This is a genomic window from Catenuloplanes niger (assembly GCF_031458255.1).
Taxonomy (GTDB): domain Bacteria; phylum Actinomycetota; class Actinomycetes; order Mycobacteriales; family Micromonosporaceae; genus Catenuloplanes; species Catenuloplanes niger.
Genome location: NZ_JAVDYC010000001.1, coordinates 3099362 through 3157032, shown reverse-complemented (window position 1 = coordinate 3157032; position 57671 = coordinate 3099362). Strand labels below are relative to the sequence as shown.

The 57671-nt window shown below is 72.3% G+C and carries 52 protein-coding genes, 1 other RNA gene and 3 pseudogenes (2 of these 56 running past the window's edge); 35 read left to right on the top strand and 21 right to left on the bottom strand.

All coding sequences use genetic code 11. The features are described from left to right. Window positions 1-445: the 5' portion of a gamma-aminobutyraldehyde dehydrogenase gene (locus J2S44_RS13665; RefSeq protein WP_310412974.1), read on the bottom strand. The gene continues 995 nt to the left of window position 1, outside the view; only the first 445 of its 1440 coding nucleotides appear in the window; it begins with the start codon at window positions 443-445; the stop codon falls past the left edge of the window. A gap of 108 nt (window positions 446-553) precedes the next feature. Between J2S44_RS13665 and J2S44_RS13660 the strand changes: the two genes are divergently transcribed. The 11 genes from J2S44_RS13660 (at window position 554) to J2S44_RS13610 (ending at window position 12276) form a co-directional block, all read left to right on the top strand. Beyond that, entirely contained in the window at window positions 554-1978 is a 1425-nt protein-coding gene (locus J2S44_RS13660; RefSeq protein WP_310412971.1) for an aldehyde dehydrogenase family protein, read from the top strand. A 118-nt stretch (window positions 1979-2096) separates the two neighbouring features. Next, on the top strand, window positions 2097-2765 hold the full coding sequence (gene nfi, locus J2S44_RS13655; protein WP_310412968.1) for a deoxyribonuclease V: 669 nt from the start codon (window positions 2097-2099) through the stop codon (window positions 2763-2765). A 77-nt stretch (window positions 2766-2842) separates the two neighbouring features. Then, complete coding sequence (locus J2S44_RS13650; protein ID WP_310412965.1) at window positions 2843-3892, top strand: hypothetical protein; 1050 nt, start codon at window positions 2843-2845, stop codon at window positions 3890-3892. A gap of 144 nt (window positions 3893-4036) precedes the next feature. Further along, a complete protein-coding gene (locus J2S44_RS13645; protein ID WP_310412962.1) occupies window positions 4037-5413 on the top strand; it encodes a phosphomannomutase/phosphoglucomutase in 1377 nt (458 codons plus the stop codon). Between the two features lie 52 nt (window positions 5414-5465). Then, window positions 5466-5675 (top strand): Trm112 family protein, encoded by a 210-nt coding sequence (locus J2S44_RS13640; protein ID WP_310412959.1) that lies wholly within the window; start codon window positions 5466-5468, stop codon window positions 5673-5675. Further along, entirely contained in the window at window positions 5675-6898 is a 1224-nt protein-coding gene (locus tag J2S44_RS13635) for an SIS domain-containing protein (protein ID WP_310412956.1), read from the top strand. The genes J2S44_RS13640 and J2S44_RS13635 overlap by 1 nt, the downstream gene beginning before the upstream one ends. Before the next feature lie 3 nt (window positions 6899-6901). Next, a complete protein-coding gene (locus tag J2S44_RS13630) occupies window positions 6902-7903 on the top strand; it encodes a cation diffusion facilitator family transporter (protein WP_310412953.1) in 1002 nt (333 codons plus the stop codon). 2 nt (window positions 7904-7905) lie between these two features. After that, the gene (manA, locus tag J2S44_RS13625) at window positions 7906-9018 is read left to right on the top strand and encodes a mannose-6-phosphate isomerase, class I (protein WP_310412950.1); all 1113 of its coding nucleotides are present in this window, start codon (window positions 7906-7908) and stop codon (window positions 9016-9018) included. A gap of 322 nt (window positions 9019-9340) precedes the next feature. After that, a complete protein-coding gene (gene ahcY, locus J2S44_RS13620) occupies window positions 9341-10813 on the top strand; it encodes an adenosylhomocysteinase (RefSeq protein WP_310412948.1) in 1473 nt (490 codons plus the stop codon). Window positions 10814-11171: 358 nt separating this feature from the next. Next, the gene (locus J2S44_RS13615) at window positions 11172-12035 is read left to right on the top strand and encodes a helix-turn-helix domain-containing protein (RefSeq protein ID WP_310412945.1); all 864 of its coding nucleotides are present in this window, start codon (window positions 11172-11174) and stop codon (window positions 12033-12035) included. 22 nt (window positions 12036-12057) lie between these two features. Further along, window positions 12058-12276, top strand: a complete 219-nt coding sequence (locus J2S44_RS13610; protein WP_374727838.1) for a DUF397 domain-containing protein — start codon at window positions 12058-12060, stop codon at window positions 12274-12276. A 43-nt stretch (window positions 12277-12319) separates the two neighbouring features. Here the strand turns inward: J2S44_RS13610 and J2S44_RS13605 are convergent, their stop codons facing one another. Continuing rightward, the gene (locus tag J2S44_RS13605; protein WP_310412942.1) at window positions 12320-13339 is read right to left on the bottom strand and encodes an RDD family protein; all 1020 of its coding nucleotides are present in this window, start codon (window positions 13337-13339) and stop codon (window positions 12320-12322) included. Between the two features lie 46 nt (window positions 13340-13385). Here J2S44_RS13605 and J2S44_RS13600 point away from each other — a divergent pair, with 46 nt between their 5' ends. Beyond that, complete coding sequence (locus J2S44_RS13600; protein ID WP_310412940.1) at window positions 13386-14342, top strand: stage II sporulation protein M; 957 nt, start codon at window positions 13386-13388, stop codon at window positions 14340-14342. A 102-nt stretch (window positions 14343-14444) separates the two neighbouring features. Here the strand turns inward: J2S44_RS13600 and J2S44_RS13595 are convergent, their stop codons facing one another. The 5 genes from J2S44_RS13595 to J2S44_RS13575 are packed head-to-tail and all read right to left on the bottom strand — an operon-like array spanning window position 14445 to window position 19665. Next, entirely contained in the window at window positions 14445-15887 is a 1443-nt protein-coding gene (locus J2S44_RS13595) for a DUF58 domain-containing protein (RefSeq protein WP_310429640.1), read from the bottom strand. Then, window positions 15887-16867, bottom strand: coding sequence for an AAA family ATPase (locus tag J2S44_RS13590; RefSeq protein ID WP_310412937.1), 981 nt, complete (start codon window positions 16865-16867; stop codon window positions 15887-15889). Before J2S44_RS13590 ends, J2S44_RS13595 begins: the two co-directional genes overlap by 1 nt. Continuing rightward, a complete protein-coding gene (locus tag J2S44_RS13585; protein ID WP_310412934.1) occupies window positions 16864-18189 on the bottom strand; it encodes a DUF4350 domain-containing protein in 1326 nt (441 codons plus the stop codon). The genes J2S44_RS13590 and J2S44_RS13585 overlap by 4 nt, the downstream gene beginning before the upstream one ends. Beyond that, window positions 18186-18755, bottom strand: coding sequence for a DUF4129 domain-containing protein (locus J2S44_RS13580; protein ID WP_310412932.1), 570 nt, complete (start codon window positions 18753-18755; stop codon window positions 18186-18188). Before J2S44_RS13580 ends, J2S44_RS13585 begins: the two co-directional genes overlap by 4 nt. A gap of 58 nt (window positions 18756-18813) precedes the next feature. Beyond that, window positions 18814-19665: a hypothetical protein gene (locus J2S44_RS13575; protein ID WP_310412928.1), complete on the bottom strand. Its 852-nt coding sequence runs from the start codon at window positions 19663-19665 to the stop codon at window positions 18814-18816. Window positions 19666-19856: 191 nt separating this feature from the next. Here J2S44_RS13575 and mtrA point away from each other — a divergent pair, with 191 nt between their 5' ends. From mtrA to hpf, 6 genes are all read left to right on the top strand, one after another. Next, the gene (gene mtrA / locus J2S44_RS13570; protein WP_306838480.1) at window positions 19857-20546 is read left to right on the top strand and encodes an MtrAB system response regulator MtrA; all 690 of its coding nucleotides are present in this window, start codon (window positions 19857-19859) and stop codon (window positions 20544-20546) included. Between the two features lie 31 nt (window positions 20547-20577). Further along, complete coding sequence (gene mtrB / locus J2S44_RS13565; protein ID WP_310412925.1) at window positions 20578-22323, top strand: MtrAB system histidine kinase MtrB; 1746 nt, start codon at window positions 20578-20580, stop codon at window positions 22321-22323. Then, on the top strand, window positions 22320-24155 hold the full coding sequence (locus J2S44_RS13560; protein ID WP_310412923.1) for an LpqB family beta-propeller domain-containing protein: 1836 nt from the start codon (window positions 22320-22322) through the stop codon (window positions 24153-24155). Before mtrB ends, J2S44_RS13560 begins: the two co-directional genes overlap by 4 nt. Window positions 24156-24413: 258 nt before the next feature. After that, window positions 24414-25619 carry an IS110 family RNA-guided transposase gene (locus J2S44_RS13555; protein WP_310412446.1) on the top strand — a complete coding sequence of 402 codons (1206 nt, stop codon included), beginning with the start codon at window positions 24414-24416 and terminating at the stop codon, window positions 25617-25619. A gap of 59 nt (window positions 25620-25678) precedes the next feature. Beyond that, a complete protein-coding gene (locus J2S44_RS13550) occupies window positions 25679-26506 on the top strand; it encodes a ComF family protein (RefSeq protein ID WP_310412920.1) in 828 nt (275 codons plus the stop codon). Window positions 26507-26847: 341 nt separating this feature from the next. After that, window positions 26848-27468: a ribosome hibernation-promoting factor, HPF/YfiA family gene (gene hpf / locus J2S44_RS13545; RefSeq protein WP_310412917.1), complete on the top strand. Its 621-nt coding sequence runs from the start codon at window positions 26848-26850 to the stop codon at window positions 27466-27468. A 289-nt stretch (window positions 27469-27757) separates the two neighbouring features. On the opposite strand, the gene J2S44_RS13540 is transcribed toward hpf, so the two are convergent. Further along, on the bottom strand, window positions 27758-28891 hold the full coding sequence (locus J2S44_RS13540; protein WP_310412914.1) for a GNAT family N-acetyltransferase: 1134 nt from the start codon (window positions 28889-28891) through the stop codon (window positions 27758-27760). A 5-nt stretch (window positions 28892-28896) separates the two neighbouring features. Continuing rightward, window positions 28897-30054, bottom strand: coding sequence for a GNAT family N-acetyltransferase (locus J2S44_RS13535; protein ID WP_310412911.1), 1158 nt, complete (start codon window positions 30052-30054; stop codon window positions 28897-28899). 193 nt (window positions 30055-30247) lie between these two features. Here J2S44_RS13535 and secA point away from each other — a divergent pair. Together secA and J2S44_RS43110 are read left to right on the top strand one after the other, a co-directional pair. After that, window positions 30248-32765: pseudogene (gene secA / locus J2S44_RS13530) on the top strand (preprotein translocase subunit SecA); the annotation flags it as partial. Between the two features lie 83 nt (window positions 32766-32848). Next, window positions 32849-33160: pseudogene (locus J2S44_RS43110) on the top strand (SEC-C metal-binding domain-containing protein); the annotation flags it as partial. A gap of 1085 nt (window positions 33161-34245) precedes the next feature. On the opposite strand, the gene J2S44_RS13525 reads toward J2S44_RS43110, so the two are convergent. Next, window positions 34246-34665, bottom strand: a complete 420-nt coding sequence (locus J2S44_RS13525; RefSeq protein WP_310412905.1) for an Rv3235 family protein — start codon at window positions 34663-34665, stop codon at window positions 34246-34248. Window positions 34666-34675: 10 nt separating this feature from the next. Here J2S44_RS13525 and J2S44_RS13520 point away from each other — a divergent pair, with 10 nt between their 5' ends. Next, window positions 34676-35266 (top strand): hypothetical protein, encoded by a 591-nt coding sequence (locus tag J2S44_RS13520; RefSeq protein ID WP_310412902.1) that lies wholly within the window; start codon window positions 34676-34678, stop codon window positions 35264-35266. Window positions 35267-35685: 419 nt separating this feature from the next. On the opposite strand, the gene J2S44_RS13515 is transcribed toward J2S44_RS13520, so the two are convergent. After that, window positions 35686-35910 carry a helix-turn-helix transcriptional regulator gene (locus J2S44_RS13515; protein ID WP_310412899.1) on the bottom strand — a complete coding sequence of 75 codons (225 nt, stop codon included), beginning with the start codon at window positions 35908-35910 and terminating at the stop codon, window positions 35686-35688. Window positions 35911-35923: 13 nt separating this feature from the next. Then, entirely contained in the window at window positions 35924-36391 is a 468-nt protein-coding gene (locus J2S44_RS13510; RefSeq protein ID WP_310412896.1) for an Lrp/AsnC family transcriptional regulator, read from the bottom strand. A gap of 93 nt (window positions 36392-36484) precedes the next feature. Between J2S44_RS13510 and J2S44_RS13505 the strand changes: the two genes are divergently transcribed. Next, window positions 36485-36913: a rhodanese-like domain-containing protein gene (locus J2S44_RS13505; protein WP_310412893.1), complete on the top strand. Its 429-nt coding sequence runs from the start codon at window positions 36485-36487 to the stop codon at window positions 36911-36913. A gap of 54 nt (window positions 36914-36967) precedes the next feature. Beyond that, complete coding sequence (locus J2S44_RS13500; protein WP_310412891.1) at window positions 36968-37474, top strand: DUF6912 family protein; 507 nt, start codon at window positions 36968-36970, stop codon at window positions 37472-37474. 25 nt (window positions 37475-37499) lie between these two features. Here the strand turns inward: J2S44_RS13500 and J2S44_RS13495 are convergent, their stop codons facing one another. Further along, window positions 37500-38558 carry a hypothetical protein gene (locus J2S44_RS13495; protein WP_310412888.1) on the bottom strand — a complete coding sequence of 353 codons (1059 nt, stop codon included), beginning with the start codon at window positions 38556-38558 and terminating at the stop codon, window positions 37500-37502. A 139-nt stretch (window positions 38559-38697) separates the two neighbouring features. Continuing rightward, window positions 38698-41133: a helicase-associated domain-containing protein gene (locus tag J2S44_RS13490; RefSeq protein ID WP_310412886.1), complete on the bottom strand. Its 2436-nt coding sequence runs from the start codon at window positions 41131-41133 to the stop codon at window positions 38698-38700. A gap of 199 nt (window positions 41134-41332) precedes the next feature. On the opposite strand from J2S44_RS13490, the gene J2S44_RS13485 reads away from it, so the two are divergent. The 9 genes from J2S44_RS13485 to ssrA all read left to right on the top strand — a co-directional run bounded on the left by J2S44_RS13485 (window position 41333) and on the right by ssrA (window position 50218). After that, complete coding sequence (locus tag J2S44_RS13485) at window positions 41333-42667, top strand: serine/threonine-protein kinase (protein ID WP_310412883.1); 1335 nt, start codon at window positions 41333-41335, stop codon at window positions 42665-42667. A 286-nt stretch (window positions 42668-42953) separates the two neighbouring features. Next, window positions 42954-43469, top strand: a complete 516-nt coding sequence (locus J2S44_RS13480; protein WP_310412881.1) for a PadR family transcriptional regulator — start codon at window positions 42954-42956, stop codon at window positions 43467-43469. Window positions 43470-43518: 49 nt separating this feature from the next. After that, a complete protein-coding gene (gene prfB / locus J2S44_RS13475; protein WP_310412878.1) occupies window positions 43519-44640 on the top strand; it encodes a peptide chain release factor 2 in 1122 nt (373 codons plus the stop codon). 129 nt (window positions 44641-44769) lie between these two features. Further along, window positions 44770-45450, top strand: a complete 681-nt coding sequence (gene ftsE, locus J2S44_RS13470) for a cell division ATP-binding protein FtsE (protein ID WP_033339704.1) — start codon at window positions 44770-44772, stop codon at window positions 45448-45450. A gap of 76 nt (window positions 45451-45526) precedes the next feature. After that, window positions 45527-46402: a permease-like cell division protein FtsX gene (gene ftsX, locus J2S44_RS13465; RefSeq protein WP_310412875.1), complete on the top strand. Its 876-nt coding sequence runs from the start codon at window positions 45527-45529 to the stop codon at window positions 46400-46402. Window positions 46403-46534: 132 nt separating this feature from the next. Next, window positions 46535-48133, top strand: a complete 1599-nt coding sequence (locus tag J2S44_RS13460; protein ID WP_310412873.1) for a M23 family metallopeptidase — start codon at window positions 46535-46537, stop codon at window positions 48131-48133. A gap of 370 nt (window positions 48134-48503) precedes the next feature. Beyond that, complete coding sequence (smpB, locus tag J2S44_RS13455) at window positions 48504-48980, top strand: SsrA-binding protein SmpB (protein ID WP_310412870.1); 477 nt, start codon at window positions 48504-48506, stop codon at window positions 48978-48980. A gap of 106 nt (window positions 48981-49086) precedes the next feature. Next, window positions 49087-49782, top strand: a complete 696-nt coding sequence (locus J2S44_RS13450) for a cellulose binding domain-containing protein (RefSeq protein ID WP_310412867.1) — start codon at window positions 49087-49089, stop codon at window positions 49780-49782. Window positions 49783-49844: 62 nt separating this feature from the next. Beyond that, window positions 49845-50218: a transfer-messenger RNA gene (gene ssrA, locus J2S44_RS13445) on the top strand. Between the two features lie 631 nt (window positions 50219-50849). On the opposite strand, the pseudogene J2S44_RS42895 reads toward ssrA, so the two are convergent. The 4 genes and pseudogenes from J2S44_RS42895 to J2S44_RS13425 form a co-directional block, all read right to left on the bottom strand. Then, window positions 50850-51863 (bottom strand): annotated as a pseudogene (locus J2S44_RS42895) (recombinase family protein); the annotation flags it as partial. A gap of 279 nt (window positions 51864-52142) precedes the next feature. Continuing rightward, window positions 52143-53861: an FtsK/SpoIIIE domain-containing protein gene (locus tag J2S44_RS13435; protein ID WP_310412861.1), complete on the bottom strand. Its 1719-nt coding sequence runs from the start codon at window positions 53859-53861 to the stop codon at window positions 52143-52145. Further along, window positions 53858-54136, bottom strand: coding sequence for a hypothetical protein (locus tag J2S44_RS13430; RefSeq protein ID WP_310412858.1), 279 nt, complete (start codon window positions 54134-54136; stop codon window positions 53858-53860). Before J2S44_RS13430 ends, J2S44_RS13435 begins: the two co-directional genes overlap by 4 nt. Window positions 54137-54138: 2 nt before the next feature. After that, window positions 54139-54333, bottom strand: a complete 195-nt coding sequence (locus J2S44_RS13425) for a hypothetical protein (protein ID WP_310412855.1) — start codon at window positions 54331-54333, stop codon at window positions 54139-54141. Between the two features lie 507 nt (window positions 54334-54840). On the opposite strand from J2S44_RS13425, the gene J2S44_RS13420 reads away from it, so the two are divergent. Genes J2S44_RS13420 through J2S44_RS13410 form a run of 3 tightly spaced genes read left to right on the top strand, consistent with a single transcriptional unit; the run spans window position 54841 to window position 56442 of the window. Then, on the top strand, window positions 54841-55524 hold the full coding sequence (locus J2S44_RS13420; RefSeq protein ID WP_310412852.1) for a DUF5919 domain-containing protein: 684 nt from the start codon (window positions 54841-54843) through the stop codon (window positions 55522-55524). 8 nt (window positions 55525-55532) lie between these two features. Continuing rightward, window positions 55533-56009: an NUDIX domain-containing protein gene (locus J2S44_RS13415; protein WP_310412850.1), complete on the top strand. Its 477-nt coding sequence runs from the start codon at window positions 55533-55535 to the stop codon at window positions 56007-56009. After that, window positions 56002-56442, top strand: a complete 441-nt coding sequence (locus J2S44_RS13410) for a hypothetical protein (protein ID WP_310412846.1) — start codon at window positions 56002-56004, stop codon at window positions 56440-56442. The genes J2S44_RS13415 and J2S44_RS13410 overlap by 8 nt, the downstream gene beginning before the upstream one ends. Here the strand turns inward: J2S44_RS13410 and J2S44_RS13405 are convergent. The 3 genes in view from J2S44_RS13405 to J2S44_RS13395 are tightly spaced (at most 56 nt apart) and all read right to left on the bottom strand, a layout consistent with a single transcriptional unit that may run on beyond the window. Continuing rightward, a complete protein-coding gene (locus J2S44_RS13405; RefSeq protein WP_310412843.1) occupies window positions 56439-56984 on the bottom strand; it encodes an HD domain-containing protein in 546 nt (181 codons plus the stop codon). The genes J2S44_RS13410 and J2S44_RS13405 overlap by 4 nt on opposite strands. A 4-nt stretch (window positions 56985-56988) precedes the next feature. Beyond that, window positions 56989-57462 carry a GntR family transcriptional regulator gene (locus J2S44_RS13400; protein WP_310412840.1) on the bottom strand — a complete coding sequence of 158 codons (474 nt, stop codon included), beginning with the start codon at window positions 57460-57462 and terminating at the stop codon, window positions 56989-56991. 56 nt (window positions 57463-57518) lie between these two features. Next, a protein-coding gene (locus tag J2S44_RS13395) for a hypothetical protein (protein ID WP_310412837.1) crosses the window boundary here: on the bottom strand, window positions 57519-57671 show its 3' portion. The gene runs 96 nt beyond the window's last position; only the last 153 of its 249 coding nucleotides appear in the window; its start codon lies off the right edge, out of view — the gene reads right to left on this strand; its stop codon occupies window positions 57519-57521.

The following is a 57671-nucleotide window of genomic DNA, read 5'->3' as shown; positions in this document are numbered from 1 at the left end:
CGCAGACGCCGATCGGCTCACGCCGCACGTACGACTCGTGGCCGGCCAGGTAGTTGCCGGCCGACTTGCCCTCCAGCATGCGGGCCGCGCCGGCGAAGAAGCGCAGCTGGTCGACCGAGGGCGGCAGTTCCTCGTCCGTGGTGAGCTGCCGCGGCTTGCCGGTGTTGCGGACCTCCGCGTCGACCAGGTCGGCCGCGCGTGACTCGACCGCGTCGGCGATCCGGAGCAGCGCGCGCTGCCGCTCGGCCGGTGTGGTGTCCCGCCAGCTCTCGAACGCGGTGGCGGCGGCCGACACGGCGGCGTCGACGTCGCGCGCACCGGAGACCGGCGCCTGCGCGAACACCTCGCCGGTGGTCGGGTCGATCAGGTCGGACCAGCGGCCGTCGACCGGATCGGCGTACGCACCGTTGATGAAGTTGCGAAGGACCTGCTTGTCCGAGCTCATGTTCATCTCCGTAGGGAACGCCGTATCCGTCACTCCTCCGCCATCTTCGCCACGGAAACCGTGGCAGGCAAGGCGCTAGGCTCCGAGGCAGACGGAAGGATTCGCGTCATGGACATGGTCCCGTTCTACGTCGCCGGCCGTCCGGTGCACGGCGACGACGAGGTGATCGTGCGGCACCCGTTCGACGGCGCCGTGGTCGGCCGCACCAGCTTCGCCACGCCCGCGCAGGTCGACGAGGCACTGCGGAAGGCGACGGTGGTGCCGACCCCCGCGCACGTCCGGGCCGCCGCGCTGGACCACGTCTCGCGCCGGTTGGCGGAGCGCGCGGACGACGTCGCCCGCCTGATCACCGCGGAGAACGGCAAGCCGCTGAAGTGGGCGCGGGCCGAGGCGGGTCGCGCGGTCTCGGTGTTCCGCTGGGCCGCGGAGGAGGCGCGCCGCTTTGCCGGCGAGATGCAGCGACTGGACACGGACCCGGCCGGCGAGGGGCGGATGGCGCTGGTCCGGCGGGTGCCGCGCGGCGCGGTGCTCGGCATCTCGCCGTTCAACTTCCCGCTGAACCTGGTCGCGCACAAGGTGGCCCCGGCGATCGCGGCCGGCGTGCCGATCGTGCTCAAACCGGCGCCGGCCACGCCGCTGTCCGCGCTGCTGCTGGGCGAGCTGCTGGCCGAGACGGACCTGCCGGAGGGCGCGTTCTCCGTGCTGCCGTTGCCGAACGAGCGGACCGCCGAGCTGGTCAAGGACCCGCGCCTGCCGGTGATCTCGTTCACCGGCTCCGGCCCGGTCGGCGCCCGGATCCAGGATTCGGTGCCGCGCAAGCACGTGACGCTGGAGCTGGGCGGCAACGCCGCGGCCGTGATCTGCGCGGACTGGTCGTCGGACGCGGATCTGGAGCACGCGGCCACCCGGATCGCCGTCTTCGGCAACTACCAGGCCGGGCAGAGCTGCATCGCGGTGCAGCGCGTCTTCGTGCACGCGGACGTCTACCACCGTTTCGTGGCGAAACTGGTCGAGCGCACCGAGGCGCTGCGGACCGGCGACCCGAACGACGAGGCCACCGACGTCGGCCCGCTGATCAGCGAGGACGCGGCGAAGCGGGTCGAGGCGTGGGTGGACGAGGCGGTCGCGGCCGGCGCGGAGGCGCTGACCGGCGGGAAGCGCGACGGCGCCACGTACCCGCCGACGATCCTGGTGAACGTGCCCGCCGGCGCGAAGGTGCTGGCCGAGGAGGTGTTCGGCCCGGTCCTGGCCGTGCAGCGGGTCACCGGCGACGACGAGGCCTTCGCCGCCGTCAACGACTCCGCCTACGGCCTGCAGGCCGGCGTGTTCACCCACGACCTGCAGACCGCGTTCGCCGCGCACCGATCGCTGGAGGTCGGCGGCGTGATCATCGGCGACGTCCCGTCCTACCGCGCCGACCAGATGCCCTACGGCGGCATGAAGGGCAGTGGTGTCGGCCGCGAGGGCGTCCGCTCCGCGATGGAGGACTACACCGAACCCCGCGTGCTGGTGCTCACCGGCATCGACCTCTGACCAACCCCACGATCCCAGCGAGGGTACGGCCGCCACCCGGCCGCCCGTGCTCCGAGCCCGACCGGGCACCACCGTCGCACCACCGTCGTACCACCGGAGAACCGGAGGCCCCCGTACCGTGACCGCCGCCTGGCCCATCACCGTCGCCGCGGCCGAGGCCGAGCAGGACCGCCTCCGGGCGCTGGTCGACCTGACCGACGCGCCGGCCCCGCCGCGGACCGTCGCCGGACTGGACGTCGCCTACGCGGACGGTGACGAACGGCTGGTCGCGGCCGTGGTGGTGCTGGACGCGGTCTCGCTCGCACCGGTCGACGAGGCGGTCACGATCGGCCGTCCCGCGTTCCCGTACGTGCCGGGCCTGTTCGCGTTCCGCGAGATCCCCGCGCTGCTGGACGCGCTCGATCGTCTCAGCACCCGCCCCGACCTGCTGGTCTGTGACGGTCACGGCCTGGCCCACCCGCGTCGCTTCGGCCTCGCCTGTCACCTCGGCGTGCTCACCGGCCTGCCCGCGCTGGGCGTCGGCAAGACGCATCTGACCGGCGAGTGGGCGATGCCGGGGGAGCGGCGCGGTGACGCGAGCCCGATCACGCTCGATGGGGTGACGGTCGGCACCGTGCTGCGCACCCAGGACCGGGTGAAGCCGGTGTTCGTCTCGCCCGGCCACCGGATCTCCGTGGCCGGCGCGACCGCGCAGGTCCTGGCGCTCGCCCCGCGCTTCCGGTTGCCGGAGACGACCCGCGCCGCGGACCACGCGTGCCGGACCGCGCTCGCCGGACGTACCCACTGAATTGGTCTTAAAAGGGCTGGCCTATCGACCGAACGACGGCTTCGGCGTTGCCACACCGGCGATGTAGCCTCCCAGACATGCTTGTACGGCGATGGGTGGCGCATGCCCTGATGGCGATGGTGGCCGGGCTGCTCGGCGCCGTCACGCTGGGTGTTGCACCTGCTTACGCGGACGAGGTCTCGGTGGGTGCGCCCGGCTCGTTCACGGCGGGCAGCGGGCCGCAGAACGTCGACATCCGGCTGCGCCGCGAGGACGACGGCTGCATCCGGGCCCGCGCGCAGCTGCGCATCCGCGCCGACGACCTGAGCCCCGACCAGGTCGTGGTCGCGGTCAACTCGGGTGGCCAGACCGTGCAGGTGCAGTTGAGCGCGCAGGACGACGGCGACTACGTCACGCAGCTGGTGCAGCCGGCCGAGGCCGAGATGTGCGAGCGGCGCAACCGGCAGCAGACCGTCCGGTTCCGCGTCGCGTTCGGGCCGAACGCGCCGAACGGCGAGGTCCGGTTCGAGGGCTTCATGCTCGACGAGAACGACAACCGCCTCGCCGACGGCGCCGACGAGGCGCAGATCCGGGGCGGTGAGGCGAAGCCGAGCCCGACGCCGTCGAGGAGCCCGTCGAAGAGCCCGTCCCCGTCGCCCTCCGCGGAGGAGGAGAAGGACGAGGAGCCCGCGGCCGCGCCCACGTTCGAGTCCCCGCCGCCGGACCTGGCCGGCCCGGTGTCGCTGGACGCGAACGACGGCCTGTTCGGCGGCCTCGGCGTCCCGATCGCGATCGGCGTGGTCATGGTCGGCGTCGGCGTGGCGCTGATCGTGCTGCTGGTCCGGCGCAACCGCGCGGAGGACGACGGCGGCGCGTTCGCCGGCCCCGGCGGCCCGTTGCCGCGCGGTGGCGGTGGTGGTGGCGGCGTCTACGTCGCCGGCCCGCGCGGTGGTGCCCCGCGCGCCGGTGCCTGGAGCGGTGCGGCCGAGGGCGCCACGCAGATGCTTCCCGCGCAGCCGCCGGCCGGCCGCCCGCCGGTCGACCTGCCCACGCAGCGCTATCCGGGCGTGCCGTCCGGGCCGAACGCGAGCCGGGCCCGGAGCATCCCGCCGGACCCGACCACGAAGTTGCCGAGAGTGACGGAGTAATACCACCGCGCATCTTCCCGTCATGTGCGCGTGACCGGGCGGCAGCGTATCGGTCACCCGCCTCGTCACGTCCGGTGAACAAGGCTCCGATACGCTTCCCCGGTCGGCTACACAGGCGTAGGACGAGGCGTGAGGAGCGTTGAGTTGGCTGAGCTGTCACGGATCGTGAAGGCGTACGACGTGCGCGGTACGGTCCCGGACGAGTTCGACACCGCGGCCGCGTGCGCGCTGGGTCAGGCGTTCGTCGAGACGCTGCGTGAGCGCGGTGACGACGCCGACCGCATCGTGATCGCGCACGACATGCGGGAGTCCGGCCCGGCGCTGGCCGAGTCGTTCGCGGCCGGTGCGATCGCGGCCGGTGCCCAGGTGGTGCACGCGGGTCTCGGCTCGACCGACCTGCTCTACTACGCGTCCGGCGTGCTCGGCCTGCCCGGTGCGATGTTCACCGCCAGCCACAACCCGGCGCAGTACAACGGCATCAAGATGTGCAAGGCCGGTGCGAAGCCGATCGGCCAGGACAGCGGTCTGTCGCAGATCCGGGACCGGGCGCAGCAGCTGCTCGACGACGGCCTCACGCCGGTCGGCGAGGTGCCGGTGGAGCGCCGCGACCTGCTGGCCGACTACGCGGCGCACCTGCGCTCGCTGGTCGACCTGTCCGGCATCCGGCCGCTCAAGGTGGTCGTGGACGCGGGCAACGGCATGGGCGGCCACACCGTCCCGGCCGTGCTCGGCGACACGGTGCTGGCCGGCCTGCCGCTGGAGATCGTGCCGCTCTACTTCGAGCTGGACGGCTCGTTCCCGAACCACGAGGCGAACCCGCTGGAGCCGGCCAACCTGGTCGACCTGCAGGCCGCCGTGGTCGAGCACGGCGCGGACATCGGCCTGGCCTTCGACGGTGACGCGGACCGCTGCTTCGTCATCGACGAGAAGGGCGCGCCGGTGTCGCCGTCCGCGATCACCGCGCTGGTCGCGGTGCGCGAGCTGGCCAAGCACCCGGGCGGCGTGATCATTCACAACCTGATCACCTCGACCGCGGTGCCGGAGATCGTCGTCGAGCACGGCGGCAAGCCGGTCCGTACCCGGGTCGGGCACTCGTTCATCAAGGCGGAGATGGCGAAGACCGACGCCGTCTTCGGCGGTGAGCACTCCGCGCACTACTACTTCCGGGACTTCTGGGGCGCGGACACCGGCATGCTGGCCGCGATGCACGTGCTGGCCGCGCTCGGCGAGCAGGACCGGCCGCTGTCCGAGCTCGGCGCCGCCTACGAGCGGTACGTCGCGTCCGGTGAGATCAACTCCACGGTGTCCGACGCGGCCGCGAAGACCGCGGAGGTGCGGGCCGCGTTCGCCGGTACCCCGACGGACGAGCTGGACGGCCTGACCATCACGTTCTCCGACGGCGCGTGGATCAACCTGCGCCCGTCCAACACGGAGCCGCTGCTGCGACTCAACGTGGAGGCGCCGACCGCGGAGCGCATGGCGCAGCTTCGCGACGACGTTCTGGCCATCGTTCGCGGTTAGGCTTCTGGGGTTGCGGGGAACACCCCCGCAGGACCCTGGAAAGGAGCCGTTCGTGGCCCTGGATCCGCAGCTGCTGGAGATCATCACCTGTCCGGACACGCACCGTGCGCCGCTCACCCACGACGCGGCCTCGGGCACGCTGACCTGTACCGAGTGCGGGCGCCGGTTCCGGGTCGAGGACGACATCCCGGTGCTGCTACTGGACGAGGCACGAACGGCTCCGACGGGTCCGCGACACACGGACCAGGAGGAAGACCACTGATGGGCAACCCGGTGGACGGCACCGCGGGAATTCAGGGCCGGCGCGTCGCTGACGAGAGCATCCTCGACGACGAGAAGCAGATGACCGCGCAGGACCCGGGTGGCATGCTCCGCGCCACCGCGTCAGCGGGCGCCCAGGTCCGTGAGTGCGCACAGCTGGCGGCGGAGGCGAACCTCAATGCGCTCTCCGACGAGGGCCGGCCGCGCGCGGTGGTGATCGCCGGTGCCGGCACCGCGGTGCTCACCGCGGACATCCTCCGTACGGTCGCCGGGCCGCGCTGCCCGGCGCCGGTCATCGCGCACCGCAGCCCGGGCGTGCCCGGCTGGGTCGGCGCGGCGGACGTGGTGATCGCAGTCTCCGCGTCCGGCCGCAGCCCGGAGGCGCTCGCCGCCGCCGAGGCCGCCGCCCGGCGCGGTGCCCGGCTGGTCGCGATCGGCGCACCGGACTCCCGGCTGCAGTCGATCGCCGAGTCGGCCCGCGCGCCGTTCATCGGCGTGCCGCGCCGCGCGCCGGCCCGCGCCAGCCTGTGGTCGCTGGCCGTGCCGGTGCTGCTGGCCGCGCGCCAGCTCGACCTGGTGAAGATCAACGAGGCGGACCTGGCGGAGACCGCGACCCGGCTGGACACGGACGCGGACCGCTGCCGTCCCGGCCTGGAGTCGTTCGTCAACCCGGCGAAGTCGCTGGCGCTCGGCCTGGCCGGTTCGGTGCCGATCGTCTGGGGCTCGTCGCCGCTGGCCACCGTGGCCGCGCGCCGGTTCGCCGACACGCTCTCCGCGAACGCGCGGTACCCCGTGGTCGCCGGGGCTCTCGGCGAGGCCGGCCGGGGCCGGGTGGGCCTGCTCGACGGCGTCTTCGGCGGCCTGGTCGAGGGCGAGCGGGACATCTTCGCCGACCCGGAGACCGAGGGCGACCCGACCCGGCTGCGGATCGTGCTGCTGCGCGACGGCGGGCTCGACCCGCAGGAGGCGAACGACGAGCCGGTCGCGGTCGAGGAGCGGCGCGCGGACGCGGTGCAGACGCTCGCGGAGCGGCGCGGCGTGCGCTGCGACGTGGTGACCGCCGAGGGCGGCTCCGCGCTGGAGCGGCTGGCCTCGCTGATCGCGGTCCCGGACTTCGCCTCGATCTACCTGGCGCTGGCGCACGGCCTCGACCCGATGGCGGTGCCGGCGATCTCCGAGATGAAGGAACTGGCCAACCCGATCCGTACCGAAGGGATCAACTGACCGATGAGCACCGGCGAGGGCGGTAAGGCGATCGTCGCGGCGCTGGCCGCGAACCTGGGCATCGCGGCCACGAAGTTCGTCGCGTTCCTGCTGACCCAGTCCTCGTCGATGCTCGCCGAGTCGATCCACTCGGTGGCCGACTCGGGCAACCAGGCGCTGTTGCTGCTCGGCGGGCGACGATCCCGCCGGGCCGCGACGCCGGACCACCCGTTCGGGTACGGCCGGGAGCGCTACGTCTACGCGTTCATCGTCTCGATCGTGCTGTTCTCGCTGGGTGGCCTGTTCGCGCTGTACGAGGCCTACCACAAGTGGCACGAGGCGCACACCGACCCGAACCACGGCGCCATCACGTCGTGGCACTGGGTGCCGGTCGTGGTGCTGGTGGCCGCGATCTGCATGGAGAGCTTCTCGTTCCGTACCGCGATCAAGGAGTCCAACCACACCCGCGGCGACGCCTCCTGGCGGCAGTTCATCCGCCGGTCCAAGGCGCCGGAGCTGCCGGTCGTGCTGCTGGAGGACTTCGGCGCACTGATCGGCCTGGTCCTCGCGCTCTTCGGCGTCGGGCTCACGCTGATCACCGGCCACGGCGTGTGGGACGCGCTCGGCACCGGCGCGATCGGCGTGCTGCTGGTCTGCATCGCGGTCATCCTGGCGATCGAGACGAAGAGCCTGCTGCTCGGCGAGGGCGCGTCCGCGCCGGACCAGGCCGCGATCGAGCGGGCGCTGCTGGACGGCGCGGCGGTCCGGCGGATCATTCACATGCGCACCATGCACCTCGGCCCGGAGGAGCTGCTGGTCGCCGCGAAGTTCGCGGTCGAGGCGACCGAGACCGCGGCGGACGTGGCCCGGCACATCAACGAGGCGGAGGCGCGCATCCGGGCGGCCGTGCCGATCGCCCGCGTCATCTACCTGGAGCCGGACGTGTTCGACGCGGAGGTGGCGGCAGCGCCGAAATCCGGGTACGACGGCACCCAGCTGGCTTCCGAGACACTCACGGGGAACTGAACATGCAGGCTCTGACCAGCGTCATCCGCCCGTACGCGTGGGGCTCGCACTCCGCGATCGCCGAGATACAGGGCCGGTCCGCGCCCACGGCCGGCCCGGAGGCGGAACTGTGGATCGGTGCGCACCCGGCCGACCCGTCGCGGGTCGACGGCACCGGGCTGGACGCGCTGCTGGCCGCGGAGCCGGACCGGCTGCTCGGCCCGGCCGTGGTGGAGCGGTTCGGCGCCCGCCTGCCGTACCTGATGAAGATCCTGGCGGCCGACGCGCCGCTGTCGCTGCAGGCGCACCCGACGCTCGCGCACGCGAAAGCGCGGTTCGCCGAGGGCCACGGCGGCTACGTCGACGCGAACCACAAGCCGGAGCTGCTGGTCGCGCTGACCCCGTTCGACGCGCTCTGCGGCTTCGCCGACCCGGCCGTCTCGGCGGACACGCTGGAGTCGCTCGGCATCGCGGAGCTGGTGCCGGTGGTGGCGAGCCTGCGGACCGGGCCGGACGGCCTGCGCGAGGCCGTGCGCACGCTGCTGACCTGGCCGGTGGAGGGGCGGGCCGGCCTGGTGAAGGCCGCGGTGGCGGCCGGGACCGCGCCGCTGGCCGGCGAGCTGGCCCGGTTCTATCCCGAGGACACCGGCGTGCTGGTGGCGCTGCTGCTCAACCACGTGCGGCTGGAGCCGGGCCAGGCGATCTGGATGCCGGCCGGGAACCTGCACGCGTACCTGCGCGGCACCGGCATCGAGATCATGGCGGCCAGCGACAACGTGCTGCGTGGCGGCATGACGCCGAAGCAGGTGGACGTGGACGAGCTGCTCGGCGTGCTGCGGTTCGAGGTACTGGCCGAGCCGCTGCACCCGGCCGCGGAACCGGCCGACGGCGTGCGGGCCTGGCCGGTGCCGGTGCCGGACTTCCTGCTGCACCGGATCACGCCGGGCGGGCGCACGGTGACGCTGGACGTGCCCGGCCCGCGCGTGGTGCTGGCCGTGGGCGGGCCGATCCGGGCGGACGACGGACAGGACGTGGTGGAGATCGCACCCGGCACGGCCGCGTTCTCCGGTGCGGACGCGGGGCCGCTGCGCCTCTCCGGCCCCGGCGAGGCCTTCGTGGCGGCCGTCGGGCTCTGAGCTGACCGCATCGGGCGCCGTATTTCACGGCGCCCGATGCTTTGTGTCCGGATTTCGCGATCCGCTAATCCGTACCAATCCTGATTTTTGCTGGTTTTGGTTGACAGCAGGGTTGCTGAGTGTGAGGCTATAACTACGCAAGGCCACGAGGTGGCCGCGCGGACATGCCAAACCGGGGGGATGCACGGGGCGGTCGGGACTCACGTCACCGACCGCCCCGTGCGCATGTCCAGACGCCGCTGACCAGCGCGATTCCACGGCTACAACCAGTGGCGCGTAAGGTAGTGGGTCGGTCATCGGTGACGTATCGACAGGAGCTTTCATGACCAGCACCCTTCCCGTCCGCCCCCAGACCGTCGCTGAGGGCGACTACAAGGTGGCCGACCTGTCGCTCGCCGCCTTCGGGCGCAAGGAGATCCAGCTCGCCGAGCACGAGATGCCCGGCCTGATGTCGATCCGCCGTGAGTACGCCGACGCGCAGCCCCTGCGCGGCGCGCGGATCACCGGTTCGCTGCACATGACGATCCAGACCGCCGTGCTGATCGAGACGCTGACCGCGCTCGGTGCCGAGGTCCGCTGGGCGTCCTGCAACATCTTCTCCACCCAGGACCACGCCGCCGCCGCGATCGTGGTCGGCCCGAACGGCACCCCCGAGGCGCCGTCCGGCGTGCCGGTCTACGCCTGGAAGGGCGAGACCCTGGAGGAGTACTGGTGGTGCACCGAGCAGATCCTGCTCTGGCCGGACGGCAAGGGCCCGAACATGATCCTCGACGACGGCGGTGACGCCACGCTGCTGGTGCACAAGGGCGCCGAGTTCGAGAAGCTGGGCGCGGTCCCGGCCGTCGACACCGCCGACTCCGAGGAGTACGCGGTCATCCTGGCCACGCTGCACCGCTCGCTCGCCGAGGACGCGCAGCGCTGGACGAACATCGCGGCCGACATCAAGGGCGTGACCGAGGAGACCACCACCGGCGTGCACCGCCTCTACGAGATGCAGGCCGCCGGCAACCTGCTCTTCCCGGCGATCAACGTCAACGACTCGGTCACCAAGAGCAAGTTCGACAACAAGTACGGCTGCCGCCACTCGCTGATCGACGGCATCAACCGCGCCACCGACGTGCTGATCGGCGGCAAGGTGGCCGTGGTCTTCGGTTACGGCGACGTCGGCAAGGGCTGTGCGGACTCGCTGCGCGGCCAGGGCGCCCGCGTCATCGTCACCGAGATCGACCCGATCTGCGCGCTGCAGGCGGCGATGGACGGTTACCAGGTCGCCACGATCGACGACGTGGTCGAGACCGCGGACATCTTCGTGACCGCGACCGGCTGCTTCAACGTCATCACCGCCGACCACATGGCGCGGATGAAGCACAACGCGATCGTCGGCAACATCGGCCACTTCGACAACGAGATCGACATGGCCGGGCTGTACCGGCGTGCCGACGTCGAGCGGATCAACATCAAGCCGCAGGTCGACGAGTTCAAGTTCGCCGACGGCCACTCGATCATCGTGCTGTCCGAGGGCCGCCTGCTGAACCTCGGCAACGCGACCGGCCACCCGTCGTTCGTCATGTCGAACTCGTTCGCGAACCAGACGATCGCGCAGATCGAGCTGTTCACGAAGATCGAGGAGTACCCGATCGGCGTCTACGTGCTGCCGAAGCACCTGGACGAGAAGGTCGCCCGCCTGCACCTGGACGCGCTCGGCGTGAAGCTGACCGAGCTGACCAAGGAGCAGGCCGCGTACCTGAACGTGCCGGTCGAGGGCCCGTACAAGTCGGACCACTACCGCTACTGAGTTCCGGCTCGAGCAAAGATCAGGGGCGCCCCGCCACGGTGGGGCGCCCCTGTTCCTCTACTACGACCGCGCCCATGTCACAGGTCGCGGCGGTGTGGTCCGGAAGGCACGACAGGAGGGGCGGAGGACCGGCGTTTGCCGCCGCCGGAACCCACCCCTCCTGAGCGTTGTTCCCCTCGATGAGCCCGGGCCCCGGGGCCGCCGTTTGCCGCCGGCAGCGCTCCGTACCCGTCTGGCTTAGTGCTCATTAGGCCACTTGCAGACCGCGGATGCAAGTGCAGATCGATGCGGGCTCGTTGCACTCGACACCGCCGTGGCCTGCACAGTCCTAATCGGATCTTGCAGTAACGTGTTGCCGATGGCCGTGAAGCCCAGCCCCACCACCCTACGACGGCAGCTCGGCGCTGAGCTACGACGCCTCCGCGAGGCCACCCGCCGCACCGTGGCCGATGTGGCGCGCTCGCTGGGCTGGTCGGAGAGCAAACTCAGCCGCATCGAGACCGCCCACACCGGCATCCGCAACCGCGACCTCGACGCCCTCCTCGACACCTACGACGTCCCCGACGACGACCGCCGCCGCATCCGCGCCGTCGCCGTCCAGTCCCGCCAGCGCGCCTGGTGGGAGGCCTACGGCGACGTCCTCCCGGACGCGTACGAGACCTACATCGGCTTCGAGGCCGAGGTGGTCCGGCTCCGCGCGTACGAGGCGCTGCTCGTCCCCGGTCTGCTGCAGACCGACGAGTACGCACGGGAGATCTTTCGGACCGACGACCTGCGTCCCGACGGGCGACCGGCCCGGGACGAGGAGATAGAGCAGCGCGCCGCGGTGCGGCTGGCCCGGCAGGCCGTGATCGGCCGGCAGCCCGCACCCGATCTTCTCTGGGTGCTCGACGAGGCCGTGCTGCGTCGCCGGGTGGGCGGCCGCGAGGTCCAGCGCCGTCAGCTGGGTCGCCTGGTCGAGGTCTCCGACCGGCCGAACGTCACCATTCTGGTGGTTCCCTTCGACGCCGGCGCACACTCCGGGCTCGCCGGATCGTTCTGCATCATGGACTTCGCCGGTGGGCAGCGACTCGTCTACGCCGATTCTCGGACCGGCGGAACCTTCCGCGAACGACCCGAGGAAGTGGACGGATACGCGACCAGCTTCGAAGGTCTGCGTGACGTCGCGTTGCCGCCGGAGAAATCGATCGAATTCATCCGGGCGGCCGCGCGCGAGATATAACCCCGGAACCCATTCAGAGAGGATGGTGGCGCGGATGCTTGCCGCGTCGCACGGCCATGTCCTGCCATGGCGCAAGAGCAGTCGGAGCTCCTCCAACGGTGCCTGTGTCGAGGTCGCCGCGATGCCCGAGTCGGTGCACGTGCGGGACTCGAAGGACCCGGACGGCCCGATGCTCACGGTCGGCCACGATGCGTGGACGCACCTGATCGGTGTCGTCTCCGACGGTCGTATCGTCCGCTAGCGGTACGCGGAAACACCCCCGGCGGACGTACCCGCTGGGGGTTTTATTCGTTGCGGTGCTCCGTCGGCGGTGGTGGGCGGAGTGTGCTGGCCATGGGTGGGGGAGTCATGCCGGTCCAGTCCGGGAGCTGGCGGTCGGCCTGCCACGGTGGGCGTGGCCAGGTCTGGCTGGGCCACTCCGCGCGGGCGTCGGGTGGCACCGGGGGCGGCGGGCGGAAGCCGGGCTGCGGCAGGCTCGGCCAGAGCGCGGCCGAGACGGACCGGTTGCGGGCCAGCCGGTGCGTGGCGCGGCGGTGTCGTTCCGCCAGCACCGCGGCCAGATAGGCCCAGTCCGGGACGCCGGGTGGTGGTGGGGGTGCGGTGACGGACGCGACCTCGGCGGCGAGCGTGCGCCCGAGGCGGCTGCGGTCCGGCTCGACCAGCGTGCTGCCCCGGGACAGGAAGTGCCGGACCGCGAGCGCGAGGTCGTCACCGAGCCCGGTCAGGTCGAGCGTGAGCGCCCACCCGGCCAGCGCGGGCGGCATGCCCGGCACCCAGCCCCAGCCGGTCGCGGCCCGGTCGTGGATGACGATGGTGCCGGCCGCGAGGTCGCCGAGCCGCTTGCCGAGCGGGTTGGTGAGCATCGTGAACAGGCTCGCGATCCAGGTGACCAGCGGCAGCACCAGCCCCGGCCACTCCAGGGCCACGCCGACCAGCGCGCGGGTGAACGCGTGCCGCAACTGGATGGGGCCGCCGTCGTCGCGGACCACGCGGATGCCGACCAGTGACTTGCCGGCGGTCCGCCCGCCGGACACCGTCTCCGCGACCGTCGGGTAGCCGACCAGCACCAGCGCGGTCACGATGATGGTCAGCGCGCTCATCACGGCCTCGTCCACCCGGCTCAGCAGGCCGGAGATGCCCAACGTCAACAGCAGCGTCGTGGTGATGGTCAGCGCGAGCCCGATCTGGACCACGATGTCGATCGCGAGCGCGAGCACCCGCGACCCCGGACGGGCCACCCGGATCTCGACCTCGACCGCCTCGCCGGAGACCAGGCCGTTGCCTGCCGCATTCCCGTCCGCCACGCGCACAGTGAAACACTATGCCGGACGGACGTGAGCAGGGGGATTAGTGGATCTTGATGCGTACGTGGCGGAGCACGACGGCGAGTGGCGCCGGCTGGAGCAGCTCTCCCGCGGCCGCCGGCTGTCCCCGGCCGAGGTCGACGAGCTGCTCGCGCTCTACCAGCGCGCCACCACGCACCTGTCCGTGGTCCGCAGCCGCTCGCCCGACCCGATCCTGGTCGCCCGCCTCTCCCGGCTGGTGCTGACCGCGCGCGCCACCATCACCGGCGGCCGCCGCCTGCGCCTGGCCGACGCCGGCCGGTTCGTCACGCACGGCTTCCCCCGCGCGGTCTACCGTGCCTGGCCCTGGTGGTCCGGCGTGGCCGTGGCGTTCTGCGCGCTCACCGCGTTCCTGATGTCCTGGGTCTCCACCCACCCGGAGAGCGCCGCCGCGTTCATCGGCGAGGAGCGGGCCCGGAGCCTGGTGGAGAGCGAGTTCGCCGGCTACTACACCGAGTTCCTGCCCGCGTCGTTCGCGTTCCACCTGTGGACCCACAACGCCTGGCTGGCCGCGCAGTGCCTGGCCTCCGGCGTACTCATCGTCCCGGTGATCTGGCTCCTCTGGCAGAACGCGCTCAACATCGGCGTGGTCGGCGGCGTGATGATCGACCACGGCAGCGCCGACCAGTTCTTCGGCCTGATCACCCCGCACGGCCTGCTGGAGCTGACCGGCATCTTCGTCGCGGCCGGCGTCGGCCTGCGCGTCGGCTGGGCCTGGATCGCCCCGGGCCCGGACCGCACCCGCGGGCGCGCGCTGGCCGAGACCGCACGCGAGGGCATGGTCGTGGCGGTCGGGTTGATCGGGTTGTTCGCGATCTCCGCGCTGGTCGAAGCCCTGGTCACGCCGTCACCGTTGCCGACGGCCCTCCGGATCGGCATCGGCGCCACGGTCTGGCTGGCCTTCCTCGGCTACGTCATCGTCCTCGGTGCCCGGCCCCGGCCGGAGCCGGCGGACGCTGACTGAGCATCCGGGCAGAGGCGAGTGCACGGGTACGGTGTGCGCGAGCGCGGTCGCCGCAGTGCGGTCCGGTGCGGGCTCGTCGCCGAGGCCCATCAGAACCACGCGTCAGAGCCGGCCCGCCGCTTTGAGGGTGAGGTAGGCGTCGCTGACCCGGGAGGCGAACAGGTCCAGCGGCGCGTCCACCACGTCGACCCCGTGGCGGGTGAGGGCGGCGCGGACGCGGTGGCGTTCGGCGTAGGCCTGGTGGGCGGCGGCCGCGGCGTAGGCCTGGTCGGGCGTGTCCGGCGGGCGGGCGGTGAGCGCGGCCAGCGCGGGGTCGTGGACGGACGCGAGCACGACCCGGTGGCGGGCCGCGAGGCGGGGCAGCACCGGGAGCAGGCCCTCGCCGAGCGGCCCGGGTTCCAGCGTGGTGAACAGGACGACCAGGGCCCGTTTGCGCTCGCGGCGGAGGATCTCGCCGACGACCAGCTCGAAATCCGTCTCCACCAGCGCTGGCTGGAGCGGCGCGAGCGCGTCGACCAGCCGGGGGAGCAGGGCCTCGCGGCCGGCGCCGGAGACGGCGGCGCGCACGGCGGTGTCCACGGCCAGCAGGTCCACCCGGTCACCGGCGCGGGCGGCGAGCGCGGCCAGCAGCAGCGCGGCGTCGATCGCGGCGTCCAGCCGCGGCTCCCCGTGCCCCGGCACGCCCACCGCATCCGTCGACACCCCACCGCCACCGGACAACCCGGCACCGGCACCGGCACCGGCAAGACCGGCACCGAGCGGCCCGGCACCGTGCAGCCAGCCGGGTCGCCGGCCCGGGTCGGTGGTGCGGTCGACGCGGGCCGCCGAGGTGCGGCCGGTGTCGATGACGCACAGGACACGCCGGTCGCGTTCCGGGCGCCAGGTGCGGACCAGCACGTCCGAGCGGCGTGCGCTGGCCCGCCAGTCGATCGAGCGGACGTCGTCGCCGATCACGTACTCGCGGAGCGCGTCGAACTCGGTGCCCTGGCCGCGCCCGCGGGTGACGGTGGAGCCGTCGAGGATCCGCAGCCGGGACACCTTCTCCGCGAGGAACCGGCGGGACTCGAACCGGGGCAGCGCGCGTAGCGTCCACTCCGGCGTGACCGGGCGCCCGGCCAGCTGCCGGAACGCGAGCCGGAACGGCCCGTGCGAGCGCAGCGTGACCCGGACCGCGGGCCGGTCGCCGCGCCGGGTGGGCCGCAGCCGGGTCTCGACGATCCCGGTGTCCCCCGGCTCGATCTCCAGCCGGTGCACCGCGCGGTGCGCACCGGCCGACGGCACCCAGTCGTCGCGGATCTCGGCGCGCAGCGTCCGTACCCCCCGGTTGTGCACGTGCAGGCGGACCACGGCCGAGTCGCCGAGCCGGACCGCGCGCTGGCCGTCGCGGGTGAGTGTGACGTGCCGGAGCGCGGCCGCGGCCCGGGCGTCGAGCGCGGTCAGCAGCGCCACGGTGCCGAGCACCACGGCCAGGCCGGTCCACGGCCACGGCCACAGCGGCATGGTGAGGGCGCCGGCGGCCAGCAGCAGCGCGGCACGCCAGGTGATCATCGTGGGGCCGGGACGGACGCGAGCACGGACGCCAGTACCGCGTCCGTGGTCACGCCCTCCAGCTCGGCCTCGGGGCGCAGCCGGACCCGGTGCCGCAGCGTGGCGCGGGCGACCTGCTTGACGTCGTCCGGCGTGACGTAGTCCCGGCCGGCCAGCCAGCCCCACGCCTTCGACGTGGCCAGCAGCGCGGTCGCGCCGCGCGGCGACGCGCCCAGCTCGAACGCGGGTGAGACGCGGGTGGCGCGGCAGATGTCGACCATGTAGGCCAGCACCGGGTCGGCGACCGCGACCCGGGCGACGGCGGCGCGTCCGGCGTTCAGGTCGTCCGCGGTGGCGACCCGCTGGACACCGGCGGCGGCGAGGTCGCGCGGGTCGAAGCCGGCGTGGTGGGCGCGCAGCACGCCCAGTTCCTCGTCGCGGTTCGGCAGCGGCACGGTCAGTTTCAGCAGGAACCGGTCGAGCTGCGCCTCGGGCAGCGGGTAGGTGCCCTCGTACTCGACCGGGTTCTGGGTGGCGGCCACGATGAACACGTCCGGCAGCGGGCGGGGCACGCCCTCCACCGAGACCTGCCGTTCCTCCATCACCTCCAGCAGCGCGGACTGGGTCTTCGGCGGCGTCCGGTTGATCTCGTCGGCGAGCAGCAGGTTCGTGAAGACCGGCCCGTTGCGGAACTCGAACTTCGCGGAGTGCGGGTCGAAGACCAGCGAGCCGGTCACGTCGCCGGGCATCAGGTCCGGCGTGAACTGCAGACGCTTCGCGTCCAGGTCGAGAGCCGCCGCCACGGTACGGACGAGCAGCGTCTTCGCCACCCCGGGCACGCCTTCGAGGAGCACGTGACCGCGGCACAGCAGCGCGATCAGCACGCCGGTGACCACGGAGTCCTGCCCGACCACCGCCTTGGCCACCTCGGCGCGCAGCCGGTGCAGCGGCTCCCGGGCGTCGTCGGTGGTCGCCACCGCGAGCGCGTTCTGGGTCACCGGTCGTCTCCTTCGTGTGTCACGGCGGTGGTCAGCCCGTGCAGCGCGCGGGCCAGCCAGACCAGCTCGCCGTCGTCGGTCACCTGGAAGTCGTACAGCACGCGGCGTACCTCCCGCTCGTCCGATCGCAGGTGCGCGGCGACGGCCGCGCTCAGGTCGGCGCCCGGAGCGAGCCGCAGGCGGTGGGCGAGCCGCCGGCGGGCGGCCTCGCGGAGGATCTCCGCGCTGTGCGGCGCGGCGCGGGCCCGCCGGTAGAGACGGCCCCGGCCGAGCACGGTCTCGTGCGCGCGGACCTGGACCGGCAGCGGTTCCACGACCGGCGGGCCGAGGCGCCGGGCCCGCCACAGCGCGGTGGCCAGCGCCGCCGTGGCGAGCAGCACCAGCATGGCCCAGAACCAGGGTGGGAACGCGTCGAGCACCGGGTGGTCGTCCGGCGGGGCCGGGCCGTCCGCGCGCTGGTCGTCGCCGGCGCCGCCCGAGTCGCCGTCGTCCGGTCCGGCGCCGCCCGGCCGGGGGCTGCCGTCCGGGGCGGGCCGCTCGTCGGGGCCGGTGGTGTCGCTGTCGCCGGGGGCGTCCGGGTAGAGCGAGGGCGGTGCGTCCGGGCCCTCCGGCCGGGCGGAGGCGTAGAGCGGCGGCGGTTCCAGCCGGTGCCGGTCCAGCCAGATCATCCGCCCCCGCGTGCCGAGCAGCCCGACCGCGAGCCGTTCGTTGCCGTGCTCGCGGATCCGGTCGTTGCGGAACGGGTCGCCGGCACCGATCACATACGTCTCGGCCGCGAGGTCGTGCGCGCGGATCAGGCCGTGCCCGTAGCAGGCCGGGCCGGTCCCGGCGTAGCGCTGGCGCAGCGCGGCGGCGGTGCCGGCCACGCGCGCCTCGTCGATCCGGCACGGCGCGGCCTGCTCCGCGTCCGGCGGGACCGCCTTGGTGGTCCACCGGCGGCTCTGCGCGGTGATCCCGAGCCCGGCCGCGCGCAGCGTCGGGCCGGCGGGCGCGACCAGCACGATCCTGGTGGTGGGCGGCAGCAGGTCGAGCATGCGCAGGTACTCCGGGTGGATCGCCTCCGGTGCCGGGATGAACAGCGTGGCGTTCCCCCGGTACGCCTCGACCAGCGCGTCCGAGGTCCTGGTCAGGTGCCGGACGTCGACGCCGGTGGCGCGCAGCGCCCGGTCGAGCGCGCTGCCGCCGACCGCGGACGTGACGGCCGGCGACAGGTAGTCCGCCGCCGCCGGGTCCGGTTCCTCGATCGCGTAGGTGACGCCGGTGGTCAGCAGCAGGACCAGCGCGATCACCACCGGGATGACGATCCGGTATCGGCGTTTCACCGGCCGCCGCCCCTCAGCGCCGCGCCGAGCTCGGCGGTGAGCTCGCGCATGCGCTCGTCGTGGCCGGGCTCGGCCGGGCGCTGGCCGTACCAGATGTCGGAGAAGATCGTCGCGGCCGTGCGCAGCGGCGCGCCGAGCGCGGGCCGGGCCCGGGCGGCGGCCCCGGCCAGCTCCGTCACGGTCCACTCCGGGTGGTGCTCGATGACGTGCTTCTCGACCAGTTCGCGGACCATCGCGCGGTGCCGTTCCCGGACCGCCTCGGCGTAGCGGCCCTCGGCCGCGTACCGGTCGGCGAGCGTGCTCAGCGAGGCCGACGGCATGGTCGGCAGCGTGTCGATCTCCACGGTCTCGACCGCCTCGGCCGGGGCCGGCCGCGGCGTGCGACGGCGGCGCCGCCATCGGGGCAGGCGCACCCGGGGCAGCCGGCGCGGCACCCAGGCCGGGTAGGCGTACCAGAGGATCGCCACCAGGAACGCGGTGAGCAGCAGGATCAGCATGGCGGTGCCGGCCCCGATCGCGTCGTCGATCGTGCCCACCGTCTCGGTCCACCACCTGCTGAAACTCATGCCGGGCCGCCGCTGGGGTGCCGGTCGTGGCGCACCGGTGGGGTGCTCGCGAGCCCGCTCACGGCAGTGCCCCCTGGGCCAGCGCCGCCGGCGTGACGGGCCCGTGCGTGCGGGCCCGGGCCAGCCGGATGTCCAGTCCCTCGGTGCGCATCCGGGCCTCCAGGTAGACGACCGCGTCCAGGCAGGCGAGCGTCGGGTACGCGATCGTGTTCGCCAGCGTCCAGACCACGAAGCCGAGCGGTGCGGCCCAGGCCGGATCGGTGAGCCCGAGCAGGTCCATCGTGTAGACGCCGGAGACCGCGAGCGCGATCCGCATGGCCAGCCACCCGGCCGCGCCGAGCAGCCGGACCCAGAGCCCGCGCGCGCCGTGCCGGGTCGCGATGGACAGCCCGCGCAGCGCCGCGCGCCCGGCCGGCAGCCGGTCCACCACCAGCACCGGGATGATCAGACCGGTCAGCCCGTAGACGATCGGCCACAGCGCGACCGTCGATCCGGCGAACAGCGTGAGCAGGCCGGTCAGCGCCGCGACCAGCACGATCGGGCCGAGCCGGGCACCGCGCGGGGTGAGCACCCGGCGGGCCGGCAGCCGGGTGCCGAGCAGCGCGGCCGACGCGGCGCGCGCGGCGAACCCGCCGAGCAGCATGATCACGACGGCCTCGGTGGCCGCGCCGACCACCAGCAGGACCCAGAACCGGTCGAGATCCTCCCACTGCGGTACGTACGTCGGCGGGCGCGCGTTGGCCCAGGCCCGAACCGGGGCGAGCGCGACCTGCTCGGTGGCGGCCAGCAGCAGGCCGGCCGGCAGCAGGGCGCGGGCGTTGTCGCGCAGCACGCCGACCGCGGCGTCCAGCAGCTCACCGACGGTGAGGGGACGCTGCGGAAGCGCGGCGGACGGGCCGGCGTGATCCAAACCGAGGGCTCCCTGAGGCGGGGATTGCTGGGGCAATCCTGGCACGCCCGCACACGCCCGGCGCCGGGTGCCCGGGTCCACGGAAAAAGGCCGGAAAAATCCTAAGATCATCCGATTCGGTACGCACGGCCGACAGGAACCGACGGCGGGCGTCACGCGCTTCGTGGGGAGGAAGTGCGATATTGGACGCCATGAGAGCCCGGGTCCTGGTGGTCGACGACGATCCAGCGTTGGCGGAGATGCTCGGCATCGTTCTGCGCAGCGAGGGATTTCTGCCGTCATTCGTGTCCGACGGTGAGCGCGCGCTCGCCGCGTTCCGCGAGAGCAGGCCGGACATCGTCCTGCTCGACCTGATGCTGCCCGGCATGAGCGGGATCGACGTGTGCCGGTCGATCCGGTCCGAGTCCGGTCTGCCGATCGTGATGCTGACCGCGAAGAGCGACACCGTCGACGTGGTCCTCGGCCTGGAGTCCGGCGCCGACGACTACGTGGTGAAGCCGTTCAAGCCGAAGGAGCTGGTCGCGCGCATGCGGGCGCGGTTGCGCCGGGGCGAGGACGCGGCGCCGGAGCTGCTGACGATCGGCCCGCCGACGAACCAGATCACGATCGACGTGCCCGCGCACACGGTCAGCCGGGACGGCGAGGAGGTCAAGCTCACGCCGCTGGAGTTCGACCTGCTGGTGGCGCTGGCCCGCAAGCCGCGCCAGGTCTTCACCCGCGAAGTGCTGCTGGAGCAGGTCTGGGGCTACCGGCACGCGGCCGACACGCGCCTGGTCAACGTGCACGTCCAGCGGCTGCGCGCCAAGATCGAGCCGGACCCGGAGCGGCCGGAGATCATCTTGACCGTCCGCGGCGTGGGCTACAAGGCGGGGAACGGCTAGCCTGTACGGCGTTGTGACCCGCACCTCTCCCATGACGCTGATCCGACGGCTCGCTGACTCCCGCGCGGCCGCCGCGCTGGGTGCTGCCCTCGTCCGGCTGCGCGACTCCGGCCCCGGCCGGGTCGTCGGCGGCTGGTGGCACGCGCTCGCCTGGCGCGCCGGCCGGGTCGCGGCCGTCGCCCGCCAGGCCTGGCGCCGCTCGCTGCAGCTGCGCATGGTCGCCATCACGCTCATCGCGTCCAGCGTGCTGGTCGGCGTGTTCGCGTTCGTGGTGGCGAACCGGGCCAGCACGATCCTGCTCGACCAGGCCACCGCGAACGCGGAGGCCCAGCTGAACGCGGGCGAGATCTGGGCCGACTCGCAGCTCGGCGTGCACAGCCAGGCGTTCGACCCGGAGCTGCAGAGCACCATGCTCAGCACGGTCGGCTACCTGGTCGGCGGCGAGACCAGCCAGGTCAGCGGCCGGATCTGGTCGCTGCGGGCGTACGGCGTGCCCGGCCTGCAGCCGGTCACCGCGCCGCAGGTCGACGACGTCTCCCAGGTGATCACGCGGGAGCTGGAGACCAGCGTCGCCACCGAGGGGCCGTCGTCGCAGATCCGCACCGCGTCGCTGAACGGCGGCGAGCCGCAGAAATACCTGGTCTACGGCACGCCGGTGCTGACCGGCTTCGGCCAGGTCGAGCTGTACTACGTGGTCCCGCTGACCGCGGAGGACCAGGCGGCGAACGAGATCCGGACGACCGTGCTGGTCACCGGCGCCGCGCTGGTGGTGCTGCTGGTCATCCTGACCGCGCTGGTCACCCGCCTGGTGGTGACGCCGGTCCGGGTCGCGGCCCGCACCGCGCAGCGGCTGTCCGCCGGCCTGCTCGACCAGCGGATGGCGGTCAACGGTGAGGACGACCTGGCGCTGCTCGGCGCGTCGTTCAACCAGATGGCGGCGAACCTGCAGCGGCAGATCGTCCGGCTGGAGGAGATGTCCCGGCTGCAGCGCCGCTTCACCTCGGACGTCTCGCACGAACTGCGCACCCCACTGACCACGGTACGGATGGCAGCCGACCTGATCTTCGCGGAGCGCGACGAGTTCGACCCCGCGGTCGCGCGCAGCGCCGAGCTGCTGCAGAACGAGCTGGACCGGTTCGAGAACCTGCTGACCGACCTGCTGGAGATCAGCCGGTTCGACGCCGGGTTCGCGATGCTGGACTCCGAACCGACCGACCTGGTCCCGATCGTGGAGCGGGTGACCGAGCGGCTGGCCGGGCTGGCCGAGCGCGCCGGCGTACCGCTGGATGTGGATCTTCCGGAGGCCGCGATGGTGGCGGAGGTGGATCCGCGCCGGGTCGAGCGCATCCTGCGGAACCTGGTCGGCAACGCGATCGAGCACGGCGAGGGCAAGCCGGTCCGGGTACGCATGCGCGCGGACGAGTCCGCCGTGTCGATCACGGTCCGCGACCACGGCGTGGGACTGAAGCCGGGGGAGGAGAAGCTGGTCTTCAACCGTTTCTGGCGGGCGGACCCGTCGCGGGCGCGGCAGACCGGCGGCACCGGCCTCGGCCTGTCGATCAGCCTGGAGGACGCGCGCCTGCACGGCGGCTGGCTGGAGGCGTGGGGTGCTCCCGGCGCCGGCGCGCAGTTCCGCCTGACGCTGCCCTGCCGGGCCGGTGACCGGCTCACCGCGGCGCCGTTGCGCCTGGTCCCGGACGACCTGCCGCCCCGCGTGACCGAGTCCCCGCTGACCGTGAGCGAGCTGCGCCGAATCGCCGAGGAGGCGCAGTCGTGAGAAGGGTCACAGCGACCGTCCTGGCCGCGCTGCTGGCCGCCTCCGGGCTGACCGGCTGCGGCATCCCCGGCTCGACCGACGTGCAGGTGCACGGCGAGAAGCCGTCGCCGGACGCGCCGGGCGGCGTCGACACGATCACGCCGGCGGTCCGCGACAACTCGCCCACGGGTACGGCCGAGGCGCTGGTCACGTCGTTCCTGGCGGCCGCGGCCGGCGACCCGGAGCAGGCCGTGGACCGGGCCCGGTCGTTCGTCGCGCCGGACCGGCGGGCGGCGTGGAAGCCGTCCAACGACATCAACGTGGTCCGGGTGCCGGTCCGTGCGGTCATCACGGAGGCGGAACCGTTCTCCACGGCCGAGCTCACCGTGCAGCACCTCGGGGTGCTCAATCCGAACGGCTCGGTGGAGCCGCCGAACAACGACGACACGAAGTACACGTTCACGGTCGGCCAGCTCCCCGGCCAGACCGGTTGGTGGGTGCTGGATCCGCCGCCGCTGCTGCTGCTCTCGGCCGCGGAGCTGGAGCGGCGCTACACCAGCACGCCGGTCTACTTCTGGAACAAGGAGCGCACCGCGCTCGTGCCGGACCTGCGCTGGCTGTCGCTGAGCGTGTCCGCCGAGCGCCGCCCGACGGAGCTGCTGGAGTGGCTCGGCGCCGGGCCGTCCGCGCTGCTCGGCGTCGCGACCGACGGCCTCCCGGCGAACGTCAAGCCCAAGGGCAACGTGCCGAAGGTGGTCGGCGACGACCCGCTGGAGGTCAACCTCAGCGCCGAGGCCGGCGCGCTGGACGACGACGCGATCTGGCGGCTCGGCGCGCAGCTGTTCTGGACGCTGCGCGACTACGCCGGCGGTGGCGTGCAGGTCAAGGTGGAGGGCCAGGCGCGGGCCGCGTTCACCGGCGACGCCCGGGTGCTGGCCGCGAACCCGTCGTCCGCGCTGATCGACGACCCGAACCGGTTCGCCCTCTACGACGGGCGGATCGTGCGGATGAGCGGCAGCCAGACGCCCGGGCCGGCCGGTGACGTGCCGCTGGCGACCGCGGAGACGAACTCCGGCGTCAGCCTCGCGTCGTACTCGCGGTTCGGCCAGCGCACGGTCGGCGCGTGGGTGCGCGACCGCGGCAACGGCCAGGGCCGCGAGCTGGTGGTGAACGCGGAGATCCCCGGCCGGGTGCTGCGGATCCCGCTCGGCGACGACCAGGCCGGCCGCCCGGCCTGGCTCTGGGCGCCGGGGCCGGCCGCGGACCAGCAGCCGGAGAGCCTGGTCGGGCTGATCCTGGTGAACGGGCGGCTGCAGCAGTTCGGCACGCAGGAACCGGAGCTCACCTCCGTGCCGGTGAGCAGCCTGCCCGGTCCGGGGATCTCCGCGATGGCGGTGTCCTACGACGGCCAGCGGATCGCGCTGGTCGCCGGCGGCCGGGTGTTCGTCACCACGCTGACCCGCACGGAGACCAGCGTGAAGGCCGGCACCGTGGTCCGCGAGGTGCCGATGTCGCTGACCGGCATCACGGCGGTGGACTTCGCGGCCGAGGACCGGCTGATCGTGGCCGGCCGGAAGTCGGGACAGAGCGCGATCGCCGAGGTCACGGTGGACGGCATCGACGAGCAGGACCGGGTGACCGACCTCGGCTCGGCGCAGGTCACCTACCTCGCGGCGTACCCGCTGAACCCGATCCGGCCGAACGGCAGCGGGGGCAGCCAGGCCGCCTACGTCGCGAACAACATCCCCTACAGCCTGCTGTTCAGCTCCAACCGGATCGAGCCCACGCAGCTCGCGCAGCCACCGCCGGACGCGGTCTCCAGCCGGATCAGCGCCCCGTTCTTCCTGGAGTGAGGCACGCCCCCCCCCCGTTACCTTTTTGATCAACCCCTTCGGGGTTGTTTGGTCGCTCGGCTCGGTATGGCTCTTTCCCCCTGTCGTACGCATGATCCGGGGGGTGTTGCCGCCGGGTCGGGTGGCGTCGACGGACCGCTGAATAGGGACCCGGCCGCCCCGCTTGCTGGGGTTGGTCTCTTCGTAACGTGGGTGCCGGCAGTTCGACGCCCGACCGCGACTGGACCCCGGTTGACCTGCGGTGATGGAAGGCATGCGGTGCACAACGAGTACGACGTGTTCCTCGGGCTCGACGTCGGCAAGAGCGACCACCACGCGGTCGCCCTCGGCCGGGACGGAAAGCGGCTGCACGATGCGCCGCTGCCGAACACCGAGAAACGTCTGAAGACCCTGTTCACCAAACTCGCCCGGCACGGCCGGGTCCTGGTCGTCGTCGATCAGCCCGCCTCGATCGGCGCCCTGCCCGTCGCGGTCGCCCGCGCCACCGGCTGCCAGGTCGCCTACCTGCCCGGACTCGCGATGCGCCGCCTCGCCGACCTCCACCCCGGCACGGCCAAGACCGACGCCAGAGACGCCTACGTCATCGCCGACGCCGCCCGCACCCTGCCCCACACCCTGCGCCGCGTCGACACCGGCGACGAGACCCTCGCCGAGCTGGAGGTCCTGATCGGCTACGACGACGACCTGGCCGGCGAGGCCACCCGGATCAGCAACCGCATCCGCGGCCTGCTCACCCAGATCCACCCGCCACTGGAACGCATCCTCGGCCCCAAAGTCACCCACCCAGCGGTGCTGGAACTGCTGTCCCGTTGCGGCGGCCCCGCTGGGCTGCGCACGACCGGCCGGCGCGACCTCACCTCGATCGTCGCCCCGAAGGCGCCACGGATGGGAGCCCGGCTCATCGAGCAGGTCCTGGCCGCGCTGGACGAGCAGACCGTCACCGTCCCCGGCACCACCGCCGCCGAGACCGTCCTGCCCCGACTCGCCGACAGCCTCCGGCAGGCCATGCAGCAGCGTGACCAGGTCGCGGACGAGGTCGAACGGATGCTTGATGCCCACCCTCTCGCCGAGGTCCTGACCTCGATGCCCGGCATCGGCGTCAGGACCGGCGCCCGGATACTCCTCGAAGTCGGCGACGCCACCGCGTTCAAGACCGCAGGGCACCTCGCCGCCTACGCCGGGCTCGCGCCCGTGACGCGGCGTTCCGGCAGCTCGATCCGCGGCGAACACCCGCCGAAATCCGGGAACAAGCAGCTCAAACGCGCGTTCTTCCTCGCCGCGTTCGCGTCGCTGTCCCACCCACCATCCAGGGCCTACTACGACCGCAAACGCGCTGAGGGCAAGAAACACAACGCCGCCATCATCTGCCTCGCCCGCCGCCGCGCCGACGTCCTCCACGCCATGCTCCGCACCAAAACCCCGTACCAGCCCAAAACAACCAAGGAATCTGCCCCTGAGGCTTGACGAAAACCATAGGGACACCCCCCCCGGATTTATTGATCAACCCCTATCCTTCCGGGGTGATGGGTGAGTCATCCGTGCGGCGCGACGCCGGCGCACCGGGAGGTCCGGCGGCCGCCGGGCTCTGGGCGACGCTGACCGACCTGGTGCTGCCGTCCGCCTGTGCCGGCTGCGGCGCCACCGGCCGGGCGCTGCGCCGTGCCGTGTGCGCCGACTGCGCGGCCGCGCTGCGTGCGCTCACGCCGTTCGCCACCGGGCCGGACCCGGCACCGCCCGGCTTCCCGCCGTGCGCCGCGCTCGGGCCGTACGCGGGGGTGCTGCGCGCCGCGCTGCTCGACTACAAGGAGCGTGGCCGCCGCGCGCTGGCCCGCCCGCTGGGCCTGCTGCTCGGCGACGTGATCGCCGCGGCCGCGCCCGCCCCGGCCGTGGTGCTGGTGCCGGTCCCGTCCACGCCGCGGGCCGTCCGGGAGCGGCAGGGCGACCACCTCGCCGCGCTGGCCGGCTGGGCCGCGACCCGGCTGCGCGACGCGGGGGTGCGCACCACGCTGGCCCGCCCGCTCGCCGCGCGGTCCGCCGCGGACTCGACGCGGCTGTCCGCGGCCGGGCGGATGGCCGAGGCGACGGCCAAGTTCCGGCTCCGCGCCCGGGCGGCGGACCGGCTGCGCGACACGCCCGGGACGACGATTCTGGTCGACGACATCGTCACCACCGGGGCGACGCTCGCGGTGATCGCGGAGCGGCTGCGGGCGGCCGGCGTGGCCGTGACCGGTGCCGCCGTGCTCGCCGCAACGTTGAGGCGAACGCCTTTGTCCCCCGAACGTGCCGGATGCGCGAATCTTCTCGACACGGTCTTGGGAACGGAGCGTGACGCCGGGCGGAACACGGGTTAGCGTTTGTATAGCGGGGGTATGACCCCAAGATCTGCCGCCGCTGGGGGCCGCTGCTGCGTGCCTCCGTCGGCCACGTCGGCCAGCCGCAGTGCGGGCCACGCCGGCCGGCACAGCGGCCGGCCACATCGGCCGGCACCGCGGCTGGCCGCGCAGGCCAGGCCGCCCGCCGAGAGGAGGCTACGCCGCGTTTTCGGAGGTCGGTCGAGAAGTTCCCCAGCGCGCCGCCGGCATGCTCGCGACCGCGCCGGACCGTCCTCCGCCTCGTCAGACCAGTTCAAGCCCAGATCTGTGGCCGCCGGAGCTCCGGTGGTCCCGCAGGATCGATCAGGGGGAGGTCACGCGTGGACATTGTCGTCAAGGGTCGGAACGTTGAGGTGCCGGACCACTACCGGGTACACGTCGCCGAGAAGCTCGAAAAAATCGAGCGTTACGACCAGAAACTCATCCGCGTCGACGTCGAGCTGTTTCACGAGCGCAATCCGCGCCAATCCGATCACTGCCAGCGAGTCGAGATCACCGTCGTTTCCCGCGGCCCGGTGATCCGCGCCGAGGCATGTGCCGCCGACTTCTACAGCGCCCTGGACAGCGCCATCACCAAGCTCGAGACCCGGCTCCGCCGGTCCGCCGACCGCCGCCGCGTGCACCGCGGCCGCCGCACCCCGGTCTCGGTCGCCGCCGCGACCGCCGGGCTTCCGGCCGAAGGCTTCGCCCCGCTGGGTGGCGGGTCCGCCACCCTGGTCAGTGAGCGCGAGCCCGAGCCCGAGCTCGACGACGATCAGCCCTGGCACGTCGTCCGCGAGAAGGAGCATTCGTCGATCCCGATGAGCGTGGACGACGCGCTGTTCCAGATGGAACTCGTCGGGCACGACTTCTATCTCTTCATGGACAAGGAGACCGGCCGCCCGAGCGTCGTCTACCGGCGCCGCGGCTACGACTACGGCGTCCTCTCACTCGAGGCCTGACGCCCCGCCCGGCAAGCCGGTGACCGAGGCGTCCGCGTGCCGTTCCCACGACATGGCGGACGCCTCGATCACCGCGCCCGTTCTTCCCCTCCGCAACCGCGGCACGGCGTGTTCGACCCGCCGCGCCGGCGACGCGACGAGTCCGGTCCGCGACGCGGTGCGTTCCGCCCGCCGCGACGCGGCGCGGCGCGTCCAGCCCTCCGGCGGCGCGGCGCGTCCAGCCCTCCGCGACGCGGCGCGGTCAGCCCTCCGCGGCGCGGTGCGGTCAGCTTTCCGCGGCGCGGCGGGGTCAGCCCTCCGCGGACGCGGCGCGACTGAGCAGGTCGGACGCGACCATGGCGAACAGCACGTCGTCGACCCGGCGGCCGTGCGCGCCGGGCAGCCGGGAGCGGTGGTAGCCCTCCCGCTGGAAGCCGGCCTTCTCCAGCACCCGCTGGGAGCCCGCGTTCTGCGGGTTCGTGCCGGCGACCAGCCGCGCGATCGACGTCTCGGCGAACGCCCAGAGCGCCACCAGCTGCACGGCGCGGGTCGGGAACCCGCGGCCGCGCCACTCCGGCAGCATCGCGTACCCGATCATCGCCTGTCCGGTGTTCCGCTCCTGGTAGTAGAGCCCGATGTCGCCGGCCGGGCGGCCGGTCGCGGTGTCCAGGATGACCAGGTCGGCGCGGTCACCGGCCAGCCAGTGCGCCTGCGACCGGGCACACCGCAGCTCGATCTCCCGCCGGTCCGGTGCGACCGGGGGCACGCTGGTCGCGACCACGTCCGGCTGGTTGAGCAGCGTGTGCAGGAAGTCCTCGTCGCCGGGGAGCAACGGGCGGAGCGTGACCACGCCGTCGCTCAGCTCGCCGCCGGGCAGGTCCGGCAGCCACCGCGCGACCGGCCCGGGCGGATCACCGGCGAGCCGGGCGAACGCCACCAGGTCGGTCCGCGCGCCGTCGCGGTCCGGCGCGACGCCGCGGCGCACCGCCTCACGCTGGAACCCGGCCGCGAGCGCGACCCGCTGGCTGGCCACGTTCTCCAGCTCGGTGAGCAGCTCCAGCCGGGCGAAGCCGTGCGCGAACGCGTGCGCGCCGAGCGCCACGGTCGCGGCGGTCGCGACGCCCCGGCCGCGGGCCCACGGCGCGACCCAGTAGCCGACCTCGGCCTGGGCCCGCTCCCGGATCACCCGGTGCAGGCCGATCGTGCCGAGCAGCCGGTCCGTGCGCGGGTCGGCGATCGCCCAGACGCCGCCGCCCTGCCGCCACTCCGCCTCCGCGCCCTCCTCGATCCACCAGAGCGCGTCCGCCTCCGTGTACGGCTGGGGCAGCAGCGGCAGGAAGCGCTGGGTCAGCGGGTCGGAACAGGCCGCGACCACGTCGGCGGCGTCGGTGCGGCGCAGCGGGCGCAGCCGTACCCCCTGGTCCTCCACGGTTGTCCGGTCCATCGTGCTCACCTCGCTGTCCGTCCGAGATCGGCCGGGACCAGGCCGCCGGCCCACACGTCGCGGCGTTCACCACGGTGCGGGAGTCCCGCGCGGCGCACGCCCTCCATGGTGAAGCCGGCCTTCTCCGCGACCCGCCGGGAGGCGTCGTTGCCGACGTGCGCGAGCCACTCGACGCGTTCCAGCCCCAGCGTCCCGAAGCCCCATTCGCAGACGGTACGCAGCGCGGCCGTGGTGTATCCACGACCCCGGGTGCGCGGCGCGGCGGAGAAGCCGACGTCCGCGACGAGCGGATCCCCGGGACTGGTCAGCCGCAGGTCCATGTTGCCCGCGTAGGCGTCGTCCGGTCCGGTGAAGACGAACATCGCGGCGGTCCCGGCCGTCCACTGCGCGCGCTGGTAGCCGAGCGAGTACCCGGCCGCGTCCGCGAGCGTGTAGTTCTCCGGCACCGTGGTCCAGCGCAGCGTCTCCGGGTCGCGGCAGGTCTCCACGACGGCCGGCAGGTCCCTCTCCTCGGCCGGCCGCAGCCGCACCCCGCCGGGACCGGTCAGCACCGGGCACGGCCCGCCGAAGACCCGCGCGCGGCGCGCCTCGAGCGCGACCGCGGGGGAGTCGGGCCGGCCGGCCTCGGTCAGGTCCCCGGGCAGCAGCGACGCGGCCCACCGCTCCGAGTGGGTGCCGTCCGGGTCGGTGCGCAGCGACCGGCCGGTGCCCTCCATGGTGAAGCCGAGGCGCAGCGCGGTGATCCGGGACGCGTGGTTGCCGACCCGGGCCCGCCAGCCGACCAGCCCGAGGCCGAGTTCGGCGAAGGCCCACTCCAGCAACGCGCGGGTGGCGCGCTCGGCGACCCGGGCGCCCCGCGCGCCGGCCGCGGTCCAGAAGCCCAGTTCGGCGTACCCGTGCCGCTGATTGATCTTGGTCAGGGCCACCGAGCCGAGCAGGGTGCCGGCCGAGGCGTCGAAGACCCCGAGGTGCAGCCCGGCGCCGGCCTCGCGCTGTGCGGGTGCCTCGCGCAGCGCGAAGTCCGCGTTCACGGCCGGGTCGGTGGGCAGCGCCAGCCATCGCTGGACGTCGGGGTGGACGACCGCGCGATGCAGCGCGTCCACGTCATCCGGCGCCCAGTCGCGCAGCCGCAAGCCGTCAGAAATGATCTCCACGGGCTTCATTCGGCCATCCTCACCCATGGCTCCGAGATCCCCAACCCGCTTTCCCGGGTACGGGACGCGGCCGATAATCTGCCCTCAGCGAACTCACAGGTGTTTTTTGTCCGATTCGAGCGACTATCGGGAGCCGCGGTAGTCGCTTCTGCGCCTCCGCGCCCTACGATGGTTCGGCAGACTGTGTAGGGAGCGTTGACCCGTGTCGATTCTGGAAAGAGTCCTCCGCGCCGGTGAAGGCCGTATGGTGCGGCGGCTCAAGGCCATCGCGGACGCCGTCAATTCGATCGAGGATCAGTACGTTGACCTCACGGATGACGAGCTGCGCGACCTGACCGAGCAATACCGTGAGCGGCTGGCCGAGGGCGAGTCGCTCGACGACCTGCTCCCCGAGGCGTTCGCCACGGTCCGTGAGGCCGCGAAACGCGTGCTCGGCCAGCGGCCTTATGACGTCCAGCTGATGGGCGGCGCCGCGCTGCACTTCGGCAACATCGCCGAGATGCGCACCGGTGAGGGCAAGACCCTGACCTGTGTGATGCCGGCCTACCTGAACGCCCTGGCCGGCAAGGGCGTGCACATCATCACCACGAACGACTACCTCGCCCAGCGCGACGCCGAGACCATGGGCCGGGTCCACCGGTTCCTCGGCCTCACCGTCGGTGTGGTCCTGCCGAACCGGCCGGCCGCCGAGCACCGCGCGGCGTACGAGTGTGACATCACCTACGGCACGAACAACGAGTTCGGCTTCGACTACCTGCGCGACAACATGGCGTGGTCGGCGGCCGAGCTGGTGCAGCGCGGCCACAACTTCGCGATCGTGGACGAGGTCGACTCGATCCTCATCGACGAGGCCCGGACCCCGCTGATCATCTCCGGCCCGGCCGAGCACTCCGCCCGGTGGTACGGCGAGTTCGCCCGCGTCGTCAAGCGCCTCCAGCGCGGCAAGGACGGCGAGGGCGACTACGAGGTCGACGAGGCCAAGCGCACGGTCGCGATCACCGAGCGCGGTGTCGCCCGGGTCGAGGACCAGCTCGGCATCGACAACCTCTACGAGTCGGTGAACACGCCGCTGGTCGGCTACCTGAACAACGCGATCAAGGCCAAGGAGCTCTACAAGAAGGACAAGGACTACATCGTCAACGACGGTGAGGTCCTGATCGTCGACGAGTTCACCGGTCGCGTCCTGCACGGTCGCCGCTACAACGAGGGCATGCACCAGGCCATCGAGGCGAAGGAGGGCGTCGAGATCAAGCAGGAGAACCAGACGCTCGCCACCGTCACCCTGCAGAACTTTTTCCGCCTGTACGACAAGCTCTCCGGCATGACCGGTACGGCGCAGACCGAGGCCGCCGAGTTCAACAAGGTCTACAACGTCGGCGTGGTCACCATCCCGACGAACCGGCCGATGATCCGCGAGGACCACCCGGACGTCATCTACAAGACCGAGAAGGCCAAGTTCCACGCGGTCGTCGAGGACATCGCCGAGCGCCACGCGAACGGGCAGCCGGTCCTGGTCGGCACGGTCTCGGTGGAAAACTCCGAGATCCTCTCCCAGCTGCTGCGCCGCCGCGGCATCCCGCACCACGTGCTGAACGCGAAGTTCCACGCCCAGGAGGCGGAGATCATCGCGCAGGCCGGCCGGCGGGGCGGCGTCACGGTCGCCACCAACATGGCCGGTCGAGGCACCGACATCCTGCTCGGCGGCAACCCCGAGCACCTGGCCACCGCGGAACTCCGGCAGCGCGGCCTCGACCCGGTCGAGCACGCCGACGAGTACGAGAAGGCGATGGAGGAGATCCTCCCGCGCTGGAAGCAGGCGTGCGACGCCGAGGCCGACGAGGTGATCGCGGCCGGCGGGCTCTACGTGCTCGGCACCGAGCGCCACGACTCCCGCCGCATCGACAACCAGCTGCGCGGTCGCGCCGGCCGTCAGGGCGACCCGGGCGAGTCCCGGTTCTACCTGTCGCTGCAGGACGACCTGATGCGGCGCTTCCGGGCCGGTGCGGTCGAGGCGGTCATGGACCGGCTCAACATCCCCGAGGACGTGCCGATCGAGTCGAAGATGGTCAGCCGCCAGATCAAGAGCGCGCAGACCCAGATCGAGGGCCAGAACGCGGAGATCCGCAAGAACGTCCTCAAGTACGACGAGGTCATGAACAAGCAGCGCCAGGTGATCTACGCCGAGCGCCGCCGCGTACTGAACGGCGAGGACCTGCACGACCAGGTCCGCCACATGCTCGACGACACCATCACGGCGTACGTGCAGGGTGCCACCAGCGACGGCTACGCCGAGGACTGGGACCTCGAGCAGCTGTGGACCAGCCTCAAGCAGCTCTACCCGGTCGGCCGGACCATCGAGGACCTGGCCGAGGAGGCCGGCGGCGAGGTCAACCACATCGACCCCGAGTTCCTCCTGGCCCAGCTCAAGGAGGACGTGCACGACGCGTACGACCGCCGCGAGCAGGAACTCGGCCCGGAGGCACTGCGCGAGCTGGAGCGTCAGGTGCTGCTCGCGGTCATCGACCGCAAGTGGCGCGAGCACCTCTACGAGATGGACTACCTGCAGGAGGGCGTCGGCCTCCGCGCGTACGCACAGCGCGACCCGCTGGTGGAGTACCAGCGCGAGGGCTTCGACATGTTCCAGCAGATGATGGAGGGCATCAAGGAGGAGGCGGTCGGCTTCCTCTTCAACCTGGAGGTCCAGGTCGAGGAGACCCCGACGGTCGACGCCAGCAAGGCCCAGGCCCTGCCCCGCGTCGGCGGCACCGCCACCCCCGACGCCCCGGCGGCCGAGGCCGAGCCGGAGACGCAGGTCGAGGTCCGCGCCAAGGGCCTCGGCGGCGGTCGCGCCCAGCGCCAGCCCCTGCAGTACTCCGCACCCACCATCGACGGCGCGGCCGGCTCCGGCGCGGTCGAGATGCAGCGCCAGGCCCCCGCACTCGGCGGCGACGCCCCGTCCGGCGGCACCCCGTCGCCGCGCGAGGCCGCCCGCCGCGCCCCGGTCACCGGCAGCGGCCAGGCCACGGCTTCCAACGGCCCGTCCCGCAACGCCCCGTGCCCCTGCGGCTCCGGCAAGAAGTACAAGCGCTGCCACGGCGCCCCGGGCAACGACTGATCCACACCGCTTCACCAGCCGGCTCGGCCTCACGGCCGAGCCGGCTTTTTCTTCCCCCACTCCCAGCCCGCGCTTTCTTCCCCAGCACCCAGCCCGCGCCGCGCCGGGCGGTGTGGCCTCGCGCCCGTGCCCTCGCGTGCTGCCGCATCGCTTCCCACGGGCCGGGCGCTTCCCCGCTGCGCCCTTTGCTCTCCGCAGCCGCGCGCTTACTGCGGTCCCATGCGTGCTCCCCGCTGAACGCGGCCTCCCCACGACTTGCGCTTGACGACTCCTGAGCTTCGCGCCGGGCGTGGCTTCGCGCGGGACGTGGGCTTTCGCGCCAGGCGTGGCTTCGCGCTGGGCGTGGCTTCGCGCTGGGCGTGGCTTTACACGCCGGGTGTGGTTTTCACGTTCGGCGTGGGGCCTCGTGCCGCGCGCGGGTTCGCGACCGGCGTGCGCTTCGTGCCAGGCGCGGAGCTTGGGCCGGGGCCGGGTTTCGCGCCGGCGTGTCGACGCGCGTGGTTTCTAGGTGCCCGCAGGCCGTGAGCTTTCGTGGTCTTGACGCTTCGGTGAGCGGGCTTCCCTATGCACTTCACACTGGGCCCAAGTTTCGCGCTGATCTGCACTTAGCGTGCCGGCGCCCGGCCTGGATTTCGGCGTCGGGTGTGCGGCTCGCGCCGGGTGTGCGGCTCGCGCCGGGTGTGCGGCTCGCGCCGGGTGTGCGGCTCGCGCCGGGTGTGCGGCTCGCGCCGGGTGTGCGGCTCGCGCCGGGTGTGCGGCTCGCGCCGGGTGTGCGGCTCGCGCCGGGTCTGCGGCTCGCGTTGACCTGCGCTCCGCGTGGATCTTGGGCATTGCGCCGGGCAGCATTTCGCCTGGCCTGCGGTTCAGGGTGGCCTGCGCTTCACACCCAGGCCCGGGTTTCGTGCTGAGTCTGTGCCTCGTGCTGCCCGGCACGAAGCGCTGGATGCGCGGTTTAAGGGCCGTGGCTGCGGTGCCGGTGGACGTGCGGCGAGGATCTGGCGTGGGTGCCGTTCGGGGACGGTCGGTTTCTCAGGGGATTCGGCACGAGTCGGCCTCCGAGCGGTGGTGGTGGGATCGGTGACGGGTCAGATGGCGGTGAAGACGGTGGCCAGCCAGCGGCCGTGAAGCAGTTCGAGGCGGTAGGCGAGGGCCCAGGTGCGGCCGGCCGTGGTGAGGACGGCGGAGGCCTCGGCTACGCCGGGACGGGGTTCGCAGACGCGGAGGCGGCGCGGGTGGACGCGGCCCTCGGGCGCGAGGGGGCGGCGGCCGGCTACCGGCGGCAGGCCGGCGGTGCGTCGCAGCCGGGCGATGGTGCGCAGCGCGGTGTCGGCGTTGGTCAGGATCGTGGGGGCGGCCATGAGCGCGGAGACGGCGCGCAGGTGGCCGATCGGCCGGTAGCCGTTGAGGATCTCCAGCGAGCGGGTCAGGAACCGGTGGGCGGCGCCGCGTGCCTCGGCGGACGCGCCGGCCACCGCGTCGGCCGGAATCGGTGGCGGGACGCGCACCCCGGCGAGCGTGGCCAGGTCGGACAGCGACCCGTTGCCGACCGATGACAGCCCGCCCGTCGATGAAACGCCGCCGAGCGTCGACAACCCGCCTACCGGCGAGAAGCCACCGAGCGACGATCCGCTGCGGACCGACGGGACGCCGTTGGCGGGCGATCGGCCGCCGGCCGATGGGAGGCTGTTCGCGGACTGTCGGCCGCCGGCCGATGGGACGCCATCGGCGGGCAACATGCCGCCGGTCGACGGGATGCCGTCGGCGGGCGACCGGCCGCCCGCCGACGGGACGGCCTCGGCGGGCGACATGCCGCCGGTCGGCGGGATGCCGCTGGTGGGCGACCGGCCGCCCGCCGACGGGACGGCCTCGGCGGGCGACATGCCGCCGGTCGACGAGACGCCGTTGGCGGGTGACCGGCCGCTGGCCGACGGGACGCCATCGGCGGGCGACATGCCGCCGGTCGACGGGGTGCCGCTGGTGGGCGACCGGCCACCCGCCGATGGGACCCCCTCGGCGGGCAACATGCCGCCGGACGGCGAGACGCCGTCGGCAGGCGACGCGCCACCGATCGGCGAGCTGCCGCAGGCGGGCGAGATGCCGCTGTGAGACGACATGCCGCCGGTCGGCCACACGCGGCCGCGCGCCCGGAAGTCGTCCGGCGGGAAGTCGCCCCGCGGGAAGTCGCTCGGCGGCGAGGCGCCGCCGGCTGGCGGCACGAGGTCGCCCGGACGGTAGTCGGGCGGCTCGCGTGGCCGCCACGGGAGCGTGAGCTGGTCGGCGTCGGACCAGGCGAACGGCTCGTCGTCGAACGGGGGGTCGACCGGGGGAACGCGGGTGACGCGGATGGCGGGCCGGACGCCGCGCGGGTCGGCTAGTCGCATGACCATGAGGAACGCTCCGAATGCTTGCGTTTGCCTTCGTTTGCCTCCGACAGCCTCCATTCAACGGCACGCCGAAACCACCTGTCAATGATCGACTTCGATGGGTGATCCTTCAGCGTGGCCGAACGTACCCGCTGGTCAGGCCTATTCCTCGCGCTCGGCCAGCGGGTTCTGGGCGACCCACTCCGCGGTCTCCGCGTACTTCGCCGCGATGTACTCCTCGAGCCGTGCGCGCTCCACGCGCCACTGTCCCCGGCCGCCGATCTTGATCGCGGGCAGCTCGCCACGGCGGACCATGTGGTAGACCTGCGAGTCGGAGACGTTGAGTTCGGCGGCGACGTCGGACAGCAGCAGGAACCTCGGTTCCACCGGCGGCACCCCCTCAGTCTGTCATCGACGGCGCGGTCACCGCGCGGGCCGGCAGGTGGCTGGAGTAGACCACGCTGGTGGTCACGCCGCCCAGCGCGCTGATCCGGCCGGTGATCTCCTCCAGGTGCCGCATCGACGCGGCCAGCACCTTCAGCACGAAGCAGTCCTCGCCGGTGACGTGATGAGCTTCCATGATCTCGGGGGTGCGCGCCACCATCTCGCGGAACGGCCGGTAGTTGCCGGTCGGGTAGCGCAGCCGGACGAACGCCATGATGTGCAGGCCGACCCGCTCCGGCGTCACCACCGCGCGATAGCCGGAGATCACGCCCAGTTCCTCCAGCCGGCGCACGCGCTCGGTGACCGCGCTGGCCGACATCGCGACCGTGCGGGCCAGTTCCGCGAAGCTGATCCGGCCGTCCCGTTGCAGCTCAGCGAGGATCCGCCAGTCGGTCGGATCGAGCTCCGGGGAAACAGCGGCCATCACCGCACTATACCGGGGGATCCACGGCCGAGAGCCGCACAGACCGTGCGATGCCCATCCCTAAGGCGAGCTGACGTCCGTACCGTCGAGGGCATGTGGAATGAGGGTGTTGCATTTTTCTCGGCCCGGCTCGAGATGCGGATCGACGTCTCCGACACGCACGCGGCACTGGAGTCCGGCGCGCCCGGCTTCGTCCTCGTCGACTCCCGGTCGGCCGAGGCCTGGACGCAGGCGCACATTCCCGGCGCGCTGCACCTGCCGCGCCGGGAGATCGCGGCGCGCGGCCCCGCGCTGATCGACCCCGCGACCCCGGTCGTCGTCTACTGCTGGGGGCCGGGCTGTGACGGCGCGACCCGGGCCGCGCTCGCGTTCGCGCAGCTCGGATACCGGGTGCGGGAGATGATCGGCGGCATCGAGTACTGGATCCGGGAGGGTTTCACGGTGCGCACGCCGGCCGGCCCGACGACCCGCGAGCCGGACCCGTTGACCGCGCCGCTGAAGGGCGCGACCTGCGCCTGCTGACCGATGCGGTCTAATTGAGGGCGCCACAGTGACGGATGCGGGGAGACCACAGCGGTGCCAGATCAGAATGTCCGGGTGTACGTGCCGGCCACGCTTCCGCTGCTCGCCACGCTGCGCGAGAAGGGCGAGCTCGGCGCGCCGGGCGACCCGGTGCACGCGGTCACGCCGCACCTGCGCGAGTGGTACGCGGAGGGCGACGAGGAGGAGCTCGAGTACGTGGCGTTCACCCGCGCCGCCCAGTCCGCGCTCGTGCTGCTGCATCGTGATCCGCAGGCCCCGCGACGCCGCGTGGTGATCTCCGCCGACCTGCCCGCGGCCACGCTCACCCGCGGCGACGACCAGCTCGGCTCGTCGATCATGACGCTCGGCCGGCCGTTGCCGCTCGGCGCGGTCGCCGCGGTGCACGTCGACTCCGCGGACGCGGTGCCGGACGTGACGGCCGCGGTGGAGGCGGTCCCGGGCGCGCTCGACGGCGACGAGGACGCCCAGTTCACGGTGGACGGCGCGGAGGACCACGAGCTCGAGTGGTACGACAGCACCGAGCTCGACCGGATCGGCTGAGTGCCGCGGGCGGGACCGTCGCGAGCTAGTCGTCCTCGATCGGCTTCATCGTGCGGCCGAGCAGGATCATCGCGGTGATCGCGCCGACGAACAGCACGATCAGGCCGTTGTTGAAGCGGGAGTTGGCCAGGATCTCCTGCGCGGCCTGGTCGGCCTCGCTGAGCCGGCCGGCCAGGTCGAGCAGGCGGCCGCCGCCGGTCCGGGCGATCGCCTCGGACACCAGCAGCACCGCGCCCGCGCCCGCGCCGCCGGCCAGGTAGACCACCCACTTCGGCCGCTCGTCGCCCTGCCGGCTGGTCAGCGTCAGGTAGGCGATCACGCCCGCGATCAGCGCGCTCAGCAGCGACGACGTCAGCGAGAACCAGCTCAGCGCGTCGGCCTGGGAGGCCTGGGTGTCGCCGGCGCCGAACAGGTTCAGCAGCGGGGCCTGGAACAGGTTGAGCACGAAGCCGATCAGGAAGACGCCCAGCGACGCGTTGACCACCGCGCCGGCCAGCGCGGAGTGCCGGATGCCCGCGAACGCGCCACCGGCCGTCGCCGCGGCCGCGAACGTCGCCGCGAGGATCGTGATCGCGTCGCCCCGCCCGTAGCTGTTCAGCACCACCAGCGCCGCGACCGCGCCGACCAGCAGCCCGCTCGCGGCCGCCACCGCGAACCGCAGGGTCGCGCCGGCCCGGCGCACCGGGCCGATCATGGTCACGGCCGTGAGCCCGGTCGCGGCGCCCGCCACCAGGCTCGCGGAGATCAGGCCGGGCAGCGAGTAGGCGGCCAGGTAGACGGCCAGCGCACCCTGCTCCGCGGTCGACACCGACACCTGGGCGGACCGCAGCATCACGCCGAGCCAGCCGAGGGCCACCACCGCGAAGACCAGTTCCAGCGGTACGGCGAACCGCCGCCGCTTCGCCGGAACGCCCGCCGCGCCGGCCCGGTCCGCGGTCTTGCCGGCCGTCCCGGCGCCCGCGGCATCGCCCGTCGTCTCGGTGCCCGTGGTTTCGCCGGTCGGCTCGGCGGCGCGGGCCGACCCGGCCTTCTTCGGCGTCGCGGACGCGCCTGCGGTCGTGGGGGTGCGTGGCTGCTTGGTCATCCTCTGTCTTCCTCGCCCGGCCCCGCGGGCCGCATGCTGCCAACCGGCGGCCTCAGGGTACGCGTCCCACCTGACACTCCTCGCGTCCCCGACCTCACCCGCCGCCTTTCGCCCCATCTGCCCGAAGCCGCGCACGCCGTCATTCCGGGGCGACCGAGACGATCCGGCCGAGCGCGAACGACACCTCCTCGGGCAGCGGCGGCACCCAGCCGACCAGGAACTCGCCGTCCACCGAGACCGGTTCGACCAGCCGGGTGTAGCGGCGGCCGCCCGCGTTGACGTACTCGATGTACACCGAGCGGCGCTCCCGGACGCAGGCCGCGAGCGTGTCGCGGGCCGGGCCGTCGAGGCGTTCCGCGTGCAGCGCGATCTCCTCGTCCACCGGGCGGCTCCGCGGGCGCAGCGCGGCGATCCGCCGCCGGACGTCCTCGACCGGGTCGGCCGGCGTCGCCGCGCCGAGCAGCAGCGTCGCGAGCAGCGTCGCGTCCTCCCGGGTCAGGGCGGGCTCCTCGGCGGGCCGCACCAGGGTCCGCGCACGCGGCTCGGCGTCGTCGTCGGCGGGCACCGTGGGCCGGCGGACCAATGGCCCGCCGGTCGCGTCCTCACCGGCCGGCGCGAATCCCGCGGCGCGCAGCCCGGCCAGCGTCTCCTCCACCCCGGCCGGACTGACCAGCACGGTCGGCGCGACCGCGGTGAGGCCGAGCGCGGCCAGCCCCCGGGTGGAGAGGATCTCCGCGACCAGCGCCGGATCGTCGGTGTGCAGCACGCATCCGGCCGGCCGCACCCGCACCCGCCCGTGCCGCCGGGCCACGTCGGTGATCAGGTAGTCGAGCGCCTGCGGCAGCGTGCCGACCGCGCCGAGCGCGGCGCGCAGGTCCTCGGCCCGGTGGCCGTCGTCGAGCGCGCGGCGGACCGAGGCGGCGGTGAACCGCCACGTCCCGGCACTGCCACGGGATTCCCGGTCGGCGCACGCGTCGAGCAGTTCCGCGAGTTCGGCGGCCGGGATGCCGGGCACCACAACGGTCAGATCGTTCTGGAACAGAGCGGTGGTGACCGCGTCCGGCAGCAGCTCACCCGCGATCCGGTCGAGGTCGTCGCCGGCGCCGGCGAGCAGCGCGCGGCCGAGCGGGGTGAGCGCGCCGTGCGCGATGACGCCGCAGAGCCGCCCCTCCTCCCACAGCTGCGTCACCAGCTCGTCCCGGTCGCCGGTGACCGGCCGGTCGAGCGGGCGGTGCCAGCCGACCGCGGGTCCGGCCGCGAACGGGCTCGGCAGCCCGTGGCCCTCCGGCAGCGCGCCCAGCAGGTCCAGCAGCCCGGTCTTGAGTCGCGGCGCGACCGCGTCCACCGGGTGCGGCACCAGCGCCGCGCCGGCCGGCCCGAAGCCGCCGCGGTGTGCGGCCAGCGCGGCCGGGGCGAGGGTGGGCCAGCGGCGCAGCAGCGCGGTGAGCCGGCCGGCCGGGCTGAGCCGCCGCCACCGGCCGTGCGCGCCGGTGACCGCGTAGTGCACCGGGTCCATGCCGTACCCGACGGACCGGTCGTGCACGGCCGCGACCAGACCGGCCGCGTGTGCCAGCACGAGCCAGAAGCGCGCCTCGGCCGGTGGCAGGCCGGCGGCCTTGCCGAGCCGGGTGAGCTCGCGGGTGCCGACGCCGCCGGTCTTGAGCGCGGCGGCGGGCGTGGCCGCGACCGCGTCGAGCAGCGCGTTGACGGCCTGGACCGCGGCGTGCGCGGCCGCGGCGGACTCGCGGGTCAGCGCGTCGGCCGCGACCGGCACCGGGGCGGGCAGCGGCGGCTCGGGCGTGAACGGCGGTGCCCAGTCCGGCCCGCGCAGCGCCGTGGCGACCTCGGCGGGCATCTCCAGCCGCCAGCCGCTGAACGCGAGCAGGCCGCGGCTGACGGCCCAGTCCTGCGCGGCGGACCGGGCCGGGTCGGGCGTGGCGACCGGCATCCCGGCGGCCATCGCGTGCAGCAGGTCGCGGGTCTCCGGCGGCGCGGCGTCGGCGAGGTCGCGGACCGCGGTGGCGTCGCCGAGCGCGGCGCACACCGCCGCGTGCGCGTCCTCCCGGCGCGGGCCGGGGTCGGGCCGGCCGAGCGCGGCCGCGATCTGCCGCAGTCGCTCGGCCGGTGTCTCACGGTAGAGGCGGGCCGCGTCCGCGCCGAGGCCGAGCGGGTGCGGGAACCAGCGGCTCAGCTCGCCCGGGACGTGCAGCGCGCCGTCCTGGTCCGGCCAGGCGAGCGCGGCCGTGGCGAGCCGGTCGAGCGCGCCGGTGAGCCCGGGGTCGTCGGCGGGCAGCCCGAGGCGGTGGGCGAGCGCGGCGCGGGGGACCGGGCGGTGCCGGCGGCCGAGGTGGACCAGCAGCGCGAGCAGCTCGTGGCTGGGCTGCGGCTGGCCGTGCAGCGCGGCCTCCAGCGCGGCGGGGCGCTGGAGACGCTCGGCGAGCGCGGACAGGTCGCCCGGCGGCGCGGCGGGCCGGGAGCCGGTGGTCGCGTGGACGCTGTCCGGCCGCCGGAGCAGGGTCCCGGCGAGCTGATCAGGGCTGCGACCTGCGAGCCATCGTACGAGTGGAGACGCCACGGCAGCCAAATGTTCCCTATCGCCTCCAGCCGGTCAATCCGGCGTACCCGACATGGTTGTTTATCGATGACCGGCCGACGTTCCCGCTGGTGAACTGTGTTCGTTTGGTGTCGGTTGGTAGCCGGAGGGGTCCGGAATCCGGTTTCGCGGCCGTAGCATCGAAGCGCAGCCGGGCGGGGGGCCCGGGAGGAGGACCAGGATGACGGGTCTGCTGAACGGCCGCTACCGGCTCGATGCCGAGATCGCCCGGGGTGCGATCGGCACGGTCTGGTCCGGCCTGGACACGGGCACCGGGCGGGCGGTGGCGGTCAAGCTGCTGCGCCCGGAGGCACTGTCCCAGCCCGACCTGGTGCGCAACTTCGTGGACGAGGCGGAGATCCTCACCGAGCTGTCGCACCCGTGCATCGTGCGGCCGATCGAGTTCGGCCGGGAGGCCGACCGGCACGTCTTCGTGATGGAGCTGGTCGACGGCGAGGACCTGCGCAAACGGCTGCGGCGGGACGGCCCGGTGCCGCCCGCGGTCGCGGTGAACCTGGTGGCACAGCTGGCGAACTCGCTGGCGTACCTGCACGAGCGCGGCATCGTGCACGGCGACGTGAAACCGGGCAACCTGATCGTCCCGGCGGACGGCGGCCCGATCCGGCTGGTCGACTTCGGCGTGGCACGGCGGGTGCGGCGGGTGGACGCGGCCCGCGCCACGCACGCCACCCCGGAGTACGTCTCGCCCGAGGTGGTGGAGGGCGCTTCACCGAGCCCGGCCTCGGACGTCTACGCCATGGGCGTGGTCCTGTTCGAGCTGCTCTGCGGCCGGAGCCCGTTCAAGGGCGGCTCGCCGCTGGACGTGCTGGCCCGGCACCGGCAGTGCACGGTGGTGCCGCCGGCCGGGCTGCCCGCGCAGGTCTGGCCGGTGATCGAGCACTGTCTGGAGCCGGACCCGGCGCGCCGGCCGGACGCGCGCGCGATCGGCGTGCGGCTGCGCCGGGTCGAGTCCGCGCTGGCCGGCCTGCCGGCACTGCCCGCGCTGGCCGAGGGCGACGTGACCTGGTGGCCGCGGCCGGACGGGCGCAGCCGTGGGCAGGCCAGCGTGCGCTGGGTGCCGCTGGCGGTGGCACCCGTGTCGCCGGCGTCCGGCGGGCGGATGGTGGCGCTGCCGGTGATGGAGTTCCAGGGCCCGGTCTCCGCGCCGCCGGTGTCGGCCGTGCCCACGTCCGTGCCGCCGGTCTCCGCCGCACCGGTGTCGGTGCCGCCGAACCATCCGGCCGCGGTCGCGCTGGGCGCGGCGTACAGCGCGGGCGGGCCGTGGCCGAGGGCCGCGGCGGGCCGGCTCCACATGCCGGAGATCGGCGTGCTGGCCGGGGCCCGGATCGGTTCGGCGGGCCGGTCCCGGCGCCGGCGTCTGATCGCGGTTTGTGTGGTCGCCGCGTTCCTTATGTTGATCACTGTGTTGAGTGGGGTACTTCTCTCCGGAGGGGACTCCAGCGGTATGCCACTGCCCCGGGTACCGTCCGGGACCTCCACCGTGGCCGGCCGCTGACCCCCGATTTGCTTTGGGTGTTGACCCCCGTTTCCCGGCATTCGGGCGGTCGAGTCTGCAAAGCTGAGTCGGGAGTGGTGCATTGCACCCCCGAGGTTTGTGAGAGCCTTTGCGGCCAGCGAACCGGACAAAGGGCATTCCCGGTCGAATAGCTCCCGGAGTTGATCACTTTTTGTGGCCGGTCCGCACCGGACAGTCCGCGGAAGACAGTGCACTGTGGAGACGCGCGCGTGCGGATAAGTCGAAATCCTGGACGCGGGGGCTACAAAGTGGCAGCGTAATGGGCATGGCCGAGACAGGAATCAACCCAACCGCGGCTGCCCTCCTCGGGCTGCTCCACGAGGGGCCGATGACGGGTGGGCAACTCATGGGTCAGGCGGAGCGCCGCCTTGGCCCCTTCTGGTCGATGACCCGAAGCCAGGTTTACCGGGAATTGCCGGCGCTCGCCGAGATGGGTTATGTCCGGCTGGGTAAGCCGGGCCCCCGCTCGAGCCAGCCCTACGCGATCACGGCGTCCGGAAAGCGCGCGTTCAGCCGTTGGCTGACCGACACCCCGGGGCGCGATGCCATTCGCAACCCGATCGCGCTCCGCGTCGCGTTTGGGGAGCAGCACAGTGAGGGTCAGATGAGTGCGTTGGTCGCCGGTGCCAACGAGTACCACACGGCCGCGCTGGCATCCGCGCGTGAGCAGGCCAAGGAGGCGAAGAAGGCGGGGGACAACTTCGGGGCGTCCGCGCTGGAGTTCGCGGTGGCCTACCACAAGGCGGCGCTCACCTGGCTGAAGACGGCGCCGGGCGCCTGATCCGCCCGCTCGGCGCGGACCGGCCGGAGGCGCCGTATTCTTGACTGTTGTGACTGCAGCCGACTTTTCCGACCAGCTCAAGCACCTCGACGCCACCCTACGGAACATCGAGGGCGTCCTCGACGTCGACAAGCTCCGCCGGGAGAAGGCGGAGCTGGAGGAGCAGGCCGCCGAGCCGAACCTCTGGGACGACCAGGCGCGCGCCCAGGTGGTGACCTCGAAGCTCTCGTACATCAACGGCGAGATCCAGAAGCTGGAGAACCTCCGCTCCCGGCTCGACGACGCGTTCGTCCTGCTCGAGCTCTCCGAGGGGGAGGACGACGCCTCCTCGCTCGGCGACGTGGGCAGCGAGATCGCGGGCCTGACCAAGGCCGTAGACGAGCTCGAGGTCCGCACGCTGCTGTCCGGTGAGTACGACGCCCGCGAGGCGCTCGTCGCGGTGCGCGCCGGCGCCGGTGGCGTGGACGCGGCCGACTTCGCGGAGATGCTGCTGCGGATGTACCTGCGGTGGGCGGAGCGGCACGGCTACCCCACGGAGGTCTACGAGACGTCGTACGCGGAGGAGGCGGGCCTGAAGTCCGCCACCTTCACGGTCAAGGCGCCGTACGCGTACGGCACGCTCAGTGTCGAGTCGGGCACCCACCGGCTGGTGCGGATCAGCCCGTTCGACAACCAGGGCCGCCGGCAGACGAGCTTCGCCGGCGTCGAGGTGATGCCGGTCGTCGAGCAGACCGACCACATCGACATCCCGGAGAACGAGATGCGGGTCGACGTCTACCGTTCGTCCGGCCCCGGTGGACAGAGCGTCAACACGACCGACTCTGCGGTGCGGATCACACACATTCCCACCGGCATCGTCGTGACCTGCCAGAACGAGAAGTCGCAGCTGCAGAACAAGGCGTCCGCGCTGCGCGTGCTGCAGGCCCGGCTGCTGGAGCGCAAGCGTCAGGAGGAGCAGGCCAAGATGCAGGGCCTGAAGACCGACGCGGCCGGTTCGTGGGGCGACCAGATGCGGTCGTACGTGCTGCACCCGTATCAGATGGTGAAGGATTTGCGAACCGAGCACGAGACGGGCAATCCGACCTCGGTGTTCGACGGTGAGCTGGACTCTTTCATCGAGGCCGGCATCAAGTGGCGTAAGCAGCAGCAGTTGAGTGGCGACGCCGCGTAACCATCCCGGCGTGTCGCGGATCGACCCGGGAAAGTCACCCGTTCGGAGGATCCTTTATCGGGTCATCGGGGGCAGATCGGGCGAGCTCTGGACTTGGAGTTTTCGTTACACCGCGTAGACTCTGCTCCCGTGATTCAGCTTGAGAACGTGACCAAGACGTATCCGAAGGCGTCCCGGCCGTCGCTGGACGATGTGTCGGTCGGGATCGAAAAGGGCGAGTTCGTCTTCTTCATCGGCCCGTCCGGCTCCGGCAAGTCCACGATCATCAAGCTGCTGCTGCACGAGGTCGCCCCGAACAAGGGCAAGGTGATCGTCAACTCCAAGGACGTCACCTCCATGCGCTCGTGGAAGATCCCGCACTTCCGGCGCTCGATCGGCTGCGTCTTCCAGGACTTCCGGCTCCTGCCCAACCGGACGGCCTACGAGAACGTCGCCTTCGCGCTCGAGGTGATCGGCAAGACCAAGGCGGTCGCCCGCCGGGTCGTGCCCGAGGTGCTGGAACTCGTCGGTCTCGGTGGCAAGGAGCACCGTTACCCGCACGAGCTCTCCGGCGGTGAGCAGCAGCGTGTCGCGGTGGCCCGTGCCTTCGTCAACCGCCCCCTGATCCTGCTGGCGGACGAGCCCACCGGAAACCTGGACCCGGACACCTCGATCGAGATCATGCGCCTGCTGGACCGGATCAACCGGACCGGCACCACCGTCGTCATGGTGACTCACGACTCCAACATCGTGAACCAGATGCGCCGACGGGTCATCGAGATCGAGAGCGGCCGGATCGTCCGTGACCAGCCGCGCGGTGTTTACGGCTGATAACAGTCGGTAACCGACTGCACTCCTCCCCGATCCCTGACCCGGCCGCAGACGATTCACGAAGGAAGCCTCACCGATGCGTCTGAAATATGTCCTGTCCGAAGTGCTGGTCGGACTGTGGCGCAACGTCACGATGACCATCGCCATGATCATCACGATGTCCGTCTCGCTGACCATGCTGGGTGCCAGCGCGCTGCTGTACCTGCAGGCCAACGAGATGAAGGACTTCTACTACGCGAACATCGAAGTGGCGATGTTCCTGAAGTCCGACGTCAACGATGAGCAGAGGCTCGAGCTCGACGCCGCGCTGAAGTCCGACGAGCTGGTCCAGTCGTACGAGCTGGAGACCAAGGAAAAGGCGCTCGAGAAGTTCCAGACGCTGTGGCGCGACACGCCCGACCTCGTGGAGTCGGTGACCGCCGAGCAGCTGCCCGAGTCGTTCCGGGTCAAGCTGAACAACCCCGAGCAGTACCAGGACTTCGCGGCCAAGTACGCGTCGGCCGAGGGCGTCGACGAGATCCTCGACCAGCGCGCGCTGCTGGAGAAGGTCTTCGGCATCCTCAACTCGGTCCAGACCATGTCGCTGGTCGCCTCGTCGATCATGGCGATCGCCGCGCTGCTGCTGGTCGGTAACACCATTCAGGTGGCCGCGTACAGCAAGCGCCGCGAGGTCGCGGTCATGAAGCTGGTCGGCGCGTCCAACTGGTTCATCCAGGCACCGTTCGTGCTGGAGGCCGTCGCCGCCGGTGTGCTCGGCGCGCTCCTCGGCTTCGGCGCGCTGGTGCTCGGCAAGATCTTCCTCATCGACGGTGCGCTCCGCGACCTGACCGAGCTGCTGACCCCGCTCAACTGGGAGAACGTGCTGCTCATGCTGCCGTTCATGGCGGGCGCCGGCGCACTGGTCAGCGCCGTCACCGCGTGGACCACGCTCCGGTTCTACCTGCGGGTCTAGTCGCCCGCACCGCCGCCTCTCGCCGTCCGCACCCGGGTCCGTCCCGGGAGCGGGCGGCGATTCGCGTTTCTGCCGATCTGCCGGTTCTCGCCCGCGTAAGGTGGTGAGCACGGAGAATCGGGGGATATGTCCGTGAAGTCCTATCGCAGCGCACTCGTGGCCCTGCTGACGTTGGCGTTCACCGCACCCGGGCCCGCGGCACCCGCCACGGCGGCCGGCCCCGACCTCGCCGGCGCGGCACCCACCGGCGCCGCGCTCGCCGGGGCTGCCCCTGCCGGCGCCGCACGTGCCGCCGAAGCACGTGCCACCACCGCGGCACCCGCCACCGCTTCGGCCCGCGCCGCCGGACTGGCCGGCGTTTCGGCCCACGCCGCCGCGCTGGCTGGCACTCCCGGTCGCGCCGCTGCGCTGGCTGACACTGCCGCTCGCGCCGCCGAGCTCGCTGCCGCACCGGCCCGCGCTGCTGACATTCCGGCCCGCGCCGCCGCACCAGCCCGTGCCGCGGCCCCCGCGGCTGCCGCGCCGGTCGGGGCCGCCGCGGGTGACCCGCGTGACGACCAGCGCCGGATCGAGCGGGAGGTGGCCAAGGCCGCCGCGATCCTGGAGGGCGCCACCGACCGGGCGCGGGCCGCCGCGCGCAGCCTCGCCGCCGCCAGCGCCGGTCTGCCGCCCGCCCAGGCCCGCGCCGAGCAGGCCCGCGGCCGGGTGGCCGCCGCTCAGGCCGCCGCGGACACCGCGGAGCGGAAGGCCGGCACGGCCCGCGCCGCCCAGGCCGCCGCCACCGGCCGCTTCGACCGGGCCGAGCGCGACGTGGCCGACGCCCGGGAGAAGCTCGGCGACCTTGCCGCCGCCACCTTCAGGGGCGGCAACATCGGCACGCTCAACGTGCTCATCGACGCCAACCCGACCACGTTCGCGGACCGGCTGGGCTACGTCGACCGGGTCCTCGCCACGCAGCGGGGCGCGCTCACCCGCGTGGTGAACGCGCGCGGCGCCGCCCGCGACGCCCAGAACGCGGCCACCACCGCCCGCCGTGCCGCCGACGCCGCGCACGCGGACGCGACCGCGAAGCTCGCCGACGCGCGGGCGGCCCAGCGCGTCGCCGAGGACGCGGTCGCGGTCGTGCAACGCCTCACCGACCAGCGCCGCGCCGCGCTCGGGGTGGCCCAGCAGGAGCGTGCCGGCAGCCTCGCCCGCTACCGCGACGCCCGCGCCGCCGAGTCGCGGGTCGCCGCGGAGGTGCGCGCCTGGGAGAACCGTCGCCGCGCGCACCGGCGTGGTGGTGCCGTCAACGGCGGCGGCAGCACCCGGATGCGCACCGGCGCCCGCCTGCTCATGCCGGTCCGCGGCTGGAAGTCCAGCAACTTCGGCTGGCGCTTCGACCCGTACTACCGGGTCTGGCAACTCCACACCGGCGTCGACATCGCGGCCGGCGGCGGCCAGCCGATCTGGGCCGCCGACGACGGCGAGGTCATCCGCGCCGGCTGGGCCAACGGCTACGGCAACTTCACCTGCGTCGCGCACGGCGACGTCGCCGGCCAGGGCGTCACCACCTGCTACGGCCACCAGTCCCGCATCCTCGTCCACCGCGGCCAACGCGTCCGCCGCGGCCAGCTCATCGGCCGGGTCGGCACCACCGGCGCGAGCACCGGCTACCACCTGCACTTCGAGGTCCGCGTCGACGGCACCCCGAAACAGCCGCTCAACTGGCTCCCCAACTGCCTCTGCTGACCGGCGAGGAGCCGAACCGACCGGTCCCGGTCACGCCGTGGTCCCGCCCCGCCGCTCCCGCCGGAGACCGGTCGTCGCCGGCGCTCCTCCCTGCCAGTCCCGGCCCGCTTCCGAAGAACCCCCGGCCGAGCACGGCACGCCGTGCGTGCACCCGGGGTCGTGGTGACCGGCGGCGGAACCGGCAGGGAGGCCGCCCGCGGCCGACCGGTGCCCGCGGGAGCACCGGGACGCGAGCACGCCGGAAGCGGGAAAAGCGAATTGCGGTTTTTAGTCGTTGGGGGTTGAGTTCGGTGGCGCTGTAGCATTGCGGGGTTGTTCGGACCATGAGGGATCCGGCTCCGCAGATCCGACGCTGAGGGAATGGTGCACGATGCCGCGCGAAAAGGGGCGCAAGGTGGTGGCCTCGAATCGCAAGGCGCGCCACGACTACACGATCCTCGACACCGTCGAGGCCGGGATGGCGCTGACCGGCACCGAGGTCAAGTCGCTGCGGGCCGGGCGGGCGTCGCTGGTCGACGCGTTCGCGCAGGTCAGCAACGGTGAGATCTTCCTGCACGCGATGCACATCCCGGAGTACACCCAGGGCACCTGGACCAACCACGAGCCGCGGCGGATCCGGAAGCTGCTGCTCAAGCGCGGCGAGATCCTGAAGCTGGCCGGAAAGGTCCGCGAGGACGGGCTGACCATGGTGCCGCTGCAGGTGTACTTCTCGGACGGCTGGGCCAAGGTCGAGCTCGGGCTGGCGCGCGGTAAGCGGGACTACGACAAGCGGCAGGACCTCGCGAAGCGGGACGCGGCCAAGGAGATCAACCGGGCGCTCGGCCGGCGCGGCAAGGGCATGGACTGACCGAGGGCGGGCGGGGTAGCCTTCGTCGTCCGTCGCGCCGAGCCACCGCGTTCGCCGCGGAGCGCGGGAGGAAGACCAGTCGCGGAACGCGGGAGGAAGACCAGCCGTGCCCGGCAAGCACTCCGTGGGCGTCGCCACCAGCGGTTTCTTCGGCATCTCACCGACCCGTTCCCGGCTCGCGATCGCCGGCGGCGTGGTCGCCGCGCTGGTCGTCGGCAGCGCGGTGTGGTCGCTCACCAGCCGGTCGGACGATGACGAGCGGCCGTCCCTGATCGTGATCCCGACCGCGGCGCTGTCCGGCCCACCGGAGGGCGTCATCACCGCGGACCCGCTGGAGGACGAGTCGCCGTCCCCGGCCCCGTCCGCGACGGCCACCTCGCCGGCGCCGGCCCCGTCGTCGGCCACCGCCGCGCCCCGCACCACCGCGCCCGCCGCCCCGCCGTCGCCGACCCGCGCGCCCGCCGACGGCCTCGGCGCGCGATACGTGCTCGGCAGCACCTGGAACGACGGCTTCGTGTCGAACGTGGTCATCGGCAACGCCACCGGCGCGAACACGACCTGGCAGGTCCGCCTCACCTACCCCGCCGACGTCGAGATCGCCGTCACCGGCTTCTGGAACGCGACCGCCTCCGTCTCCGGCACCACGCTCGTCCTCGACGGCGGCCCACTCGCCGCCAACGGCGAGATCCAAGCCGGTTTCCAGGCCACCAAGAACACTCCCGCCCAGGTCAACCCGGTCTCCTGCACGATCAACGGCGTACCCTGCGCCGGCTTCCGACCCGCCGGCGGGTATCTCATGTGACGTTCGCGAGGGAACGCGTTAATCTGGTGTGGTTGCGTCGTCCACCCGGCGACGCCCGACGAGGGGGTGACTGGTTTCGACTTCGGATGCTGACGCAGGGGAAGCGAGCTGAGGAAGCCAACGTCGTCTCATAAATCGATCGTTGGAAAGTAATAAGCGCCAACTCTAAGCGCTCTGAGCTCGCTCTCGCCGCCTGAGGCGAGTAGCAGCTCTGCTGGTCTAGGCACGCCTTCGGCCTAGTCACCGGCATCATCTAGAAGGCTGGCCAAGCAAGCCCCGTCGTGAGGCTTGTGCGGTGAGACCAATCGCGACTGGGCCCGTCACACCGACTCGCTTGCGTGATCGGAGGGGCCGAGTAGAGGCACAGCAAGCTGCGCTCGGAGAAGCCCTGTTGATTCACCGAAGGACCCGGGTTCGATTCCCGGCACCTCCACGAGAGCGGCGTTACTTGAACCACCGCCCGCCAGGGCGGCACGGAGGTTCAGAGCCGTAGCAGCGGCGGCATCACCCACACGGGTGGTGCCGCCGCTGTCGTTCCTGGCCACGACGACCAGCGGCGCGATCAGATCGTCCGGGGCGTCTGCCGCGACGTAGGGGCCGTCGTCATCCGCGTCGAGGAAGATTTTGGCGAAGAAGGCCTGGTTGAGGGCGCGGCGGGCGCGCTTGTCAGCCAGGCGGTACATCTCCATCGGGTCGGCCAGCAGGTTGAGTAGATGGCGTAGCGTTTCATGGCCGACCTGCGGGTCCTGTACGTCCTCGACCTGCCGGGAGAGGCGGTCTCGCTCGTCGCGAATCTTCCGCAGACGTGCTCCGATCTTGTCCTGCGGCCAGTCCGGGTCGCCCACGAGATCGAGGAACCGGTCTTCCTGAGCGTTCAGTTCGTCTCGCCGGGCCTTGATGCGTGCCTGAAGCTCTGCTTTCGCGCGGCCGGAGTCACCGACCACCTGATCGAGCTTTTCAGCGATCCGCCGCCGCAGGTCGGTGGGCAGTGTGATCGCCGCGTAGTTGTCCCGGACCGCGTCCTCGACGCGGGCGACCGGCAGGTACGGGAGGTCGCAGATGTGGCGCTGCCGGCCCCGGCAGAAGTAGTAGAAGTAGTGCGCGCCGGTGTGGCTCTTGCCCCGCATGATCATGAGCCGGCTCTCGCAGCGATGACACCAGACGGTGCCCTTGAGGTAATGGTTGTGCGTCCGCTCCCGGACACCGCCCGCGCGCCGCGCTTCGAGCATCTGCTGCACCCGCTCGAACGTCTCGGGATCGATCAGCGGTTCGTGGCGCCCGCGGTACTCCTGCCCTCGGTAGGTGACATAGCCGAGGTAGTAGCGGTCGCGGAGCAGGTTGCCGATCGAGTTGATCGAGATGGGTGTGCCGGTGGGGTAGCGGCGGGTCGGCTTCGTCCGGAGGCCCGCGTCGGTCAGGGCGTCGATGAGCGCGTGGAATCCGTAGGTGCCGGTCGCGTACAGCTCGAACGCCATCCGGATCAGCGGGCCGCGCTCGGGGTCGATCGCGACCGTCCGGACCTCGCGGCCCTCGAACGTCTCACGGACGTTGAGGTAGCCGATCGGCGCCCGACCGACCGAGCCACCTTTGACGATCTTCTGGCCCATCTTGTACGCGATGTCCGCGCCGGACGCCCGGGACTGGTACTCGTTGACCGCGTCGAGGACGGTGGCGACCAGGTCACCGATCGCCGTGTCCTCGGTGTAGTCCATGACCGAGATCAGAACGGCCCCGGCGGTACGGAGATCCCGCTTGGTGATCGCGGCGTCGATGCTGTTCCGGTGCAGCCGGGATCGGGCGTAGACGATCACGTAGTCGATGCCGGTCTCAGCTTTGAGTCTCGCCATCATCTCGCGGAAGACCGGGCGTCCGTCGGTCGTGGTGGCGGATCGGCCGGGCTCCACGAACTCCTCGACGATCTCTGCGCCAAGCTCGGCGGCGCGGCGCTGGATGGCAGCCCGTTGTGCCGGGAGCGAGATGCCCTCGGGGTCGTAGTCGGTGTTGACCTGGCCGGCCGACGAGACCCGCAGGTAGGCGAAAGCTCGCTTGCTCGTCGGCCGGTCGTCATGGCTGCGCGCCATGGTCTGTTCCCTTCGTCAGTGGTGCTTCCGGTCTCGGTCCTGCCGGGCGCTCTCCTCGGCGATGAGGACGAGCGCCCGGATCAGCAGTTCTTCGTCGACGGTCTTCGTCCGTCTGATGCGGCGGGTGACGACGTGTCTCGCACGGGGCGTCATCGTCGTGCGGTGCCGTTTTCGAGGTTCGTTGGCGCCTCCCTTCGTCGTCCGTGTGTCCGTCCGTCCGGATGTCCGTCCGCGCGCTGATCTGCGCAGACGCGCGTGCGTGCGAGCGGACGTCCGCGGTCAATCCCTGTTGGCTCGCCACCGTCCGCGAGAGGCCTGAACGGCGCGGCCGGTGCGTGCCCAGGCGTGGAGCCGGTCGTAGATCCAGGTGCGCTTCATGCCGGTGAGTTGGATGAGGTCGGGCACCGAACGGCCGGTGGCGGGTGCGGTGTCGAGCGCTCGCCACAGCGTCTCTTCCGGCGTGATCACGGTGCCTTCGAGCACGTCGTCCGTGGCGTTCGTCGACGGCGCGTCAAGGGACGGCCGGCTGTTCGCGTGGTGCGCTGCCGTGCGGCGGACGTCGTTGTCGGTGACGAGATAGGCACGTGCACGACGCGGGCGGGTGTGGCCGTCCGCCAGGACGTAGAACTTGCCGGGTGCGTCGAGCGTGTGGGCGTGCCAGCCGGCCGCGAGCATGCCCCGGTCGAGGACGAGGTCGACATCGCGGCGCTCGCGGACGCGGAGGCAGATGCGGGTGCTCATCTGGGACCTGAGCGCGCCGCCGCCCATCGCCTTCTGCGTCGGCCGCTGGGTCGCTACGAGGAGGGTGACGGCGAGGGCGCGGCCCCGCCGGGCGATCGATTCGGCCGAGTCGACGGCCTCCGGTGCGGTGTCGGTGAGTTCGGCGTATTCGTCGATGACGACGATCAGCGCCGGGCGTTGGGCGCTCGGTTTCCAGACGCGGGAGGCGTCGCGCCCGAGGGCGTGCGCGCGGGCGTCGAGGATGCGGTTGGCATCGTCCAGCAGCGCCGCCGCTTCCGCCGGAGTGGTGGCGAGCCGGTCAAGGCACGACGCCCACGGGCGCAGTTCCATGCCGCCCTTGAGGTCTATGCCCCAGAGGACGACGTCCCGGCAGGCTGCGAGGTTGCCGAGGAGGCCGTTGAGGACCCCGCTCTTGCCGGAGTCGGTGGTGCCGCCGATCAGCACGTGACGACGCAGCACGGAGATGCGAACGTGCTCGGCATCCTCGAACACGCCGATGTCGATCGGGTCGGCAACGGACGTGCTCTGTGGACCCGGCCAGGGGATCGCGGTGGCGTGCGGGTCGGCGGCGAGAACGCGCATGACGAACCGGCCGGCGTGCGCCGGATCCGCCTCGACGCGGACGGCGCCGGGGCGCGTGCCGAGCCCCGACTCGATCGCGGGGACCTGGGCGACGGCGTCCGCGACGGTCTGGCCAGGCCGGAGGACCATGCTGGCACGCCAACCCCACGCGTCCACCACGGCGGACTGGATCTTCGAGCCGGCCAAGCCCACCCGCTCCGACATGCCGGGCCAGGCGCGGATCGTGCGGTCGACGCGGACTCGGGCGCGGCGCCTCCGATGCATCCACCACGGGACCGCACCGACCGCCGTGGTGACGAGGAGGAGCGTCGGCAGGGGAGCGGTGCCCGGCCCGTAAGCGGTGGCCGCGGTGAGCCACGCGCCCGCCGCCATGACGGCGGCGAACGCGCAAGCCTTCTCCTCGGATCGATAGCGGGGATGCCACAGCGTCAGAGTCGCCGTCGCCACCGTGCTGGCGGGTATCCATGGCCACGCGCCGGGATCGCGGTGGTGGAGAACGAGCGCCGTGACGTAGAGGGCAACCATGACGGCCACAGGTGCCAGCTCTGAGCGGTATCGGAAGAGCGCCTTGCTCAGCGCCACCAGTGCGAGCGCGAAAAGCGGTGAGCGGTCGGGGAAGACGACGATCGGGTCAGAGTGGCTACGGCGCCAACGCCGGGAGTAGGCCCGCCTCATCGGCCGGCCTCCGTGGCGTCCAGCTCGTCGCGCAGGTAGGCGAGCGGGTCGGCCTCGCCGTCGTGGTGGGCGGCGAGCGTGGCACGAGCGGCGGCGCGGAGATTCGCGAGTTCCATTCTCGCGAGCCGGGCCGTTGCGGAAAGCCGGTGCGCTTCGGCAAGCAGTAGCGGGATGTCCGCCAGAGCTGCGAGCGCCGCCGGCGGTGGGCTGGAGGCGAGCGCCGCTCGCAGGCGGATGCTGACGTCCTCCGTCGTGGTGTTCAGGTCGGCGGCCATGGTTAGAGGTCCAGACCGGCGATGAAGCGGGCGGCGGTGAGGAACGCGTCGCCGATCTGCGGGCCGAGTGAGGACGACGCGAGGAAGTAGCCGAACGCGGTACAGGTCGCGGCCTGCCAGAGGGGAAGCCGGGCGTAGCGCCAGAGCAGGTAGACGACCGTGCCGAGAAGGAGCGTCGCGGATATGGAAATGACCAAGGAAGTCTCCTTTCGTCGAGTCGTCAGTTGTCGGGGTGGCCGAGCGTCCCACCGGGCCGGCGATGACGCCGCGCGGTGAGCCGGCGGCGCTGCCAGCGGGACCGGGCGGAGCACTTGCGGCAGAACGTCGGGCTGTCCGCGGCGAGACGGGCGCCGCAGATGCAGGTCGGGCCGTCGTGAGGGTTCCGGCGGAGGTGAATCGTGGTGCTCCCTTCTCGTATGCCGGACCGCCAAATCAGAACATGTACAACACGTTCAGGTTTACGGTGCTCAGTGACCGCCTCCGATGTCAAGGGAGACGGCCAAGAGCGGCGGGCCGGCGATTCGTCAGTGCGGCTGCATCGACGAGACGAGAATGCGTGAAGGGAACGGGACGTAGTGAGGTCATGGCTGGACGTGTCGAAGATGTCTCCAATAGGGTTGGCTCCGGCCGGGACGTCCTACTGCGGGGAAACGATGCCGAACGATCGGTTACGCAGCGCTCTACTCGAACGCGGGATCACTCCCGTGGATCTCGCGCAGGCGCTCGAAGTGGACCCGAAGAGCGTGGAGCGGTGGATCACCGGGCGTATTCCGTACCGGCGTCATCGCTACGCCGTGGCCGCTCATCTCGGTGTTGACGAGGCCTATCTCTGGCCGGATGCGCTGACGCGGGACCAGGTCGCCAACGCGTCCGAGAGCGAGATCATCAGTGTCTACCCGCACCGGTGGGCGGTGCCGTCCGACCTGTGGCGCAACTTCTTCGACTCTGCGGAGCGCGAGATCGGTGTCCTGGTCTTCAGTGGCTTGTTCGTCGCTGAGGACACCGGCGTGCAACGCGTCTTCCGTAAGAAGGCTGACAACGGCGGGCGGGTCCGCATTCTGCTCGGCGATCCGGAGAGCGCGGTCGTAGCTCAGCGCGGCGCGGACGAGGGCGTGGACGACAGCATGGCCGCGAAGATCCGCAACGCGATGGTGCTCTATCGGCCGTTGCGTGACATCGACGGCATCGAGTTCCGGCTGCACGAGACGGTGCTCTACAACTCGATCTACGTCGCGGACGACCAGCTCATGGTCAACACGCACATCTACGGCTTCGGCGCCTACCACGCCCCGGTGCTGCATCTGCGCCGCGTGGCCGGCGGCGGCATGGTGAGCACGTACCTGGAAAGCTTCGAGCAGGTCTGGGACAGCGCCAGGCCGATGGATTGAGGAACGACGTGGGACGCCGCATCGACTACTTCGACGACCCTTCGGCCCCGAAAGCCAACAGCATCGTCCCGTCCGCCAACGTCGTCGTGACCGACGACCAGGGCCGGATCCTCCTGATCCACCGCACGGACAATGACAACTGGGCGGTGCCGGGCGGCGCGATGGATCTGGGGGAGTCGCTGCCGGATACGGCGGTGCGCGAGACGTTCGAGGAGACCGGGATCCACGTCGAGGTCACCGGACTCGTCGGCATCTACACGGACCCACGCCACGTCATCCTCTACACCAGCAACGGCGAGGCGCGGCAGGAATTCTCGGTCGTCTTCACCGCGCGTCCGATCGGCGGCGAACCGAAGACCAGCGACGAGTCACGCGAGGTCCGCTGGATGGCGCCGGCGGACATCCCGGACCTCACCATGGACCGGTCCATGCGTACCCGGATCATGCACTACTTGTCCGGAGACGGGGTGCCGCACCTTGGATAGCGAGTGGCTGGGCGTCGGCGCCGACGCCTTCTCCGCCATCGGTACGGTCGGCGCGTTCATCGTCGGGTTCGTGCTGTTCCGCCGTGAGCATCGGCGCGAGGCCGGCCGGGCCGAGGACGACCGCCGTGCGCAGGCGGCGAAGATCAGCGCGTGGGTGGAGCTGATCGTGAAGGCGGATGGTGCACGGGAACTCGCTTTCCACATCCACAACGCCAGCGACATGCCCATATACGACGTGGAGCTGCCGCTTCCCGAGGGCAACGACGTGGAGTTCGTCGGCCTGGTGCCGCCGGGCCAGACCATTCGGCGGCCGGCCCCGGCGGACTGGCTGCGTAGCTACGTCGATCCAGAACCGGTGCAGATCGAGTTCTTGGACAGCTCCGGGCGCCGGTGGACTCGGGACGAGCAGGGAACGCTCGCGCAGAAGGCCTAGCGGTCGTGCAGCCGTAGCGTGCTCTCGACGGCTTGGATGATGCGCGGCGCGGCTTCCGCGATGGAGTCGTGAACCGTACTGCCCGGCTCGTACCGAACCAGGATCTCGTCCAGGCGTTTGTGGACCTCGGTGGGCTCACCGTCCGGGCTGGTGGTCATGTCGCAGTAGGTGAGGGCGTCCGTCACCGGTGCGTCGAGGTAGGGGAACTCTGCCTCAAGCTGTTCGTGGAGACCGCGGTTACGCGCCTCGATCGCCGCGCAGGAATGATGCGCGACCAGCCGGCAGATCCGCTCATCGGCACCGGCCACGTCGCGGAGGTAACGGGCGCCGTCAAGAGCGTGCGAGCCGCTGTCGACGAGCGAGGGCGCATAGCCGATGTCGTGCAACCAGGCAGCACAGATCAGGGTGTCGCCGTCGTCGCCCAGCAGGTGCGCGATCGTCTCAGACTTGCGGCCGACGCCCTGGCTATGGTTCCAGCGGCGGGGCAGGACGTCGGCCAGCAACTGTTCCGAAAGTTCACGTGCCCACCCCGCTGCATCCATCGCCTCAGGCTAATGGCGGATCTCCGTCCGACCGAGAGTTCCGGACGAACCATCCCTTGCCCCGTCTCGCCTCGACGAGTCCGGCACCTTCCAGCGAGGCGAGCGCATGGCGGACAGTGCCGCGCGCGACGCTGTACTCGGTGGTGAGCGTCGACTCGCTGGGAAGGGCCTGACCTGGGCGCAGCGTCCCGCCCGTGATTTGTGCACTGAGGTCGCGTGCGATGCGGCGATGCTCCGGCATCCCGTGCTCTCCGCCACCCGCGAGTCGCCGCCGGCCGGATGCGAAGGTGAGGATGCCTTCCTCCGTAAGCAGAGACAGCGCTCGCCGTACCGTGTTGCGGGCTACGCCGTACTCGGCGGACAGCGCGCTCTCGGCCGGAAACGGCTGCTCCGGCGAGAACTCGCCGGCCGCGATCCGTCCTCTCAACGCGTCCGCGATCTGCCGGTACGCACCCCAGGCGGTCGATCTCTGCGCCACGGTCCTCCCTCGGCAACGGTCTGCGCCGAGGGTATGCGACGAGCGGCGTGCCAGCTTCAGCCGGCCGTGTCGTCCCCAGCCGGCTGAACTCGTGCGAGGAGGTCGCACAGGCGGGCTGCGGTATCGATCGAGATCCGGCCCACCCGCACCGGCGGCCCGTAGCCGAGCGTCATGATCGCGGCGAGATCCGGGAAGTCCCGGCCGACGTC

What these genes read in the sequence shown, in the direction of transcription:
- J2S44_RS13485 (WP_310412883.1), top strand. Translation starts at nt 41,333, where the DNA reads ATGACGGGTCTGCTGAACGGCCGCTACCGGCTCGATGCCGAGATCGCC.
- ftsX (WP_310412875.1), top strand. Translation starts at nt 45,527, where the DNA reads ATGCGTCTGAAATATGTCCTGTCCGAAGTGCTGGTCGGACTGTGGCGC.
- J2S44_RS13615 (WP_310412945.1), top strand. Translation starts at nt 11,172, where the DNA reads ATGGCCGTGAAGCCCAGCCCCACCACCCTACGACGGCAGCTCGGCGCT.
- J2S44_RS13505 (WP_310412893.1), top strand. Translation starts at nt 36,485, where the DNA reads ATGTGGAATGAGGGTGTTGCATTTTTCTCGGCCCGGCTCGAGATGCGG.
- J2S44_RS13635 (WP_310412956.1), top strand. Translation starts at nt 5,675, where the DNA reads ATGGGCAACCCGGTGGACGGCACCGCGGGAATTCAGGGCCGGCGCGTC.
- J2S44_RS13535 (WP_310412911.1), bottom strand. Translation starts at nt 30,054, where the DNA reads ATGAAGCCCGTGGAGATCATTTCTGACGGCTTGCGGCTGCGCGACTGG.
- J2S44_RS13660 (WP_310412971.1), top strand. Translation starts at nt 554, where the DNA reads ATGGACATGGTCCCGTTCTACGTCGCCGGCCGTCCGGTGCACGGCGAC.
- J2S44_RS13630 (WP_310412953.1), top strand. Translation starts at nt 6,902, where the DNA reads ATGAGCACCGGCGAGGGCGGTAAGGCGATCGTCGCGGCGCTGGCCGCG.
- J2S44_RS13510 (WP_310412896.1), bottom strand. Translation starts at nt 36,391, where the DNA reads ATGGCCGCTGTTTCCCCGGAGCTCGATCCGACCGACTGGCGGATCCTC.
- J2S44_RS13495 (WP_310412888.1), bottom strand. Translation starts at nt 38,558, where the DNA reads ATGACCAAGCAGCCACGCACCCCCACGACCGCAGGCGCGTCCGCGACG.
- J2S44_RS13610 (WP_374727838.1), top strand. Translation starts at nt 12,058, where the DNA reads ATGGTGGCGCGGATGCTTGCCGCGTCGCACGGCCATGTCCTGCCATGG.
- ahcY (WP_310412948.1), top strand. Translation starts at nt 9,341, where the DNA reads ATGACCAGCACCCTTCCCGTCCGCCCCCAGACCGTCGCTGAGGGCGAC.
- manA (WP_310412950.1), top strand. Translation starts at nt 7,906, where the DNA reads ATGCAGGCTCTGACCAGCGTCATCCGCCCGTACGCGTGGGGCTCGCAC.
- J2S44_RS13580 (WP_310412932.1), bottom strand. Translation starts at nt 18,755, where the DNA reads ATGAGTTTCAGCAGGTGGTGGACCGAGACGGTGGGCACGATCGACGAC.
- J2S44_RS13480 (WP_310412881.1), top strand. Translation starts at nt 42,954, where the DNA reads ATGGCCGAGACAGGAATCAACCCAACCGCGGCTGCCCTCCTCGGGCTG.
- J2S44_RS13540 (WP_310412914.1), bottom strand. Translation starts at nt 28,891, where the DNA reads ATGGACCGGACAACCGTGGAGGACCAGGGGGTACGGCTGCGCCCGCTG.
- J2S44_RS13435 (WP_310412861.1), bottom strand. Translation starts at nt 53,861, where the DNA reads ATGAGGCGGGCCTACTCCCGGCGTTGGCGCCGTAGCCACTCTGACCCG.
- J2S44_RS13430 (WP_310412858.1), bottom strand. Translation starts at nt 54,136, where the DNA reads ATGGCCGCCGACCTGAACACCACGACGGAGGACGTCAGCATCCGCCTG.
- J2S44_RS13550 (WP_310412920.1), top strand. Translation starts at nt 25,679, where the DNA reads ATGGGTGAGTCATCCGTGCGGCGCGACGCCGGCGCACCGGGAGGTCCG.
- smpB (WP_310412870.1), top strand. Translation starts at nt 48,504, where the DNA reads ATGCCGCGCGAAAAGGGGCGCAAGGTGGTGGCCTCGAATCGCAAGGCG.
- mtrA (WP_306838480.1), top strand. Translation starts at nt 19,857, where the DNA reads ATGAGAGCCCGGGTCCTGGTGGTCGACGACGATCCAGCGTTGGCGGAG.
- mtrB (WP_310412925.1), top strand. Translation starts at nt 20,578, where the DNA reads ATGACGCTGATCCGACGGCTCGCTGACTCCCGCGCGGCCGCCGCGCTG.
- J2S44_RS13405 (WP_310412843.1), bottom strand. Translation starts at nt 56,984, where the DNA reads ATGGATGCAGCGGGGTGGGCACGTGAACTTTCGGAACAGTTGCTGGCC.
- J2S44_RS13650 (WP_310412965.1), top strand. Translation starts at nt 2,843, where the DNA reads ATGCTTGTACGGCGATGGGTGGCGCATGCCCTGATGGCGATGGTGGCC.